The organism is Ruegeria atlantica, from assembly GCF_013032505.1.
In the GTDB taxonomy this organism is placed as follows: Bacteria; Pseudomonadota; Alphaproteobacteria; order Rhodobacterales; family Rhodobacteraceae; genus Ruegeria; species Ruegeria atlantica_F.
This window is the reverse complement of record NZ_WQCG01000009.1, coordinates 111082-168752: the sequence shown is the minus strand read 5'-3', so window position 1 is coordinate 168752 and position 57671 is coordinate 111082. Positions and strand designations below refer to the sequence as shown.

The following is a 57671-nucleotide window of genomic DNA, read 5'->3' as shown; positions in this document are numbered from 1 at the left end:
AGATGACGCTGATCATGCGGCTGGTGCGGTCGGAAATGCTTGAGGTTCTGCGTGCCGATTACGTCCGGTTCGCCCGCGCCCGCGGGTTGTCGGATCGTGTAATCAACTTCCGCCACGCGTTGAAAAACACCATGGTTCCGGTGATCACGATTACAGGTCTGCAGTTGGGCTCGATTATCGCGTTCGCCATCATCACCGAGACGGTGTTCCAATGGCCCGGTGTTGGCCTGCTGTTCATCAACGCGATCCAGTTTGTCGATATCCCCGTCATGGCCGCTTATCTGATGCTGATTTCGGTCATGTTCGTCTCGATTAACCTGATCGTTGATCTTCTTTACTATGCCATTGACCCGCGCCTGCGTGTCGACGCGAGGGCCACATGACCGATACCATCGAAACCCCTTCCGCCCCCACCAAGTCGCGTTTCTCTAAGTTCTGGGACGGCGATTTTGCCTGGTCGTTCCGGCATTCGCCGGTTGCGATCATCGCCTCTTTAGTGGTGCTGGTCCTTGTTCTGTCGGCTGTTTTTGCGCCACTGATTGCACCGTACAACCCGTTCGACCCAGCATCTCTGAACCTGATGAACGGGTTTACACCTCCGGGCACACCAAACGCCTTTACTCAGGACACGTTCCTGTTGGGCACCGACGATCAGGGGCGGGACGTTTTCTCAACCATCCTATACGGTATGCGTATATCGCTGTTTGTCGGTGTGTCGGCGGTTCTGCTTGCGATGATCATCGGTATCGTTCTTGGCCTTGTTGCTGCGTATTTTGGGGGCTGGATCGAAACGCTGATCATGCGGGTTGCGGATGTGCAGCTGACTTTCCCTGCGATCCTGGTGGCGATGTTGATCTTTGGGATCGCCAAGGGCGTAACACCCCCGGAATACCGCAATGAGATGGCGATCTATGTTCTGATCATCGCGATCGCGCTGTCCGACTGGGTGCAGTTCGCCCGTGTGGTGCGCGGTGCCGCGCTGGTGGAAAAGAACAAGGAATACGTTCAGGCGGCGCGTCTGATTGGCCGCGGTTCGTTCCCGATCATGTTCCGCCACATCTTGCCCAACGTTCTCAGCCCGGTTCTGGTGATCGCCACGATCTCGCTGGCGCTGGCGATTATTGCCGAGGCAACGCTCAGCTTCCTGGGTGTGGGTGCGCCTCCGACGCAACCATCGCTGGGTACACTGATCCGCATTGGGCAGGGCTTCCTGTTCTCGGGTGAGTGGTGGATCCTGTTCTTCCCGGCCTGCACCCTTCTGGCGCTGGCCCTGTCTGTAAACCTGCTGGGCGACTGGCTGCGCGATGCGCTGAACCCAAAGCTGCGGTGATTACATGAGCCTTCTGACAATCAATGACCTGACGGTCGAATTTCCGACGCGTCGCCAACTGTTCACCGCCGTTGACCATGTGGACTTGTCCGTTGAGCCGGGCGAAATCCACGGTCTGGTGGGCGAGTCCGGCGCGGGTAAATCCACTATCGGTGCGGCCATCATGGGTCTGCTGGACCGGCCCGGCCGGATTGCCAGCGGCACCATCAAGCTGAGCGGCGACGAGATCAGCGGTCTGGATGCCGACGCGATGCGCGGACTGCGTGGCAAAAAGATTTCGATGATCTTTCAGGATCCGCTCACATCGTTGAACCCGCTGTTCACCGTGCGCGAACAGCTGACCGAGACGATTCAGGCCCATCTGGGCGGCACGGATGCCGAGGCGAACCAGCGCGCCCGTGACCTGATCGACCGGGTTGGTATTCCTGATCCGGACACGCGGCTGGACCAGTATCCGCACCAGTTCTCGGGCGGGATGCGGCAGCGTGTTGTGATCGCTCTGGCGCTTTGCACCGAGCCGGACGTGATTATCGCGGACGAACCGACGACTGCGTTGGACGTGTCCGTTCAGGCGCAGATCCTGGACCTGATCAAGGAACTGGCGCAGGAACGTCAGGTCGGCGTAATTCTGATCACCCACGACATGGGCGTGATTGCGGATACCACGGATAAGGTGACGGTCATGTATGCGGGCAAGGTGGTAGAGACCGGCCCGACCTCGCAGGTCATGGGCCAGCCAACGCACGAATACACCAAATCGCTGATCGCCGCGGTTCCGCGTCCGACCCTGAAACTGCACCGCTTCCCGCAGATCAGCTATGGAGGGCGCGAGACCCGGTTCGCTGTCGAAGATATGGCCCGTCACTGGCCCAAGGTGGACAACGACACCAGCAAACCGGTGTTCGAAATTCGCAACCTGACCAAGAAGTTCCTACAGCGCAAAGGCCTGCTGCCTTGGGACCGCACCTATTTCACCGCCGTTGACGACGTAAGCTTCGACATTCGTGCAGGTGAGGTATTCGGCGTCGTGGGTGAATCCGGCTCGGGTAAATCCACGGTCGCTCGGATGATTGCGGGGCTCTACCCGGTTGACGGAGGCACGATCACTTTTGACGGACAGGTGGTCAGTGATCTGACGAACAGAGCCGCTCTGGATGCGTATCGCAAGAATATCCAGATGATCTTCCAGGATCCTTATTCATCTTTGAACCCTCGGATGCGGGTAGATGATATCGTGGCCGAACCAATCCGCCACCACAAACTGATGGAAGGGGCCGATGTAAAACGCCGCGTGGACGAATTGCTGGATCAGGTTGGGCTGGGGCATGAGGCCGGGCTGAAATTCCCGCACGAATTCTCAGGCGGTCAGCGGCAGCGTATTTCGATTGCTCGTGCTTTGGCGACACAGCCGCGGTTCTTGATCTGTGACGAACCGACCAGCGCGTTGGACGTGTCCATCCAGGCGCAGATCCTGAACATCCTGAAAGACCTGCAGGAACATCTGGGCCTGACCCTGCTGTTCATCAGCCACGACCTACCGGTGGTGCGCCAGATGTGCGACCGGGTGGCTGTGATGAAACAGGGCAAGGTGGTTGAGCTTCAGGAAACCAACGCGCTTTTTGCCAACCCACAGACCGAATATGCAAGCGAGTTGCTGCGGCTGATGCCAAAACTGGACGATCTGTCGACTGACGGATTGGAGGCCGAGGTCTAGTTCCAAAAACCCAATTGCCCGCCGCTCGGGCAATTGGATGTACATAAACATTAAAATATTCAAACTTTGCAGACTCATCCGGGTTTGTTGTGCTACGTCTGTCTTTGGAGTTGGGGGCTTCAGAGGGGCGACATGTCTCAGGACCTTAGGGACTGGCTAAGCGCACTTGGACTATCTGACTACGCGCAAGCCTTTTTGGATAACAAAATTGATTTTGGAATTTTACCCGATCTGACGGGTGAAGACCTGATCGAAATCGGAGTCACTGCTGTCGGCGATCGCCGACGGCTTTTGCGCGCGATTGCCGAACTTGAGACGGTCGAAGTAGTTCAGCCCTATGAACCGGACGATCCGCTGGAGCCTGCAAAGCGGCAGGTGACCGTCATGTTTGCTGACCTGACCGGATTTACCCGGTTGACCAGCGAACTGGATGCCGAAGACATGCATGCGCTGCTGAACGCGTTTTTCACCAAGGTGGACAAGGTCGTCGAAAAGTACGGCGGCCGGATCGACAAGCATATTGGCGATGCGGTTATGGCTGTGTTTGGCGCGCCGATCTCGCACACTAACGATACCGAACGGGCCGCCCGGGCCGCGCTGGAAATTCACGCGGTCCTGCCCAGCCTGACCCCTCCGCTGACCTGCCATATCGGGATTGCGTCAGGGCAGGTGATTGCCAGTACGACAGGCAGTCAGGCCCATACGGAATACACGGTGACCGGTGATGGTGTGAACCTTGCGTCGCGTATCACCGATCTGGCAGCGCCTGGTGAGACTTTGGTCTCTCACGATATTCAGCGTGCGTTAGGGCCGCTTTTTGTCGGCCAATCGATGGGCGAAAAGGCGATCAAAGGTCTCAATGATCCGGTCGAATTGTGGCGACTGGACAGGATGGCGCGAAACATACGGTCACGCCGGCATCGTTTTGTGGGCCGTGAACGAGAGCTATCTCTGTTTTCGGCAACGTTCGATCGATGTCAGCGGCACGGCAAGGGCGAGGTTCACATTATTCTGGGTGAGCCGGGCATCGGCAAAACCCACCTGTCTGAACAGGTGGCTGAGCTGGCGCACAGCCTCTCTTATTCCATCCATAACGGTGTGGTCATGGATTTCGGTGCGCGCGAGGGGCATTCGGCCATCCAATCGGTGACACGCAGTATTCTGGGGTTGGAGCCGACGGACGATATGGAAACCTGTGCATCCGTCGCGAAGGATGCAATCGGCAAGGGATGGGTGACAGCGGCGAACGCCGCGCATCTGAATGCATTGTTGGAGCTTGAGCAGGACCCAGGCCTGGCAGAGGTTTATGCGGTGATGGACAATGCAACCCGGCTACGCGGCCGGCGTCAGGTCATCGACGATTTGATTTCAGCCCGCAGTCAGGAAACGCCCCTGTTGATCCATATCGAGGACATCCATTGGGCCGCACCCGAGATCCTGACCGCGTGCGCCCATATCGCAGCGATGACGCGGGACCTGCCCTGCGTGTTACTGATGACCAGTCGCGTGGAAGGCGATCCCATCGACCGCGAATGGCAACTTGCAACGGACGGTGCCTTAATTTCCAAGCTGGAACTGGCGCCGATGGGGGACGAACACGCCCGAAAGCTGGTCGAAGAATTTACCGGGATCGACCCGGAGCTATTGGACGCTTGCGTGAAACGTGCCGGAGGAAACCCGCTGTTTCTTGAGCAGCTGTTGCGCAATATCGATGTCCTGAAACAGGAATCTGTTCCCGGCAGCATTCAGGGCATCGTTCAGTCCCGTTTGGATTCACTGGATCGGACCAGCCGAACATCGATTCAAGCTGCCTCGGTACTGGGGCAGAGATTTTCGCCCGAGGTGCTGAACTTCCTTTTGGGTGAAGGGCATCTGGATACCTCGACCCTGATCAGGTCGGCCCTGATACGCGAGGCAGAGGCCGATCTGATGTTTGCCCATGCGCTAATCCGCGACGGGTCTTATGCGACATTGGTGAAATCGGAACGCGCGCGACTGCATCGTCAGGCCGCGAAATGGTTCGAGGACCGTGATGCCACTCTGAGGGCGAAGCATCTAGATCGTGCGGGCGCGACCAATGCCGCCCAGGCTTATCTGGAAGCCGCGGAAAACTTGATCCAGGCATTTCAGTTCGACGACGCCAGCACGTTGATCGAACGGGCTTTGGAACTGCCCGCGCCCGCTGGCGTACGCTTTGATTTGTTCTGCGCCCGCGGTGAGACGCACCGGTTACAGGGTCTGTCGGATGATGCGCTGCGTGAATTCAAGGAAGCTGCGGACCTGGCCGAGACGGATGAACAAGTCTGTCGGGCCCAAATTGGTCTGGCTCAAGCTGCGCGGCAGGCCAGCCTGTATCAGGAAGCGCTTGAAAGTCTGGATATTGCAGAGGCGGCTGCGGAACGCTGCGGATCCGACCGCGACATTGCCCAGATAAACTATGTGCGTGGCAATGTGTACTTCCCTTTAGGTCAGGTGCAAAAGGCGCTCGAGAGCAACGAAACGGCTCTAACACTGGCCAGAAAGCTTGAATCCGCGCGGCTTGAGGTCGGCGCGCTCAGTGGATTTGGTGATGCCAACTTCATGAATGCCACGATGCAGACCGCGACGGGATTCTATACTCAGGCAGTCGAGCGGGCGCGGGAAAAGGGGTTGGTTCGTGATTTGGCCGCGAACCTGCATAATCTGAGCGTCGCGCGCAGCTATACAGGCGATGTGGCGCAGGGAAAGCTGGATGCGCAGGAAGCCATTGAGGTGTCTCAGAAGTATTTCGCCTTTGTCCCGGAATGCGTGGCGCAGACCTGTTTGGGCGTTGCGCACACCTTTTTGGGGGAGCTGGACCAAGCATTAGACTCTTTTACTCTCTCAGCGGAAATCGCAAACCGCGTTGGCGCAAAACGCCTCGAGGCGCAGGCGCTGGAACATCTTGCGCGCTCGCAAGTGTATGCCGGGCAACTGGAACTGGCACGTGAAACGGGGCGTCGCGCAGTCGAAATTGCCCTTGAACACGGCCGGAATTTTGTCGGGCCAAAGGCGCTGTCCGCCCTGGCTATGGCCGAAGAGGACCCCGCAGCCCAGGATGAGAATCTGAAACTTGGCGAGAAGATCATCGCAGAAGGTTGTGTTGGCCACAGTCACCTGCATTTCTATACGGATGCCGTCGTCGTCATGTTGGCGCGCAAGCAGTGGGACGAAGCCACCCGATACGCAGATGCCCTGGCCGCATTCACAGCGGATGAGCCATTGCCGATGGTAGATTTGTCGGTCCTGCAGGCCCGAACACTGGCAGAATGCGGGGGTTGGGGCATTCCTTTAGCATCGCATGAGGGGGTCGGCGAATTGAAGGCGCGGTTTCACGACCTGGGCATCAAACAGTCGTTGGTCGGGCGACTGAACTAATCAGGCGAGGGGCTGAATGAGTATAGAAAAGAAAGTCTGGCTGATTTCGGGTTTGATCACGCTGGGCCTTGCCCTTCTTCTTATTAAATTCTGGATTGATCTTAACCATTTTGACGAGGACCCGACGCAGCTGCCGGATCAGGCGTCCGTCGACGCGTATCTGCAAAACCTTCCCAATTTGCCAGAGTATCAAGTCAGGACTGGCATCTTTATCAAGTCCTTCAGCTTCACAGGTGCAAGTGACGTCCATATCAGCGGCTATATCTGGCAGCACTATGAGGACGGTGTGCATGACGCCATCAAACCCGCCCCTGGCGAAGTGGGTTTCATCCTGCCGGAAGCTGCCGAGGCGGCGAATGGCCTGATTGAAGAGGCGTACAGGATTGATCAGGATGGTACCGAGCTGATCGGCTGGTACTTTGAACAGACCTTGCGCCAGACCTTTGACTACACCAGCTACCCATTCGACCACAAAACCGTCTGGGTTCGTTTCTGGCCGGGCGGGTTTGACGTGAATGTGGCTCTAATACCCGACTTTTCGGCCTATCCGGCTACGGGGCCGGATGACATTTTTGGTATCGATAGCCAGATCGTCCTAGGAACTTGGGAGCGTGAAAACACCTATTTCGACTATCGTCTTTCCAATCTGGATACGACGCTGGGCATCGGTCAGAACGAGTTTCAGACGAACCTGCCCGAGCTGCATTACAACTTTGTCATCAAACGAAACTTTGCGAATGCCTTTATCGTCCACATGATTCCGCTGATCGTGGTGACGATGTTACTGTTCGGGGCTGCCATGATCGTCACACGCCGCCCTGATCTGGTCGAACGGCACGATTTCAGCACGTCCAGCGTCATTGGCACATGCTCGGTCCTTTTTTTCGTGATCCTGCTGGCGCATGTGCAATTGCGCGAAGGCTTCGCCGGATCTCCTGTGATCTACATGGAATCGTTCTTTTTCCTGATGTACTTCCTGCTGCTGGCTGTGTCGGTAAACACCTACTTATTTGCGGCCGAGGCTGTGCCGTCCCTGTGGTTCATACACTATAAGGACAACCTGATTCCCAAGGCCGCATTCTGGCCTTTTGTCCTTTTGTGCATGGTGATCATCACGGCCTACAACCTCAGCCTCAAGGAAAGCCCTGAGGAAGAGGTCGTGATACAAGCTCAAAACTAGGCGGGCGGCTGCCATCCGGGTTTTGGCGTGCCTGTGGCCATGTCCAGCGTGTATTCCCTGACAATCCCGGCGGTGCCTTGCTCTAGCTGATCCAAATATTTGGTGGGCTGAGCGATCACATAGGCATATGCGGGTTTCATCACACCGTCGATCAGCACGTTGATCCGCTTGCGAACGTAAACATTATCGGGTGATCCGGGTCCGTGAAACCCTTCGAGCTTGTCGAGCTCTTTCATACCGGAGGAGGTCACCCGGTACACCTCTCCGTGGATCGGCTTGCCGCGCCCCTTCTGGTCGACCAGCGTGGCCATCCGATGCAGGTATCCACAGTTTGGATTGTCGCAATGGGGCTCATGCGGCACGATCAGCGGCATTCGCTGCCGGGTTACCGCCTCACCGACGAAATCGTCCAGCACGTTTGTGTGGGCTTCGTGGTTCGGGAAGCCTTTTTTCAACGAGCCATAGGTGAAGTAGAGATAGGTGCGTTCACGATCATCAACGACATCGTCTTCGCTCTCTTCCTCGATCTCCGTCAGGGTGTGGCTGTTGGCCCAGTCATCTAGCATGGCCAGAACTTCTTTCGAGATTTTGGCTTGCTTGACGTCCCCGGAGTTTTTGGGACTTTGCAGGAAGTGGATGCAGGAACTTGCGTCGATGCCATCTGCAGCCAGCAGGGTTTTGACCATTTCAACCGAGTTGTTCATCACCGCCACATGCAGGCTGGTAAACCCGTGGTCGTTGGTTGCGTTCACATTGATGCCGCGCCTTATCAGTTCTTGTGCGGCCTCAATGTCAGGTTTGCCCAAGTCCTTTCCGTTTTCATGCAACTCACCTTCGCCGCCAGCAGCGAAATGCAGCAACGTATCGCCATTGTGCTCATCCACAATGTCGATCCCGGCCATACCGCTTTCGATCGCGTCGAAAACACGGCGCCACTGCGCGAACTCATCCGATGCGGCGGCTTCTTGCGCCCATTTGCAGATATTGTGTTCCTGATCGGCCAGTTCCTCAAAAGCTTCGTCCAGAACTTCCATGATCTGGTCCGGGGTCGCCATCATGCCTATCCCCATCATGCCATTTGATAGCCGTCCTTTGCGGGGACCGACCAGATCAACACCCAGATCGCGCAGTTTCTCGACATTCCTTTGGGTCGTGACATTGTTCCACATATTGGTGTTACACGCCGGGCAAAGGATCGCCGGTTTGTTCCGGTACTGCCAGGCCACAAAGACCGAGGTCAGCAGGTTGTCGGCAATCCCGTTGGCGATCTTACCCATCGTGTTGCAGGTCACGGGTGCCACGATCACGCAATCGGCCCAGTCACATAACGCAAGGTGCGACGCGCGCAGAGGCATGCCGAACTTGGTATAGCGGAAGTTCCATTCGTCATCGTCGCGGTAGTAATCGTTGTGCGAGATGTAGTCCTCGACCTTTTCGGGCTCATATCCCCTTTCAATCTCGACATCCGCTTCGATCTCAATATCGCGAAAGAACTTTTCTGCAGACACAGAAGGGATCAGTTTCACATTGTGACCGGCATCGGTGATTTTCTTTATCAATTGCGGCACCTTGTCTGCTGCCGATGACCCGCAGGCACACAGCAATACGTTGCGCTTTTCGCTGGGCGCATCGGTCAGGCCGCCTTTGGGATAGCCAAAGATGTTCTTGTCCAGACTGGGGGATTCATGACGCAACAGAACCGGCAGCCCCGCTTTTTGCACTTCCCTTTGAAACTCACCTTTCAGGATACTGTCCACAATGTCGTTTCGCCGGCCCAGACAAACGCCATTGAAAAACAGATACGGAACAGTTTCCTTGCCGGTCCGAGCGATCAGTTGCCGGCGCATTTTCATGACATTTGCGCCATGCCCCTCAACATCAATCAGTTTTATGTCGGTGATGCCTATGTTGGCCAGAATGCTGCTCAGCATGTAGGACCAGGGGTCTTCGTCAGCATAAAACAGAACAAGTGGATTGTTTTTGACGATCTGGTCTACATCGCTGGGATCTTCGGGCGGATCATGTTTTTCGATCACCAACAAGGCGGGGTCGTTAAGGTCCCGAAGACCGCGGAACAAATGCCCGCGCGGCGCTTGCCAAACCTGTGAGGTCGCGGGGCTCATGTCCACAACCGTCACCATATCGGTTGCTTCTTTGTACGCGATACACAGGCACCAGAATTCTTCTAACAGAGCCGTTTCACGGTACGCATTCTTAGGGGGGCGAATGACCTCAGATCCCAGGACCTTATTGAAATCAATATTGATCATCAGATGACGAAGATCTTTGTGTTCGTTCAGACTTTGCAATTGGTGGTGGAACCAGTCTTCGGGTGAACTGACGCTTTTGTCCGAACGATTGGCGTAGCTGCGGAAAGTGCTGCCCAGATGCACGTCCGGTTCCTGACTGAGGTAGCGCTGCGCCATCGCGTGCATTTCGTGGGCTGTCGACACACGGCTAAGCGCTTCGGCCAAATCGGTTTGCGTCGCCCTCAGCAGTTTGTCTTCGTCGACCTGTTCATCCCCAAGGATGGCTAGGCTTTCAGCAAGTACGCCCATCGAATTCATGTTCGGGCTGGCCCGCCTGAACAGGTTGCGCCGCCTTTTGGGGTCCTTGGCCAGGTATTCCGTACTGTCGACGTAATTGCAGTCTTGCTTCAAAGTTTGCAGGTACGTTTTGACAGCGTCCCGTGCTGAGAACCGCAACATCCCCCGTGATCGCATCGAGGTCCCGTCCCGGTCCGTCATCCCGGCCCACAACCGATCGATGGTTGTCACCCATAGCTTGCCGTACTTTTCCGGGTGAACGTCCATCATATGCACAAGGCCGGTGCTTGGGTTGCACTTTGCGATGATGGCAAAATGGCCACCCGGCATGTTTTCCTTGCCATGTGCGACACCGACTTGAAAGTTCGCCACAAGGATATCGTTCTTTCCACCCAGCCGATTGGATTCGTCTATTGCCTCAAGCAACAGATCCACGGATGTCGTGGCCTCATCCATGAAATAGGCCTGAACCTGAATGACATCGCGCAGGTCCTGCGTGTGGATGAATGTGCAGGCGACATCAAAAAGTTCGCCCAGCGATATTCCGTCGTTTACGACAAACGACGTTGGCAAGCCGCATTCGCGAAAGATGTCGTTGACTTCGTAGCTGAATCCAAGCGCTGACATGCTAAGGGCTGCAGCAGTCACGCTGCAGCAATTGATCGGTTGTTGATAGTTCTTCAGATGCACACTGACCAAATCGCCGAACAGCGTATCTTTGCAGGCATCCTTGATCTTTTCCGGGATTGCTTTCCACTGATGTACGGACAGATAGGCCAACCTGGTGCCCGGAGTGGCCAGAGCCTGCAGGCTGACGGGAATGTCTTCTATTTCAAGATGTTCTTCATAAAAATAATCCCCAGTGTCTGCTGTCGCCAGAACCGCTTTGTCCTGCCTTAGCTGGACCAGACCGCTAAGAACCACGAACATCCCCCGAGAAGGCAAAATTGTTTCTTCGGATACTTCGTAAAACTCGAATTTCGAATGAATAACCGATGGATCCTGCGCTGGCAGGACTTCGTCTATCAATTTCAGATCTTCATGGGTTGGGTTGAATGATTTAGAGCTTTCAATTGGATCTTTAGGCACGCCTTGTCCCCCCCTGAACTTCGCCGTGAAAACTGTCAAAAACCCAACGCATTGTCTTGGTCGTGGCGCAGGCACCCATCAGTCAAATGGAATGATAAGACCGGTCTGACGTAATTTCCTGCGCTGGGCGGGCCGCTTGAACACATTGATATGCGCGAACAAAATGGCCCAATTGAGCGTACTGTATAATATTTGAATATAAAAATCACTGACGTTGTTAGCTTGGTCAATGGTGTTGCCGCCAAAGGGTGGTCGCATAGTTCATCGACCTGCAAAAATAGGACGGTCTAAGGATCAGTTGACAAAATGACAGAAAAGCCATCATTACGACGAGTCTAACATCGATTTCGTCAAGATTGCCCCTGCTTTTCGGACAGACGCGACCTCATACTTTCTAAAACGAAAGAGGAGGCGCGTTTTGAGCTGGAACATTTGTGTCATCGGAGCAGGCAAGATCGGTCAGATGATCGCGACCCTGCTGAAGTCATCGGCCAACTACTCGGTCACGGTGGCGGATCGGGATTTGGCCGCGTTGTCGGCGCTGAATAAGCAGGGCGTTTCGACTCGTCAGATCGATGTGGATGATGATGCCCAACTTGCCCAAGGGCTGACCGGGTTCGATGCCGTGATCTCGGCCGCCCCGTTCTTTCTGACGCCCAAGATTGCCAAGGCGGCCAAGACCGCTGGAGCGCATTACTTTGACCTGACCGAAGATGTCGCGGCCACCAATGCCGTGCGCGAACTGGCGCAGGACAGTGAAACGGCATTCATGCCGCAATGTGGCCTGGCGCCGGGTTTTGTTGGCATCGCAGGGGCATCACTGGCAGCAGAGTTCGATGAAATCGACAGCCTGCATATGCGGGTGGGGGCGCTGCCGCTCTATCCGACCAATGCGTTGAAATACAATCTGACCTGGTCGACGGATGGTTTGATCAACGAATACTGCAATCCCTGCGATGCCATCGTAAACGGTGAAAGGGTCAAGACCGCTCCGCTGGAAGACTACGAACTGCTTGGTCATGACGGGGTGGAATACGAATGCTTCAACACGTCCGGTGGCTTGGGCACCTTACCCGAAACGCTGGACGGCAAGGCGCGGGCGGTGTCTTACCGTTCGATCCGGTATCCGGGTCATTGCGACATACTCAAACTGCTTCTCAAGGACCTTGGTCTGGAGCACCGCCGCGATCTGTTGAAGGACATTTTTGAAACTGCGCTCCCGCGCACGGATCAGGATGTGGTGCTGGTCTATTGCACTGCAAAAGGCATGATCGACGGCGCGCTGCGCGAGAAGTCCCTGATCAACAAAAGCTTTGCCCGCACGATCAACGGACAGGTCTGGAGCGCAATTCAGGTCACCACAGCCGCAGGCGTTCTGGGTGTGGTTGATCTGATGCGGACGGGTGCTTTGCCCGCGAAAGGCTTTGTCCGGCAAGAGCAGGTGAAGCTTGCCGATTTCCTCAATACCGAATTTGGCCGGCTTTACCGCGCCGGCGACGTAACCGAACAGAACAAGGCGGCCTGAGATATGAAAGACATCGTGATGACATCCCAAACCACCCTCGCAAATCTGGATCTGACCGAGGCCGAACTGTCGGGCGGCACACTTAAGGTCACTTCACCGATTGATGGCAGTCTGCTGGCAGAGGTGCATGAAACCCCGGTAGCGGACATGGGTGCCATCTTTGCCCGGTCAAAGGCGGCCTTCAAAGCGTGGCGAACAGTCCCGGCCCCGCGCCGCGGTGAACTGATCCGATTGCTGGGTGAGGAATTGCGCGCAGCAAAAGACGATCTGGGCGCTCTGGTAAGCTGGGAAGCCGGTAAGATCACATCCGAAGGCCTGGGTGAAGTGCAAGAGATGATCGATATCTGCGACTTTGCCGTGGGTCTTTCACGCCAATTGTATGGTCTGACCATTGCGTCCGAACGCCCTGGTCACCGGATGATGGAAACATGGCACCCGGCAGGCCCGGTAGGGGTGATTTCGGCCTTCAACTTCCCTGTTGCTGTGTGGTCGTGGAACGCCGCTATTGCGTTGGTGTGCGGTGACTCGGTGATTTGGAAACCGTCCGAGAAGTCCCCGCTGACCGCGATGGCGTGCCAGAAGATTTTTGAACGTGCGCTGGCACGGTTTGGTGATGCGCCGGACAACTTGTTGCAGACCCTGATCGGCGGTGCGGCGCTGGGCGAAGCTCTGGTGGCCAGCGAAGATGTTCCGGTCATCTCTGCCACGGGTTCCACGCGCATGGGCCGCGCAGTTGCGCCTATCGTGGCGCAGCGCTTTGGCAAGTGCATTCTGGAACTGGGCGGCAACAACGCAATGATCGTTGGCCCTTCGGCCGATCTGGAAATGGCTGTCCGCGCGATTGTGTTCTCTGCTGTCGGCACGGCTGGTCAGCGCTGCACCACGCTGCGCCGCCTGATCGTACATAACTCGATCCGCGAAGAATTGGTGGGCCGTCTGAAAAAAGCCTATGCAGGCTTGCCCATCGGCAACCCGCTGACCGAGGGAACGTTGGTCGGCCCGTTGGTCGACGAAGCCTCGGGCGCGGCAATGACCGCAGCGCTGGAGGCCGCCAAAGCGGAAGGCGGAACCGTGCACGGTGGTCGTCGTGTGACCGAAGGGGTACCTGACGGCGTCTATATGGAGCCTGCCATTGTCGAAATGCCCGGCCAGACTGCGGTGGTGAAAACCGAAACGTTTGCACCGATCCTGTATGTCATGGGCTATGACGATTTCAACGATGCGCTGGATATCCAGAATGACGTGCCGCAAGGGCTGTCGTCTTGCGTGTTCACCCTGAACATGCGCGAGGCCGAGCAGTTCCTGACTGCAGCCGGGTCGGATTGCGGTATCGCCAACGTAAATATCGGCCCCTCGGGTGCCGAGATCGGCGGTGCCTTCGGTGGTGAAAAGGAAACCGGCGGTGGGCGGGAAAGCGGCTCGGACGCGTGGAAAGCCTATATGCGACGTCAGACCAATACGGTGAACTACTCAGCCGAGCTGCCTTTGGCACAGGGCGTCAAGTTTGACATCTGAACTATTTACCGGCGGCGTGTTGGTGCGTCGCCGGTTAATCTGCAAAAAGATAATCAAGGCTCATGATGGCTTGCGCCTTGTCCAGCGTCACCCCTAGAAACTCGGCAATGGCGGTCTCATTCTCAATGCGCGCGCTGGTTTCACGAATGCGCAGGTAACCGTCGAACTCTGCCTCCCGGATCAGTTCGGATTCGTGCGCCAGCGAACTGCGCAGCGTAGGGATCAGACGGGCCACGGTTTCCCGAGGGCTGTTTTCCCCTGCCAGACCCACACGGCGCGCGTGCCCGATTAAATAATCGTCGGAATACTCGCACTCGATCTCCAGGATATGGCTGCGGGCCTGAACCGAACAGAAATCCCGAATGATATCTAGATTTGCGGGATCCACGCACAGGACCAACTTACCGGAGTCAAAGCTTTCAAACAGCATGCGCGCCACCGCGCGCCTGTGCCGCGTGCGCTTAGCCAGAGATGTTTCAATGCCGCCCAGATCGGGCAGGACAGTGTCTTCTTCGTTGAACAGGTACTCCACGCACGGAATGTCGGTTTCCGAGACGATCTGGTCCACCAGCCGCTTGGCGACGTGCCATTTCTTGGACACGATCAGAAACACTTCGCGTTCGGGGCCCAGCGAGTTGCCCGCTTCCCAGAAGCGCTGCGCGTAACGTCGCCCGACCCGACCGCGCCCGGTCAGAAAGCTGTACAGATTACGCCCTTCATCCGAGATATGAAACGTCATCCCTTCGGTTGCATACATCTGCCCCAGCCTGTCTTTCAGTTCGTAGGCTTCGGGGCTGATCTTGCGAGCGAACAGATAGTCTTGCGCCAGCAGCAAGTCATAGTGATCGTTGTAGAACGTCACCGGCATTCCGTAGTCCGAGAACATCAGGAAAGTAGGTGTGCGATTGTCAATCTCGGTCTTGGGGATCAGATGGCGGACCAGTGTCTGAAAAAAGGTCTCGTCCGGAATCCATGTGGTCGAAAAAAACCTTTTCACATCCGGACGCTTTTTCAGGAACTCCAGGATCATTTCGATAGTCCTGCGGCGCAGGCACCACCATTGGCTGCCGATCATGATCTGAACGTCTGACGGAACCTCACGTGTCAAACCGAACCATTTTTGCAGATTGTAAGAGCCATAAAACAGCTTGGCCTGCGTGCGTTCGTTGAAATAATGCCGATAGATCAGACGATCCTCGACCATACCGGTCTTGATCCAGTTGCTTTCCAGGAAATCGTGACTTTCGATGAAGTCCACATCGTGTTGGTTCAGAAAGTCGTGGATGAATTCCGCCGATTTGATCGGCATGCAGTCACCCGACACCATGTAAAAATGGGTGGCACGAGGAAACGCATCCACAGCGGCCTGCAAAGCATTCAGCGTGGCCTGAACCAGTGACCATGCCCCCCATCCGCATTTGATGCGCTTTTTTGCAAAGGTCACATTGGGGTTGCTTTTCAGGGCCTCGCGGATCCGCGCGTAGGCTGTCGCACTGGCTCGCGCATCAAAATGGATCGCCATACAATCCCCGGCGGCGGTCAGTTGCTCAGCCTGTGCGATGATCGCATCAGGGTCTTTGTGACATAGCAATATGTAGGCAATTCTTGCCATTTCAGCCTATTGTTTTCCGTTTCTGCCCATTTGCAACCGTGATACTTAGGATGAGCGATTGAATAAACAGAATATTTTTGGTTTTTTGGTTTCAAATGCTGGCGCGTCATATTTGAGACCAGATCGGCAAAGGAGGCACAGCAGATGGGTTTTCCCGGTACATGGATGACCGAAAGCGAAAGCATGGTTTACCGTGTGGTGCCGAAATGCGCCTGCTCGACAATTGGCCAGATCATGTTTTATTCCGATCACGGGCAGTTTTTTGATGGTGATATCCACGACGCAAAAGACGGGATGCACAAATGGGCGTTTGGACCCAGTCAGGAGCAGATCTCGGGAAATGTCCGAAATCACAAGTCCTTGGCCTTTACTTGCGTACGCAATCCCTACACCCGAATTCTAAGCTCGTTCTTCGACAAGATCTGCGGCATTCAGCGCAACGGCAAGCGGTACCGGGGCAATCTGGTGCCCACGCTTATCTATAATTACGGGATCGAAGTTGGCGGCGACGATGGCAAGGGTGAGTTCGATCAGATCGCCAGCTTTCGCAGGTTTTTGTTGTTTGCGCGCGATACGATCCGTTGGCGCCGTCCGATGGACCCTGATATCCACTGGTCGGCCATGTCCGGGCATGTTTCGACCTTCATCGTGAATGGCGGACAGTACGATCAGATTTTCTGGACTGAGCAGTTCAATGAAGGCATGCAAAGTGTCCTTGATCGGCTAGAAACACCTCACGCCGTTAACCTGTCCGAGATCCCGCGTTTCAACGAATCCGAGGGACACGGACCTAAACGCGCGCACCCGGTCGAGGATTACTTTGACGACCTGTCGATGCATCTTGTCTACGAAATCTACAAGCATGATTTCGAGCTGTTCAAATACGATTTTGAGAACCCAGCGAACAAAATGCCGATTGGTGAGATTGATCTGGACGAGGTTCACGCCAAACTGGGCGATTGACAAAGGCGTCAGCGATTAATCAGGCGTCCTTTCAAGCCAGTTGGGAAAAGTTCCGGACCGCCGATATCCAGAGCGTCCAGGCTGAACCAACGCGCCGTCCAACTCAGACCATCGTCTTCTGAAAATGAAATCGGCGCGTCCGGCCGGTTCAAAAGTTCGGGACACTGAATATCAGCCACAAAGATAACCTCATGCCCCTGATGGCCTTCGTGCTGGTAGAGATTCTCGATCACCAGCGGTTGTCCACTGATTTCAATCGCCACATCAAGCTCTTCCCTGAACTCACGTTTCAGCGCATCGTGCCATGTTTCGCCGAATTCGACCGATCCACCTAAAGGACGCACGCCTTTGATACGGCCGGTGTCATCCGGAACTTCGGCAGCGAGGAGCCTGTCCTCCCGCCAATGCAAGCCTATGGCTTTGACGCGGATACCGTTATGCGGGCGCCAGAATGTCATGGTTTTCACCGAGCTTTCTGTGGATATCATTGAATGCAAAAGAGAAAGGCCTCGCTATTCTTGTTAGCGAGGCCTTTCAAGCTATTGCAGTTTTTTTGGTTTGGAAACCGCTTCGTTACACTTGACGCACAGCACCTTTTGCAGCGCTTGTTGTCAGCTTGGCGTAAGCTTTGAGCGCGGTGGATACTTTGCGCTTGCGCGGTTCAGCGGGCACCCAGCCCTTTTCATCCTGCTCTTCGCGTCGCGCGGCCAGTTCTTCGTCTGACACGGCCAGATGGATTGTGCGGTTTGGAATGTCGATCTCGATCTTGTCGCCGTTCTTGACCAGCCCGATCTCACCACCTTCTGCCGCTTCGGGCGAAACGTGACCAATCGAAAGGCCCGATGTACCGCCTGAGAAGCGACCGTCTGTCAGCAGCGCACAGGCTTTGCCCAGACCTTTGGATTTCAGGTAGGACGTCGGATATAGCATTTCCTGCATACCCGGTCCGCCACGCGGGCCTTCATAGCGGATCACCACCACGTCACCTTCTTTGACCTTGCCCGTCAAGATGTCGTTAACCGCCTGATCCTGGCTTTCGCAGACATAGGCCGAGCCGGTGAACTGCAGGATATTTGCATCCACACCCGCAGTTTTCACGATGCAGCCGTCGCGCGCGATGTTGCCGAACAGAACCGCCAGACCGCCGTCTTGGCTGAACGCGTGCTCCTTGGACCGGATCACGCCGCCTTCACGGTCGGTGTCCAGTTCTTTGTACCGGTTCGACTGGCTGAAGGCCTGTGTCGTGCGCACGCCACCCGGCGCGGCCTTGAACAAGTCCTGCGCCGCCGGGTTGTTGGCAATCTTGATGTCCCAATTGGCAATTGCCTCACCCATCGTGGCCGAATGCACGGTGCTGCAATGTTCATGCAGCAGTCCGGCCCGGCTAAGCTCGCCGAGGATCGAGAAGATACCACCGGCGCGGTGCACGTCCTCCATGTGAACGTTCTCGGTATTGGGTGCGACCTTACACAGGCATGGCACCTTGCGGCTGAGGCGATCCATGTCGGACATGGTGAAGTGCACCTCACCCTCATGCGCGATGGCCAGCAGGTGCAGAACCGTATTGGTCGATCCGCCCATGGCGATATCAAGGCTCATTGCGTTTTCAAACGCGTCGAACGTGGCGATTTCGCGGGGAAGGAAGCCTTTTTCATCCAGATCGTAGTGCCGTTTGGTGATTTCGACGATCCGGCGCCCGGCTTCAAGGAACAGGTTCTTGCGGTCAGCATGCGTGGCCAGGGTCGAGCCGTTGCCCGGCAACGCCAGACCCAGAGCTTCGGCTAGACAGTTCATCGAGTTGGCGGTGAACATGCCCGAGCACGAACCACAGGTCGGGCAGGCGTTTTCTTCAATGTGCTGGACCTGCTCATCGGTGTAGTTTTCGTTGGCCGCCGCAACCATCGCATCTACGAGGTCGATTTTTTTGACGTCCAAATCGGCGATGTCGATCTTGCCGGCTTCCATCGGGCCGCCTGAAACGAAGATCGCCGGGATGTTCAGGCGCATGGCGGCCATCAGCATGCCGGGGGTGATCTTGTCGCAGTTCGAGATGCACACCATCGCATCGGCGCAGTGTGCGTTGACCATGTATTCAACCGAATCCGCGATGACCTCTCGCGAAGGCAGCGAATACAGCATCCCGTCATGGCCCATGGCGATACCGTCATCCACCGCGATGGTGTTGAACTCTTTCGCAACACCGCCTGCGGCCTCAACCTCGCGCGCGACCATCTGGCCCAGATCCTTCAGATGCACATGACCCGGCACAAACTGGGTGAACGAGTTGACGATGGCGATGATCGGTTTGCCGAAATCGTCATCTTGCATACCGGTGGCGCGCCACAGGCCACGAGCGCCGGCCATGTTGCGGCCATGGGTTGAGGTTCTGGATCGGTACATTGGCATGATGCTGTTTCCCTTTTGCCCCGGTTGCGATATTCGGGGTGCGTACGTTATAGCGCACGTACCACATGTGCGCTATAACGCACAAGAGGATTCGAGAGACGACAATATGGCACCGGACGAAATTACGCTGAAACTAAGGGACGTGCGGGCGGCCTCGGGGCTGAGCCTGTCCAAGGTTGCCGACATGACCGGGGTCAGCAAGGCCATGCTGGGCCAGATCGAACGCGGCGAATCAAGCCCGACGATTGCGACACTTTGGAAGATCGCAAAAGGGTTCCAGATGCCGCTGAGCGCTCTGATCGGGCCTGCTGCGATGCGCGATCCGGCTGACGCTGACGTTTTTCGCACGGTGACCTTCCCGGGCAGCATCGAAGTCAAGATTGTCTTTCCCTACGATCCAGCACTTGGGGCTGAGACCTTTCATGTCGAGCTTTCGCCAAACCAGAGCCATGAATCGGCTGCTCATGCGACTGGGGTAACCGAAGAAGTGTTCGTTCTGAACGGTACGCTGGACGTTCTGCGTGACGGTGACTGGGTACCGCTACAGGCTGGGCAGGGGCTGCGGTTTGCCGCCGACCTACCGCATGGCTACCGGGCCGGGGCAACCGGCGCAGCCTTTCTGAATATGCATCACTACGGACAACCGGCGAACGCGGCGCCGGGCGCCTGATCTCAATTCCCATTCGGAGGCAGGCAATGGCCGCTTTTCTTGATAGTCTGACGTTGGCTGATGCTGTCGGATCCTTCGGTGCTATGGTCGTCGTGGCTGCTTATTTCGCGACACAAATGCGGATGATGAACTCCGACGATCTGGCCTTTCCGATCCTTAATCTGGCCGGGTCCGCTCTGATCGTCTATTCGCTGCTGCAGAACTTCAATCTGGCTTCAATGCTCATCGAGTGCTTTTGGATCGTGATCAGCATCATTGGGATAATCCAGTTCATCAAATTGCGGCGCGCCGGTTGAATGCGACCTGATCTGGAATGGTAGCGCCATCCAGTCTTGAACCCGCATGCGCGCGCGTATAGGGACAAACCAAGCGCGTTTAGGGGAGACTTTGATGCAGGACGATCCGAAAACCCTCGTTTCTACCGAATGGCTTGCCGCCCATCTCAAGGACCCGGATCTGCGGGTGCTGGACGGGTCGTGGTATTTGCCTCAGCAAGGGCGGGACGCAAAGGCCGAATATGACGCGGCCCACATCCCCGGTGCGAGGTTCTTTGATATTGATGACATCTCGGACCACCGCTCGGACTTGCCGCATATGGCGCCCCCGGTCGAAAAGTTCATGTCCCGCCTGAGGGCGATGGGCGTGGGCGACGGCCACCAGGTTGTCGTTTATGATGGGGCCGGTTTGATGTCTGCCGCCCGTGTATGGTGGTTGTTCCGGTTGATGGGGCAGGAAAACATCGCCGTTCTGGATGGTGGTCTGCCGAAATGGCAGGCCGAGGGACATGAGATCGAAGATCTGCCGCCGGTGATCCGCGACCGCCACATGACCGTCCGGGTCCAGAACCATCTGGTCCGTGACGTCACGCAGGTATCTGCCGCCGCCAAGCTGGGAGATCATGAGATCATCGACGCACGCTCTGCCGATCGTTTTGCCGGAACCGGAACGGAACCGCGTGAAGGTCTGCGAACGGGCCGCATTCCCGGATCGCGCAACGTGCCTTTTGGCACTTTGCTGAACAAGAATGGCACGATGAAATCCCCCGAGGAATGCCGCGCCATCTTCGAGTCCGCAGGTGTGGATCTGTCGAAACCAGCCATCACATCCTGCGGGTCGGGTGTGACCGCCGCAATCCTCAGCCTTGCGCTTGAACGCATGGGCAAGAAAGACCACTCGCTTTATGACGGCTCCTGGGCTGAATGGGGTGCCTTCCCGACCCTGCCCGTCGCAACCGGAGAGAACTGATGTTCGAAAACCTCAAACCGCAGCCTGCCGACAAGATTCTGGCGCTGATGCAGGCGTATCGCGAAGACCCCCGCGATCAAAAGATCGACCTGGGAGTTGGTGTTTACAAAAATGCCGAGGGCGTGACCCCGGTGATGCGTGCGGTGAAAGCGGCCGAAAAGCGCATCCTGGAAGAGCAAGAGAGCAAGGCCTACACCGGATTGGCGGGCGACCCGGCTTATGCCGATGCGATGATTGGCCTGATCCTGGGCACCTCGGTTCCACGCGGCAACATCGCTGCCGTGGCGACGCCGGGCGGAACCGGTGCCTGCCGTCAGGCATTTGAGATGATCCGCATGGCCAACCCCTCGGCCCGCGTGTTCGTGTCGAACCCGACATGGCCCAACCACCTGTCGATCCTGAACTATCTGGGGATGGAGACGGTCCAGTACCGGTATTTCGACGGTGAAACCCGTGGCGTCGATTTCGACGGCATGATCGAGGATCTGAAAACTGCGAACGCGGGCGACGTGGTCCTGCTGCACGGTTGCTGCCACAACCCAACCGGTGCCAACCTGAACATGGTGCAGTGGCAGGAGGTCGTGAACCTGATCAACGAGCGCGGCCTCGTGGCAATGATCGATATCGCCTATCAGGGCTTTGGCGACGGACTGGAAGAGGATGCGCAGGCGACCCGCCTGGTGGCTTCGTCGGTCAAACGTTGCCTGATCGCAGCGTCCTGCTCGAAGAATTTCGGTGTCTATCGCGAGCGGACCGGCCTGTTGATGGCAATCAGTGATGACCCGGCTCAGACGGCTCTGAACCAGTCCACGCTGGCATTCCTGAACCGTCAGAACTACTCGTTCCCGCCGGATCACGGCGCACGGGTGGTGACGACGATCCTGAATGATGAAGCCCTGCGCGCTGACTGGGCGGTTGAGCTGGAGGAGGTGCGCCTGTCCATGCTGGGCTTGCGCCAACAACTGGCAGACGAGCTGCAGGCTCAAAGTGGATCCGATCGCTTTGGGTTTGTCGCCCAGCACCGCGGCATGTTCTCGCGTCTGGGGGCGGCACCGGAACTGGTCGAAAAGCTGCGCGCGGATCACGGCATCTACATGGTTGGTGACAGCCGGTTGAACATTGCTGGCTTGAACGCGACGACGGTTCCGATTCTGGCTAAGGCGATCGTTGACGTCGGTGTCTGATTCAATCCAATAAATCAGAAAACCCGGGCGCGAACGCCCGGGTTTTTTTGTTTTCGAGGGGCAGGCTATTAGCCTTTCGAAAACTCTGGATAAGCTTCCATACCCAGTTCTGCCATGTCGAGGCCGTTGATCTCGTCTTCTTCGCTGACGCGGATGCCGACCGTCGCCTTCAGAATTGTCCACAGGATCAACGCGCCAACAAATGTGAACACACCATAAGCTACGATACCGGTCAGCTGTGTGATCAGGTTTGCTTCGCCGTAGAAGATCACGGCGATGGTGCCCCAGATGCCTGCGAACAGGTGAACCGGGATGGCACCGACAACGTCGTCGATCTTGAACTTGTCCAGCATCGGAACCGCGAAGACCACGATGATGCCGCCAACTGCGCCGATCCACAGCGCTCCGAACAGGGTCGGGGCAAGCGGTTCTGCAGTGATAGAGACCAGACCGGCCAGCGCGCCGTTCAGCACCATGGTCAGGTCAGGTTTCTTGTACAACACCTGCGTCATGATCAGGGCTGCGATAGCACCAGATGCGGCGGCCATGTTGGTGTTGGCAAAGATGCGGGACACGTCGGATACGTCACCCACGGTGCCCATCGCCAGTTGCGAGCCGCCGTTGAAGCCAAACCAACCCAGCCACAGGATGAACGTACCCAGGGTTGCCAGCGCCAGATTCGAGCCGGGCATCGGGTGAACTTTGCCGTCTTTGTACTTGCCAATGCGGGGGCCAAGGATCAGGCAGCCCGCCAGAGCGGCCCAGCCACCGACCGAATGCACAACTGTCGAACCAGCGAAGTCGGAAAAGCCCATGGCATCCAGCCAGCCGCCGCCCCACTTCCAGGAACCGGAGATCGGGTACATGATACCAGTCAGAACGATCACGAATATTAGGAAGGGCCACAGCTTTATGCGCTCGGCCACGGCGCCGGACACGATGGACGCGGTTGCCGCCACAAAGACCAGCTGGAAGAAGAAGTCCGAACCGATAGACGCGTAGTCTAACGCCGCGTCTGCGGGCGCAACACCCACGGCATCAAGCACGGTCGGACCGCCAAGGGCAAAGAAACCATTAAAGTCGCCCGGATACATCGTGTTGAAGCCGACCAGCCAGTACATGATCGCGGCAATCGAAAACAGCGCGATGTTCTTGATCATCTGCATGGCGACGTTCTTGGAACGCACCAGACCGCCCTCGAGCATGGCAAATCCTGCAGCCATGAAGAAGACAAGGAAGCCTGCCATCAGGAACAGCAGGGTGGTAAAAATATACTGGGTGTGCAGCGCAGCTTCGCCCTCGGCGGCCTCTTGCGCCAGACCCATCTGCGGCAGCACGACAAGCGCGGCGGCAGGGATGAGAGATTTCATCAGGTTCATGTGACTTCCTCGAATGTATGTGAGTGGCGACGCTTACAGCGCCTCTTCGTTCGTTTCCCCGGTCCGCACGCGCAGGGCCTGCTCGACATCGAGGACGAAAATCTTGCCGTCACCGATCTTGCCGGTTTTGGCGGTTTTGGTGATGGTTTCGACGATCTGGTCGGCCATCGTGGCAGGTACCACGATTTCGAGTTTGATCTTGGGCACGAAGTTCACCGCATATTCGGCCCCACGATAGATTTCGGTGTGACCCGATTGCGAGCCGAAGCCCTTGATCTCGGTCACCATCATGCCGCGCACGCCGGCCTCGGTCAGTGCCTCACGCACCTCCTCAAGCTTGAACGGCTTTATTGTTGCAATGATCAGTTTCACGTCTTTCCCCTCTTCCTGTCCGGCGGGACCGGCTTGTTTGCACCTGCAGAAAAAGAGCGTGACTGACCGCCGTAAGAAACGGTATGGGCGGCCGAACGCAGGGGAAATTTGGGTCAGGTGCACAATTTTTGCACAAAAAAGCGCTTCTGCCCGATTTCTAGGCAGGTTATGGAGGCGGCATAGGGGAATTTCATACCTCTACTTCATGTCTATGGCAGGGTATGGTGCCTCAAAACGATAACCGGGCAGAGTTTGAGCATGACTGAGTCCAAGCGCCGCAAGACATCGCTTGTTGCGGACAAAAGATACCCTTCCAAAGGGCGCAAACCCGCGACCACACAGCGGACGACAAAGCCCGCTGGCAAGAAGGCGACGGCGCGCAAGACGTCGACTCGCAAAACCGCCCGGAAAAAAAACCGTAAATCGTCCGGTGGCGGCGGAGGATTCTTTCGGCGTCTTTTCCGTTGGTTGTGGCGACTGATTTGGGGCGTGACCTGGCGGGTGGGCGCGGTGGCCGCCATGCTGTTGGCTTTGGCGGTCGGTGTTGTCTACTCCTCTTTGCCAGATGTCGATGCCTTGCTGGACGGCCGTGCGCGCGGGTCGGTGACCCTGTTGGATCGGGATGGCAAGGTCTTCGCCTGGCGCGGTGATCAGTTCGGTGGTGTCATCACGGCCGATACCGTATCGCCCCATCTGAAGAACGCGGTCGTCGCGACCGAGGACAAACGATTCTATCGCCATTTCGGCGTCAGTCCGCGCGGCGTCGCGAGCGCCGTACGCATCAACCTGAGCGAAGGACGCGGGCCGCTGTCCGGGCATGGCGGTTCGACCATCACGCAGCAAACCGCAAAGCTTTTGTGCCTTGGCGTTCCTTATGAACCCAGTGAATGGGAGTCCGAGGCGGCGTATGAGGCGGATTGCCGCCAGGGCTCGTTGTGGCGCAAGGCTAAGGAAGCGGTCTATGCGATGGCGATGGAGGTCAAATACTCCAAGGATGAGATCCTGACCATCTACCTGAACCGGGCCTTCCTCGGTGCGGGTGCGCGTGGTTTCGAGGCCGCAAGCCAGCGCTATTTCGGGATATCGGCGGCTGAGGTCAGCCCGTCACAGGCCGCGATGTTGGCTGGTTTGTTGGTTGCGCCGACGCGCTATGCCCCGACGAACAACTTGAAACGCTCACAGGACCGGGCGCAGTTGGTGGTTGGCCTGATGGAGGCGCAGGGATACCTGACCGCGGCGCAAGCCAGCAGCGCACGCAACAATCCCGCGCAATTGTCCGAAGCGGCAGCCGCACGCGCTGGCGGTTACTTCGCTGACTGGGTAATGGCCAGCGGACCCGAGTTCTTTACACGAAACACAACCGAAGACGTGGTGATCCGCACCACGCTGGATCAGCGTATCCAGAAATCAGCCGAAGAGGCGTTGCAGTTCATCTTTCAGGAGAAAGTCCGCGAAGGTTCCAAGGCTCAGGCCGCGATCGTGGTGATGTCAGCGGATGGGGCCGTGCGTGGAATGGTCGGTGGGCGAAAAACACGCGTGTCCGGTGCCTTCAACCGGGCCACGCAGGCGCTGCGGCAAACGGGATCATCATTCAAACCCTTTGTTTATGCCACTGCGCTGGAGCTTGGCTATTCGCCACTGGATACGGTCGTAGATGAACCCTACTGCGTGAATATTCCGGGGTCCGGTCAGTGGTGCCCCAAGAACTACACTAACAAGTTCTATGGGCGCGTCACGCTGGCGGACGCCTTAAAGAACTCGCTGAACATCCCAGCGGTGAAAGTGGCTGAGATTGCTGGGTTGGACAATGTTCGCACCGTGGCCAGCGAGTTTGGCATCGATAGCGATCTGGCGCAGGGCCCCGCATTGGCGCTGGGCGCGTCGGAAAGCACGCTGATCGAGATGACGGGGGCCTATGCGGGTATCCTGAATGGCGGCTCGGCGGTGGAACCCTATGGGCTGACCGAATTGAAGCTGTTGGGCGATCAAACCCCGGTCATGGTTACGACAACAGGCATTGGTGAGCGGGTCATCAACGACAAAGCCGCCAAGCAACTGACGTGGATGATGGAGCGTGTCGTGTCCGAAGGCACTGGTGCGCGCGCTCAGTTGCCCGGATGGCAGGTCGCGGGAAAGACGGGGACGACCCAGGCCGCCCGCGATGCCTGGTTCATCGGTTTTACGGCAGACTACGTGACGGGCATCTGGATGGGGTATGACGACAACACCCCATTATCCGGTGTGACTGGAGGCGGGTTGCCGGCTGAAATCTGGAAAGAAACCATGCTGCGCGTCACCGAAGGCATGACACCGACGCCGTTGCCGATGCTGGCCCCGGACCCACCGGTCAGAACAGCGCAACCTCAGCAACAGCGCCGTAAGAACCAAACCGGGTTGGACCGGGCCATCAACAACCTGCTGAACAACATTTTCGGTGGAAACTAAAAAAGGCGGTGCGCTGGCACCGCCTTTTGAATTGAATGAGCGTCTGATCAGAGGCTGTCGTCAAGGGCGGCCAAAATCGCATCACCCATCTCCGTGGTCGAAACCGGCGTGACGCCTTCATCTGCCAACAGGTCGCCTGTGCGAACACCGTCGGCCAGCACTTTCTCGATCGCAGCTTCAAGACGATCTGCTTCCTCAAGCTGATCAAAGCTGTAGCGCAGCGCCATGGCGAAGCTGAGGATACAGGCGATTGGGTTAGCTTTTCCCTGACCGGTGATATCCGGAGCAGAGCCATGGACGGGTTCATACATCGCCTTGGGACGGCCGTTCGCCATCGGAGCACCCAAGCTGGCCGAAGGCAGCATACCCAACGAGCCGGTTAGCATCGCGGCGCAATCCGACAGGATGTCGCCGAACAGGTTGTCTGTCAGGATGACGTCGAACTGTTTGGGCGCACGCACCAACTGCATCGCACCATTGTCGGCATACATATGGCTCAGCTCTACCTCTGGGTATTCCTTGGCCACACGTTCCACGACCTCGCGCCACAGGATGCCGGATTCCATGACATTGGCCTTCTCCATCGAGCAGACCTTCTTGCCCCGGCGCATCGCCAGTTCAAAGGCCGAGCGCGCGGCGCGTTCGATCTCGGATTCAGTATAGCGCTGGGTGTTGATGCCAACACGCTCATTGCCTTCCTCAAAAATGCCCCGCGGCTCTCCGAAATAGACGCCCGAGGTCAGCTCGCGCACGATCATGATGTCGAGGCCGGCAACGATGTCTTTCTTCAGCGACGAGAAATCAGCCAGTGCGTCAAAGCACTGCGCCGGACGCAGGTTGGAATACAGGTCCATTTCTTTACGCAGGCGCAGCAGGCCACGCTCGGGCTTGAGGCTGAAATCCAGATCGTCGTATTTCGGGCCGCCAACGGCACCCAGAAGAACCGCGTCAACCTCTTGCGCCTTGGCCATGGTTTCGTCCGATAGTGGCTTTCCATGGGCGTCGTAGGCTGCACCGCCGACCAGATCCTCGCTCACGTCGAATTCTAGGCCACGATTGGCACCGAACCAGTCGATGACTCTGCGCACTTCGGCCATGACTTCGGGGCCAATTCCGTCTCCGGGCAGGATGAGGAGCGAGGGGTTGGACATGAAGGATCTCCTTGCGTTTTACAGCACAGGCCCTAGCGTCTGCGCGGCATCGGGTCAATGAGACGATCTCGCCTGAGGGCAAGGAAAATACAGGTTTGTTTCCGTTAGCGTCTGAAAATTGCGCCGGGCCTGTTTGTCAGGCCAGAACAAGGCGCAAGCGGCCGTATCAGCGCGGTAATTTCAGGTCGACCCAGATCAGCCGGTGACGACTGGCAGTTTCCGCAGTTTTGCGTTCATTGGTGCCTGCGGCAGGCCAGTGCACACCTGAATCTGCCACCTGCCAATGCTTGGACGGCAGGACATAATCAACCCGCATCGCGCCAACCGCCTTCCAGACCACGGTCGTCAACTCACCTGAGGGACTTTCAGGCGAAGGGTCCTGAACGCGCGGGTCATTCAAAAGGTTTCGGATCGCTTCTTTTCGCCCATCGCCCCGTTCTGGGTCCAGATTGACATCCCCGGCGATGACAAACGGGCCACTGGGTGCGCGCCCGACATCCCCGTCCAACACTGCAGACCAGAGGCGAATCTCATCCCGGTTTCGCAGACCGTTGCGATCCTCGGGCCCGTCAAACACGGGGGGTGAGGCATGAAAGGTCATCAAATCCAGCGGCCCCCCGGGAGTTTCGATAGGCACAACCCAATGAGCTACCGAAGACAGTCGCTGAACGTTTTGGGCCTGTTCTGATGGGAAGGGCGCCGTGCCGCGGTGGGGCAGTTCAGCGCCGGGAAGGTCCCGCCATAACAAATCAGAAAGGTCCTGAACCTGATCCAAAGCGATAGGATAACGGGACATTACAGCCAGGCCACCCTGACCGGTGAACCGCCCCCAGCCCTGTGCGTCGCCGGGGCCACTGGTGCGGCCGTCTCCGTCCATATCCAGATTCGTTTCCAGACCGGAATTCGGCCGATCTGCGAACGTGTAGGGATAGTCTAAACCGGCTTCGCGTAACCGACTTGCTAGGGCTGCAAGCGCCTGCCCCTCAAAATCCCAGTCGATACCCTGCAGCGCAATGATATCGGGACGAGTTTGCGCCAAAACCCCGATGACTGCCGTAACCTGATCATCTCCGCGGCGAATATCCCGCAGCAGCAACCCCGGTCCATCGCGGCTGAGTTCTGTGTTGTAGGTGGCAATACGGATCGTCTCTGCCTGCGCCATAACGGGCAACAGAAGCAGGATTATGATGCGGATCATGCGGTCTGCGTAGACTCGGCTGTAGAATAAGCGCGCCGCTTCTCGACGATCAGGTTGGCAATACGCAGGGTTGCCATGCCACGCATGATCATGCTGGCTGGCAGGAAAGCCCAAGCGCTGAGCGTCCAGATCAGTGTCTGAGGATTGCTCAGTGAGATCGGCTCGGCATAGTCGGTCAACAGTTTGATCAGCGCCGGGATCAGGAACGGCAGCAGGATACCGATACAAATGTTCAAACGCCCGTCGCGCTGCAGTCGCGTGACCACGTCACCGCCTTTGGTCGGGTCGAACAGAGGTAGATTGGTCCAGACATTGAATGCGCCGTTCCCGGTTGGCCAACCGCGCACTTTCACCGCATAGGCAAAGCTGGCAATCGTCACCAATGCAGCGACATATGCGACGCTGGCGGAAATGCGAACCAGTTCGATCAATGGTGTACTTGCATCCGCCGGCAGCATCAGGATGATCAGTCGAACCGGCGAATAGGGAAAGTCGACCACATTCGCGACACCCACACCAAAGGAATAGAATGTCGTCGTCAAAGTAGTCGGCGTATAGGCGTTCTTGCAGATGAGTGTCAGGAAAGTGATCATCGACATCAGCCCGACAAAGCGCAAACGGTTCACAGGCGGTGCATCACGGAATTCGATAAAGCTGGGAAAGGCAGAGTTATATTCGGCGAACGTCAGGAAAAACGCGAGAATGGCGAGAAAGACGACAATCTCGGTCCCATTCGTAGACGATACAGGCAGGTACAACGCGGGCGTCAGCACCATAAGTGCGACCAATATTCCCCGAATCGCCGCCCCTGTTGTGCGCGCAATCACTATCCAAACCCTTTCAAACCGGATTGACCGCTTCTTTGACGGTTTCGTCCCAACTTGTGCCCGACAATTAATTTTCTACGGGTGCCTCTTTAATCGCCAACACTGACGATAAGCGGCATTCCGCTCAAGCCAAGCTGCAGAAAACACGTGATTTCGGGCAAAAAGATGGCGAAACTGGTGCGCCTTTGCATCATTTTCGTCGCAAATTCGGCGTGCATCACAAGGCCGACACTACATGTTGTGGTTGTTGGATTGATAACCCCAAGAATGCGAACGGGGCCGCCAAAGCGACCCCGATAGGTTGAGTATCCACAGATTCGTTCTTGGAATCAGACCCAGGGGCGAGCCTGGCTTGCGTGATCCTCAAATTTGTCGATGTGGTGATCTTTCTCCATCGTCAGGCCGATATCGTCCAGACCATTCAACAAGCAGTGCTTACGGTGGGGGTCGATGTCGAACTCGATCACAACACCATCCGAGGTGGTGATTTGCTGATCTTCTAAATGCACGGTCATGCGGGCGTTTTCGCCCTTATGTGCGTCATCCATCAGAATAGCGTGATGTTCCTCTTCCACCACGATGGGCAGGATTCCGTTCTTGAAGCAGTTGTTGAAGAAGATGTCGGCGAAGCTGGTCGAGATCACGACCTTGATGCCGAAATCCTTGATTGCCCATGGCGCGTGTTCTCGCGACGACCCACAGCCGAAATTGTCGCCTGCAACCAGAATCTCAGTCTGGCGATAGGCGGGCTTGTTTAGAACGAAATCCTCGTTCTCGCCGCCATGATCGTGATAGCGCATCTCGTCAAACAGCACGACGCCAAGGCCGGACCGTTTGATGGTTTTCAGGTGCACTTTCGGGATGATCATATCGGTGTCGATATTGATCAGCGGCATTGGGGCGGCCACCCCGTGGACTTTGTCGAACTTTTCCATGTCTACACTCCTGCGGGAGAGGGCCGCGCCCATGCCCCGCGTTTAAGCTTCTTTCGCTTCAGTTGTTGCGTCGTTTGGTGCGTTTTTGATGAAGAACGCCATGAAGACCAATCCGAACCCGTTGAACAGCATCTCAATGCCCAGGAAAATGCCCAGAATGCTGAGCAGCACCTGAGGATCGCTTCCTACATATGTCCAGATGATACCGGCAAGGACGATCGACAAGATGCCCGAGACCATCGTGGGCCAGAAAAACTGTGTTCCTTTCATCTGGAACGACAGAATAACCCGCGCGATGCCGCCTGCCATGAACAGGATCAGCATCACGGTCGCCAAGGTCAGGGTTCCCTGCAAAGGGTGGTCCAGGAAGGACCAGCCCAGAAACAGCATCACCGCACCCATGATGAGTGACAGAATTTTGTTGCCGGTGCCTTCAACCGTAAAGCCGCCAACAACCTGCAGCGCGCCTGATATCAGCAGCAACACACCGGTTACCACCGTCACCGCGACGGACGCCACAACTGGCGCGCCCAGTACAAAGATACCGAACGCTATGGATAGTAGCCCCAGCAGGAGCCATTTGACCCAGTCACTCATGTTTTCAATCCCTCAAATATCTAGATATGAGGGGACCTTACATCAATTCACGGACGTCTGTCAGCCGTCCTGTGATTGCCGCTGCGGCAGCCATCGCCGGGCTCAGCAAATGGGTGCGTCCGCCCCGGCCCTGACGGCCTTCGAAGTTGCGGTTCGAGGTCGCGGCACAGCGTTCGCCCGGCTGCAACTGATCCGGATTCATTGCCAGACACATCGAGCATCCCGCCAGACGCCATTCGAACCCGGCTTCTTTGAAAATTTCGGCCAGACCTTCTTCCTCGGCCTGAGCGCGGACCAAACCTGAACCTGGCACGACCATGGCACGCATGCCGTCCTTGATCTTTTTGCCCTTCAGGATTTCAGCCGCAGCGCGCAGGTCTTCGATACGGCCGTTGGTGCACGAGCCGATGAAAACAGTGTCGATCTCGACATCGCTCAGCTTTTGACCGGCTTCCAGCCCCATGTACTCGATCGAACGACGCGCTGCTTCGACCTTGCCGCCTTCGAAATCTTCGGGCTGCGGCACGGTTGCAGTGATTGGCAGAACATCCTCGGGGCTGGTGCCCCATGTGACGACCGGCGCGATGTCTTCGCCGCGCAGCGTGATGACCTTGTCGAAATGGGCGTCTTCGTCGGTGAAAAGCGTTTTCCACCACGTCAGAGCAGCTTCCCACTGGGCACCCTTCGGGGCATGTGGGCGACCTTTGACGTATTCGAAAGTGGTTTCATCAGGCGCAATCAGGCCTGCGCGGGCGCCGCCTTCGATCGCCATATTGCAGACGGTCATGCGGCCTTCCATCGACAGATCGCGGATCGCTTCACCGCAATATTCGATGACATAGCCGGTGCCGCCAGCAGTGCCGGTCTCGCCGATAACGGCAAGAGTGATGTCCTTGGCGGTCACACCCGGCTGCAATTTGCCGGTGATTTCCACCTTCATGTTCTTGGACTTCTTCTGGATCAGGGTTTGCGTGGCCAGAACGTGCTCAACCTCGGACGTGCCGATGCCGTGGGCCAGCGCACCAAACGCGCCATGGGTGGCGGTGTGGCTGTCGCCGCAAACAACGGTCATGCCGGGCAGGGTCCAGCCTTGTTCGGGGCCGACGATGTGCACGATGCCCTGACGCACATCATTCACCGGGTAATAGTGAATGCCGAAATCCTTGGCGTTCTTGTCCAGTGCTTCGACCTGAATGCGCGATTCGGGGTTTTCGATGCCGTTCACGCGATCGGCTGTTGTCGGCACGTTGTGGTCTGGTACCGCAATGGTCTTTTCCGGTGCGCGCACCGGACGACCGGCCATGCGCAGCCCTTCAAAGGCTTGCGGGCTGGTCACTTCGTGAACCAGATGTCGGTCGATATAAAGCAGGCAGGTACCATCATCGGCTTCGTGCGCGACATGGGCATCCCAGATCTTGTCATAGAGTGTTTTGGGGGACATCGGTCCTCTCCCGTATGTAATGAGAAATAGCTGGCGAGGTGGCTTAGGCCGCGGATAGGCGGGCCAGAACCGTGCGGGCAGCCCCAAAGAACCGTTCGCGCAGACGCGCGCGGTCTTCCAGATTCTGTTCTTGGGCCACATTGAGTCTCATGCGCTCCAGATATAACGGGGTTTGCCGTCAATCAAGGTTCAATCCCGCACCGGGCTTGCATCGCGCCGCATCGCTGTCCAAGCTGAGGTCAGGAGACGTGCATGAACCAAGACCTGATCCCCAGTTCGCTGTCGGACCTTTATGAAAACATGATCGCGGGGTTTTCCGTTCAGTTCGCCAAACTTGCCGATCTGATTGTCACTCCGGGTTGGCGGCGGCACCAGTTGGTAATCATCCTCGTTCTCTGGGCTTTGGCATATGTGTTGAAACTGGTCACGCAACACCGGTGGGAGACCTGGGCACGGGCCCGGACCGGCTGGCCAAAGTGGCGGCTGCGCATTCTTGTACAGCTGATGCAGCGCCTGACGTTGGTCTATTTCGTTTTGTTGTCCTGGACGCTGTACCTGATCATGCAGAATGTGACCTGGCCGTCGCACAGTTACATAATCGGCGTGATCGCGACCTTGGCCGCCGCGTGGCTGGCGATTGCGCTGGTGGCCCGACTGGTGCGTAACCGCACGCTGCGGCGGATCTTCAAATGGGCAATGTGGGTCTATGCAACGCTGGTTGCGCTGAATTTGACGGATGACGTGGCTGAGTTTTTGGACGGCGTCGCAATTTCCATCGGTGATCTGCACATCTCGGCTCTGGGGATACTAAAGGCCATACTGCTAATCGGCGTGCTGCTGACGCTGGCCCGTATCGGGACCCGCACGGCAGAGCGGGGATTGCAGAGGAATGACGACATCACGCCCTCGATGCAGGTTCTGTTGGCCAAAGGCATTCAGGTTCTGCTCTATGGTGCTGTCTTTATGGTGGCTATTCGCACCCTGGGGTTCGACCTGACCGGCATCGCACTGTTGTCAGGTGCGATCGGTGTGGGCATCGGTTTTGGCTTGCAAAAGGTTGTGTCGAACCTGATTTCCGGAATCATCATCCTGATGGATCGCTCGATCAAACCGGGCGACGTGATCTCGTTGGGCGATACCTTTGGTTGGATCAATGCGCTTGGCGCGCGCTATGTATCAGTGGTCACCCGAGATGGGCGTGAATACCTGATCCCGAACGAAGACCTGATTACCAATCAGGTGGTGAACTGGTCGCATTCGGACCGGTATGTGCGTCTGGATCTCGATTTTGGCACCAGCTACGACGACGATCCGCATGAGGTGCGCGCCACGGCGATCCGGTCGGTCAAAACAGTGAAACGTGTTCTCAGCGGGGGGTCGCATGAGCCGGTCTGCCATATCACCGGGTTCGGCGACAGCAGCGTGGACTATGTGTTGCGGTTTTGGATCAGTGATCCGACCAAGGGGCTAACCAACATTCGGGGCAATGTTTACCTCGCCCTCTGGGACGCCTTCAAGGCCGAGGGGATATCGATTCCCTTCCCTCAGCGCGAGGTTCGGTTGCTGTCGGACGGCGCAGACTCGCAACAGATCGCCAAAGAGTGAGCGCCTGTGCGGTCCCTAAAGCGCCCGTTCATTGAAATGTTGCATTCCCCTTGTTACCTTATTAGTACCCCTGCGCCGGGGTTTGGCGGCGCGCAGCAAAGGAGGACTATGTCCTGTCTCTACATACCCAGGCGGGTTTGCCCGCCGATGACGGGGCCGGTGTAATGGCCCACTCTCAGTCAATCAGCGACAAGCTGCTTGAACGTATCCTTTCCTCACTTTCCGATGACAAGGCCGAAGACGTCGTGCAGATCAACCTGCAAGGCAAATCGTCGGTTGCGGATCACATGGTGATTGCCTCGGGTCGGTCGACCCGTCAGGTCTCGGCCATGGCGGAAAAATTGACGGATCGCATCAAGCAGGAATTCGGTTTCACCTCGAAGGTCGAAGGCAAGGATGCCGGCGACTGGGTGTTGATCGATACGGGCGACGTGATCGTTCATATCTTCCGCCCCGAAGTGCGTGAATTCTATCAGCTGGAAAAGATGTGGCTGCCTCAGGGCGGCAGCGCCTCGGCGAACTGAGGCGCCATCCCGGCCTGCATTAACAGGCCGGCGGCGAGAGAAATATGCGTATAAGCATTTGTGCGGTCGGGCGATTGCGTGCCGGACCGGAGAAGACCCTGCTTGACGATTACCTGACCCGATTTGACCGGACCGGCCGCGCGCTGGGCCTTGGTCCTGCGCGCGTGGTCGAGGTTGAAGACAAGAAAAACGCAGGCATGGGCGCCGAGGCCGCGTTGCTGCGCAAGGCCCTGCCCAAAGGCGCAGTGATCTGCACGTTGGACGAACGAGGGCGGGTGATGTCCTCGCCTGATTTTGCTAAGAAACTGGGTGCCTGGCGTGACGCCGGACGGCAGGATCTGGCGCTGATCATTGGCGGAGCCGACGGAATAGACCCTAATTTGCGGGCTGAGGCTGATTTTTCCATCTCATTCGGATCGATGGTCTGGCCCCATATGCTTGTCCGTGTGATGTTGGCTGAACAACTTTACCGGGCCGCCACCATTCTGTCGGGCGGCCCTTATCACCGGGTCTGACATGGCGCAGCTTTTGATCGTCTACCATTCGCGAACCGGCGGCAGCCGCCAGATGGCCGAAGCCGCTGCGGAAGGCGCGCGCGAAGAAGCGGGGACCATCTTGAAACCCGCGGACGAGGCTGGCCCCGAAGACCTGCTGAGCGCCGACGGCTACATCTTTTGCGCACCCGAAAATCTGGCGGCCATTTCGGGTGTCATGAAGGATTTCTTCGATCGCAGCTATTACCCGGTGCTGGGCCGAATTGAAGGGCGCCCCTATGCGCAGATGATCTGCGCTGGGTCCGACGGTGAGAATGCAGCCCGTCAAACCGCGCGCATTGCAACCGGTTGGCGTTTGAAGGAAGTTCAGCCTCCGCTGATTTTTTGTACCCATGCGCAGACGCCCGAAGCTATTCTGGCTGAAAAAACCATTCCGCAGGATCAACTGGTTCAATGCCGCGATATCGGTGCCGCGTTGGGCGCCGGTCTGGCGCTGGGCGTTTTCTGATTAGTTCAGTGTGACCAGCGTGGTTTCGTCATCCCAACCGTCGACGCTACACCGCGCCTGAATCTGGACCTGTGTCACGCCATCTGGAACCGTCACTCCGGATAACGAGCGCGTAAACGGCTGCTCATTCTCATGCGGATGATGCAATACGCGCATGCCCAGTTCATTGCCGTCCATATCTAAAACGCGCCAGCCATCGGCATAGTGATCCCACCCGGTGTCTGGGTGCCGGATCGTCACGTCGAAACGCCATGTGTCACCACTTTGACTGGCCGCCACTTTTTCAATCACGGAAGGATCGGCAAGGGCCGGGCTGGTCAGAAGAAGGCTGAGAATCAAATACCGCATGGGGCGATCCTAGGCTGTGTCCGGCGACATCGCGATCACGAATTCGTGTCGCCCGGTTGGGACATCAAAACCAGCCGGGAATGCGACGCAAACTCGCGCCGGTAAAGAACACCGAAGGTGATTGCCGTGACCAGTATCAGGGGCGCCGGGCCCAGAATCCAGGCGACGGATGCCAGGGCAAAATAGGTCACGCGCAAGCCACGGTTAAAGCTGCGTGCTGCGGTGACGCAGATTTCGGCCGCCTGTGCCGCGCGTGGATAGGCTTGGGGGTCCGAGGGATCATTGGGTACTGCTGCCATCAGAACCGCGCAATACCCAAACAACCGATGCGCCCAGACGTATTTCAGGAATGCATTGGCCAAAAACAGGATGATGATCAGGATCTTGATCTCCCAAACCATGGCCGGTGCGCTGCCGATGGCCAGATCATTGGCGACACCGGCAAGGCGTTCGGTGTTGCCCAGTAAAGCCAACCCGCCCCCGATGGCAATCATCGTGGTCGAGGCAAAGAACGTGCTGCCCTGACGCATCGCCGCGACCACCTGTGCATCGAACATTCGGGGCTGCCGCGTGACCATTTCCCGCATCCATTCGCGACGATAATCATCCATCATCATCGCCACGGAACGCTTGGTGGGTGAGGGGTTTTCGATCCGCCACCCGATCCACAGCCAGGCGATCAAAAGCAAGGCAATGGCCGCATAGTCCAGCGGTGAAAATAGTTGTGCGCGATCAATCCACGTCATGCCGGCGACATTAGAGCCAGACATGGAAACTTGCCAGATGGAGAAATTGGTAATATTATTTTACCAAATGGAGGATCAGCCATGGAAATGCCAACGCCAAATCCTGACGTCCTGCGCCGCAAGGCCGTTGTTCTTCAGCGTTTGTTGCAGGTCTTGCCCGAAGACGCGGTAATTCACGAACCGTCAGAAACACGCGCGTATGAATGCGACGCGTTGACGGCGTATAAGTGCCCTCCGATGTTGGCGGTTCTGCCGGCGACCACGCAAGAGGTCTCGGACATTTTGCGCATCTGCAACGAAGAAGGCGTTCCGGTGGTCCCGCGTGGCTCGGGTACTTCGCTGGCAGGCGGCGCATTGCCAACCGCGGACTCCGTTATCCTCGGGGTCGCCCGGATGAATGAAGTGCTTGAGGTCGATTATGACAACCGTTTTATCCGTGTGCAGACAGGCCGCACAAATCTAAGCGTGACCGGAGCAGTCGAGGAAGACGAATTCTTTTACGCTCCCGACCCGTCCTCGCAACTCGCTTGTGCCATTGCTGGGAACATCGCCATGAATTCAGGCGGGGCGCATTGCCTCAAATACGGCGTAACCACCAACAACCTGCTGGGCGTAAAAATGGTGATGATGGATGGCAGCGTGGTCGAAATCGGCGGTGCGCATCTGGACTCTGGCGGTCTGGACCTGCTGGGCGTTATTTGCGGGTCCGAGGGTCAGCTGGGCGTCGTGACTGAAGCCACCTTGCGCATTCTACGCAAACCCGAAGGTGCTCGGCCGGTACTCATGGGTTTTGACGATAACGAAGTTGCCGGGCACTGCGTGTCGGACATTATCAAGTCCGGCATCCTGCCGGTCGCGATCGAATTCATGGACACACTGTGCATTAAGGCCTGCGAAAACTTTGCCCATGCAGGTTACCCCGACTGCACCGCTTTACTGATTGTCGAGGTCGAAGGGTCCGAGGCCGAGATGGACTATCAATTGTCCAAGATCATCGAAATCGCCAAGCGTCACAATCCTGTCGAACTGCGGGAAAGCCAATCTGCTGAGGAGAGCGCGAAAATATGGTTGGGGCGCAAGTCGGCTTTCGGCGCGATGGGTCAGCTGAATGATTACATGTGTCTGGACGGGACGATCCCGGTTTCTTCTCTACCGGAAGTGTTGCGCCGGATCGGCGAGATGAGCCAGGACTACGGTCTGCCGGTCGGCAACGTGTTCCATGCGGGCGACGGCAATATGCACCCGCTGATCCTGTTCGATGCCAACAAACCCGGTGATCTTGAGAAATGTGAGGCGTTTGGAGCGGACATACTGAAGCTCTGCGTTGATGTGGGCGGTTGCCTGACGGGCGAGCACGGGGTCGGGATCGAAAAGCGCGATCTGATGCATCACCAATACACACCTGCGGATCTTGAGGCGCAGATGGCGATAAAGGACGTGTTTGATCCGAACTGGTTGCTGAATCCTGCCAAAGTTTTTCCTCTGGATGCGTCGGAATCTCGGCGAGCCGCACGGATTGCTGCGGAATAGTCGGCTCTAACAAAGAAGAAATGTTATGAACCCAAAGACAGAAGCCGAACTGGCCGAGATGGTGGCCGGACTGAAAGAACCGGTCCGCATTAAGGGAGGTGGTACACGAGGTATTGCCGGGCCGGACGTTGCGATTGAAACCAGCGAGCTTACAGGCATCACCCTATATGAACCCGGCGCACTAACGCTGGTGGCGAAGGCTGGCACGCCTGTGGCCGAAATCGAGGCTGCATTGGACGCAGAAGGTCAGCAATTGGCCTTTGAGCCCATGGATCATCGCGGATTGGTGGGGACCAGCGGTACTCCGACCATAGGTGGTGTCGTGGCAGGCAATGTTTCGGGACCTCGGCGCGTACAGGCAGGCGCCTGCCGCGACTTTCTGCTGGGCGTGCGCTATGTCGATGGCATGGGTCAAGTCGTCAAGAACGGTGGCCGGGTCATGAAGAACGTGACCGGCTATGATCTGGTCAAACTGATGGCGGGGTCATGGGGCACTCTGGGGGTTTTGACTGAAGTGTCGTTAAAGGTTCTTCCAAAGCCCGAAGTGTCAGCAACTCTGGCCGTTCAGGCACCCGATGTGACCACCGGAATCGCGGCACTGTCTGCTGCTTTGAAATCGCCGTTTGAAGTTAGCGGGGCGGTTTATGACCCGAACAACGCTTGCGCCCTACTTCGCCTTGAAGGTTTCGCGGGTTCGGTAGCTTACCGGTCTGACAAACTGAAATCCGCGCTGGCCGGTTTCGGTGACGTTAACAGGATTGAACAGTCCGATACATTGTGGGCCGGGTTGCGTGACGCAGCTAACTTCCACGAAGAGAGCGGTGATGTCTGGCGCATTTCGGTGAAACCCTCGGGCGCGCCAGAGATCGCCGGGCGGATCCAAGCGGACCGGACATTGTTTGATTGGGGTGGCGGGTTGATCTGGGCCTTAGTTCCGGATGGAACTGATCTGAGGGCGCGATTGGGCGCGTTTGACGGTCACGCAACGATCGTGCGGGCCGAACCTGAAACACTGTCCAACCTGGGGCGATTCCAACCTGAAACACCTGGTCTTTCGGCTCTAACTAGGGGCATTCGCCATAAGTTTGATCCACGCGGTTTGTTCAATCCGGGACTGATGGGGTAGGCCGATGCAGACGACATTCACCAAGAAGCAGCTGCAGGATCCGGCGATCCAGCGATCGAATGAAATCTTGCGCAATTGCGTGCATTGCGGGTTTTGCACAGCCACTTGCCCGACCTATCAGGTACTGGGCGATGAGTTGGATAGCCCACGCGGGCGCATCTACCTGATCAAGGACATGCTGGAAAATGAGCGTGTGCCGGATGAAAAGACGGTCAAGCATATCGACCGCTGCCTGTCCTGCCTGGCCTGCATGACCACGTGTCCGTCAGGCGTGCACTACATGCATCTGGTCGATCACGCGCGGGAATACATCGAAGAAAACTACAAACGCTCTTTTTCGGATCGTGCGTTGCGCTGGGTGTTGGCGCAGATCCTTCCCTATCCGACGCGGTTTCGCTGGGCCCTTATCGGCGCCAAACTGGGGCGGCCATTCCGCTTTCTGATGCCGGATGCCCGGTTACGTGCCATGCTGGACATGGCACCTAAACACATTCCGCCCGTCAGTCTGAATGACGACCCGCAGAGTTTCTTGGCAAAAGGAACGCAGCGCAAACGGGTCGCACTGATGACTGGCTGCGCGCAAAAAGCACTGAACACTGATATCAACGACGCAACCATCCGTTTGCTGACCCGGTTGGGATGCGAGGTCGTTGTAGCAGAGGGGGCGGGGTGTTGCGGCGCGCTGACCCATCACATGGGGAAGACACATGACAGTCATCTGGCCGCAAAGGCCAATATCAGAGCCTGGAGCGCAGAAATGAACGGCGACGGGCTGGATGCGATTGTCATCAATACCTCGGGCTGTGGGACCACGATCAAGGACTATGGCCACATGTTCCGAAACGATCCCTTAGCTGAAGACGCAGCGCGGGTGTCTTCGATTGCGATGGATATTAGTGAGTTGCTGGTGCAACTCGATTTGCCCGAAGGCGAAAACAAGGACCTGTCCGTCGCTTATCATGCGGCCTGTTCTCTCCAGCATGGTCAAAAGATAAAAACGCATCCAAAAACTCTGTTGAAACAGGCCGGTTTCACCGTGTTAGAGCCTGCAGACAGTCATCTATGCTGCGGCAGCGCGGGGACCTACAACCTGATGCAGCCCGAGATTTCGGGGCGGTTGAAGGAACGCAAGATCAAAACGCTGGAAGCTAAAAAGCCGGACATGATCGCGGCGGGTAATATCGGATGCATGATGCAAATCGGCTCTGGCACGGGCCTTCCCGTGTTGCACACCGTTGAGCTTTTGGATTGGGCGACCGGCGGGCCTGTGCCGCGGGCATTGGGCGACCGGAGTGGATCCGGGGTTCCGATCCTCAAATAGATAAGGCTGATGCAACTGCGCACCACTCTTCACGTTAAACGGACGCGGGCGTCATCGCCCTATTTTTGCCGCACCGGAGGCGTAGGAGAATACGCCAACAGCAAAGCCGGAGTGCCATTTGCGAAATTGGATCACAGCATTGGCGCTGGCTTTGATGCCGTTGTCCGCCGCAGCCCAGGATACCGGGTTGAAAAGTCTGGACACCACCGATGCCGGGCGCGCGTGGATGGCGGTCGGGCGCCTGGATTTCAAAGATGGTGCCGGGTTTTGTACTGGGACACTGATCTCTCCGACGCTTGTTTTAACGGCCGCTCATTGTTTGTTCGACAGAATGACTGGTCAGCGGGTTGATCTGGCCGAGGTTGAGTTTTTGGCTGCCTGGCGTCTCGGACGCGCATCTGCTTATCGGGCTGCGCGTCGGGCCGTTGTGCATCCCGAGTATGAATTCAGCACCGAAGCGACGGCTTCTCGGCTGTACAATGACATCGCGCTGATCGAACTGTGGCAGCCGATCCGCAACACCAGCGTAATTCCGTTCGAAACCGGAGAGCGCCCGGATCGAGGGGCTGAAGTTGGGGTGGTGTCATACGCGCAGGACCGGGCCGAGGCCCCCTCGCTGCAAGAAGTGTGCTCGGTCATGACGCGCACATCAGACGTTTTGGTGTTGTCGTGTGATGTCGAATTCGGGTCGTCAGGGGCTCCGGTCTTTTCCTTTGACGGGGACCGGCCACGCATCGTGTCGGTCGTCGCGGCCAAGGCCGAATTCAACGGCCAGCGCGTGGCGATCGGTACATCGGTCGAAAATTCCCTCGAACTGTTGCAGGCAGAGTTGTCGGCCGGGCGCGGATTTGGCGTGTCTTCATCCAATGGTGGGGCCCGCCGCAATATTGGAGCAAGGTTCATAAAGCCATGAGTCGCCTGCTTCTGAATTTTCTTTTGTTTCTTTCGATCTTTGCAACCTCAACTTACGCCCAAACCGGCAAGCGCAAGCTGACGGATCGCGATGACCTTTACGGGTGGGAGGCGGTCGGACGTCTGGATATCGGCAATCAGGGGTTTTGCACGGGCACCTTGATTGCGCAGGACCTCGTGCTGACTGCCGCGCATTGCGCGGTGGACAAGGCCTCCGGCGATCCTCACGAGCCCGGACAGGTGACCTTCCGCGCCGGATTAAGCCACGGTGAGGCGCTGGCGGACCGTAAGGTCGTACAGATTGCCGTGGATCCGGCCTATGTCAGCAACGCCCCGCTTTCAGCGGATACAGTCCGGGCCGACGTTGCGCTGATGCGTCTTGAGCAGCCGATCCCCTATTCCATCGCCAACCCGTTTGCATTGCACAAAGGTCGGGTTTCCGGGACCGAGGTCAGCCTTGCCTCGTATGGGCGGGGCCGGTCCGAGGCGATCACGCGGGAAAGATCCTGCCGTATTCTGGGCCGACAGCAAGGGTTGATCACCTTCAACTGCGATATCACTTTTGGCTCGTCCGGCTCGGCATTGCTGGCCAAAAACGGCCCGCGCTGGCAGATCCTGTCAGTCGTTTCAGCAATCGGAACCTATGGGGATCGTGTGGCCGGATATGGAATGGAACTTTCCGGTGTGGTGGCAGATCTCAAGGCGGATTTGCGACGGGATGCCCCACGTCCACAGGCAACGATCCGTCGTTTGCAGGTCGGATCAGGAAAGTCGAGTTCCGGCGCGAAATTCATCAGTCCGGGCGGGGGTTGAACTCGGTCAAATTGCTACCCATGTGAACTGTACCGGGTCGCCACGAACGGGGCCCGGCTTAACCAGATGCCCGTCCGAACGGAGGGCAGAACACAGATCGCTCTGATATGAGGATATGACAAATGCGTAGTTTTGATTTTGCACCCCTGCACCGTGCCACCGTTGGTTTTGACCAGATCGCCGACATGATGGATCGCGTGCTGACCAATGATGTGGCTCAGCCGAGCTACCCGCCTTACAACATCGAAAAGACCGATGCCGACACTTATCGCATCTCGGTTGCAGTCGCCGGTTTTTCGGAAAATGACCTTTCGGTCGAAGTAAAGGAAAACGCCCTGATCGTCGCCGGCAAGAAAGCCGCTGAAGACAAAGAGCGCAGCTATCTGCACCGTGGCATTGCCACCCGCGCGTTCGAGCGCCGCTTTGCGCTGGCCGATCACGTGCGTGTCACTGGCGCCAACCACGAAAACGGTATGCTGAACATCGACCTGAAGCGCGAAGTGCCCGAGGCCTTGAAACCGCGCCGGATCGAGATCTCTTCGGCCAATGCCATCGAAAAGGATGTGGTCGACGCCAAAGCTGTGAACTAAGGCAACCTTAAACGCCGCGATAATCGTTCCTCTCTGGATTATCGCACCATACGCCCCGCGTTCCTCCAGACGCGGGGCGTTGTTTTTGTAGTAAGGGGATGTTCGCTAAGCGGACAAAGCCGTTGTTCAGAGTTTTGCGGCAACGGATTATCTTTACAAAACTTGACACAGATTGATGCCCTAGGTGACCTTATATTGTGTTTTTTGAATAACTTTGGGAGGTCGCAATGAAATTGACAGTTACAATGGCATCAACGATCACAATGTTTTTCACTGTAATGCCTGCATTGGCAATCGAACCTGATGCCCCACAATTGGACTTTGCAGAACGCAACGCTGAAGTTTGGGCAGTTGAAGATGGTGAGATAAACGCGAAACTAGAAGCGTTGGAGGAGCGCTTTGGGAAGAAACCCAACATTATTTACATTCTGACGGATGACATCGGTTGGGGTGAGTTGGGCTGGCAAGGTGGCGGTAAGCATCGTGGTATGCCTTCTGACGAACTTGACCAAATGGCCTTTGAAGGGATGCGATTTTGGTCAGCATACGCCGAACCATCCTGCACACCAACGCGGATAGCGATCAATACTGGCAGGCATCCTGTTCGCACCGGGCTATTGTCCGTGCTTTGGCCCGGAATGACGGATGGTCTTTCGCCAGAAGAGGTCACAACTGCAGAAATACTGTCTGAACAGGGCTATAACACCGCAATGTGGGGTAAGTGGCATATGGGCGACTTGCCCGAACATTCGCCAGAAAATCAGGGCTATGACTACGCCTACTATGGCCTGTTCAACGGTGCGCCGGATTGGTGGCAAGCAGCCTTTGAAGACGAAAATGGTACACTGCCATTTGCCGATTTTCCCGGCTACGAGACCTATTTCAAACGCACTGGGATCGACATGTCAGTCGGCGGATATGTCGGACGCAAAGGTGAAAGCCGTACACCAATTGAAGGAGTTGCCGGTATTCTGTCGCCGGAACGACAAGAGGCCTTTGAAAACGAGTCCATTGATCAAATAACGCAATACGTTGTCGACAAGGCCGATGACGAAAACCCTTTCTACATCTATTGGGCGTCCTACGCACTGCAAATTTCAGCCTCGAAAGAGTTTCTGAAAGCGCCAGGCGTTGACAAGAACAACCGTCAGGCTTCTTTCATGGTGATGCACAGCACTCACGTCGGTCGGCTTCTGGATACGTTGAAAGCTGAGGGGATTGCTGAAAACACTTTGGTGGTTTGGATTAGTGACAATGGTCCGATGTATGCCTTTTGGCCGACAGCTGGTTACACTCTATTGAGAGGTGCGAAGGGTGACATATTGGAGGGCGGCGTTCGAGTGCCCGCGATGGCGTGGTGGCCGGGAATGATCGAACCGGGGCAAGACCCGAAGGATGTCCTTCATGTCACCGACCTTTTCACCACAGCGGCGCGATTGGGTGGAGCTTTGGATGGAATTCCGAATGACCGGATCACCGATGGAGTTGATCAGACATCACTGTTGTTGAACGGTGAGGGCCATGGCCGGCGGAACTTTGTGTCCTACTACAGCGGACAAACGCTGGGGGCGATTCGCTACGAAGATTTCAAAATCCACATCACTGAAGGTCATGGCGGATTGCCGGGCATGGACTTTTACAACATTCGACGTGATCCCGGTGAAAAATACGGCGAACTTTATCCTGCTCTTTTTGCCGTCGCGCCAATGCAATTTCTGTTGCAAAGCCACAATGAACGCATCGCTGAGTTTCCACACCGCCCACCAATGACCGTACAGGAGTCGACACTGACTGCGCACGACTGAAATTCGCGACGAAGTACCAAATCAACGTCCAATTTGGGTTCAAAGCTGACGCAAGAACTAGAAGGAACCCGCACAAATTCGTGCGGAGTCCCTCAACATTTTGCCAATGAATCAATTCCCGGCGGTAACCGACCCAATCGACCAGAACATCGTCTCGCCCGAGGCATCGTCGACGCCGTCATTGTCGGTCATCACAAACGCCTCGCCCGAGGGCAGGATGGCCAGACCTTCGATCTTGTCCAGAACGTAACCGCCGGTCGAGGTCAGATCGGGCAGCAGGTCGCGGACCTCTTGCTTGCTGACCACGGGCAGAGGACCGCCCAGCGGTGCCGGAGTCATTTCAGACAGCGGGATACGGTAGATCTTTTTGGTCACGGCGCGGTGGTCGTGCTGATTGTCGCGTTCAATGACATAGACATAGTCACCGAAGGCCACGATCTCCGACAGACCGACCCAGCCTTTTTCCGGGTCAGCCTTGGGATAGTGCACTGCACCCCATTCCTTGGTGTCCAAATTGTACGCGACCAGTTTCACGTGGTTTTCCGGGTCGTCCTTCCATTCGCGTTGAACGGCCATCCATAGGGTGTCGCCGACCTTGGTGATGCCCTCGAAACCGAAACGCTTCTCGACCGCCATCAGTTCCGGCGGCAGGCCGATTTCACCCTTGCGATCCTTGATCTTGCCTTCGGCTGAGACGTGGTAGATCGCGTGCGGGATAACGCGGTCGGTCCGCCCTTCGGAGGCAACGTAGAAGCCACCTTTGCCGTCCAGTGTGATGCCTTCCAGATCCAGCTTCTGCGCCGGGTTTCCATCCTGACGGTGAATGCGGATCACGTCCACGATGCGGGCGGGCTGCTGGCTGGGGTCGATCTTGAAGATAGAAGGCTGGAAGCCATAAAAGCTGTCGTTGACCGCATAGATCATGCCGTCCTCATCAGCGACCAGACCGGAGAGGGCGCCCCAACCGATCAGCTCATCCGCGCCTTCTGAGGTCAGATGCGGATAGTTGGCGGGGGCGTCCTGATACTCAAAAATCGAAACATGCGCGCGTGGGCCGCCATCTTCGATTAGGTCCTTTTCGTTTGCCGAGACCAGCAGATTGCGCTCGGGGATGGCAACATAACCTTCCGGCCCAACGCCTGAGGGCAGCAGCTGTTTCAGAACCGGGTTGGCCGGATCCGTGGCGTCATAAACACCCACGACCGAGGCGCGTTCGGCGCCTACAAAGATCATCGGTGTGCCACCGAAGGTGGCAGCGGTCACGCTTTCCGGCTCTACCCCTTTGGCGTCCGAACGTTTGTCGGGGTAGTGGCCGATCTGAATGATGGCTTTCTCGAAATCGGTGCCGTTCTCGTAAACAACGGTGCCGTCCTTGTGGAAGATGGTCCAGCCGCGCGAACCGCCCTGATAGTCACCTTCATTGGCGGTGGCAAAGTGGTTGTCGTCGATCCATTTCACCGCATCAGGCTCGCGTAGGCGGCCCGGCTGGCTTTCGGTAAAGATCAACGCGCCGCGTTCGTCAGTGGCGTCGATGCCCTCCAGGTCAACCGCGCCGGCCGAGAAATGGCTGATCACGTTGCCGTCTTTGTCGACGACCGCGATGTGGTTGTTTTCCTGCAGGGTGATGACCGTTTCACCCAGGGTGTTGATGTCTACGAATTCAGGCTCGGGATCGGTCGGGGCAACTTCGGCCAGACCGGTCAACGAGGCCATCTTCATGCCGCCACAATCCAACCCGCCGTCATTCAAAGGCACCAGCGCAAGAGACCCGGCGGGCAGCTGCGGGATAACGCCGTCGTTCAGGTCTTCGTCGCGCTCGTTCTCAATCGCAACAGCAACAAAGCTGCCGTCAGGGGCGATGGCGACGCTGTCAGGCTGACCGCCTAGATCGCAGGTTCCGGTTTCGGCCTTGCCTGCGATATCGACCGAGATCAGCTTGCCCGACGGGGCTGTATAGCTTTCCGATGTGTTCACGCCGACAAACGCCGTCGCACCAACGATCCCAACCGAGGTTGGTTCGCCGCCCACCTCCATCGCGCCCAGAGGCGCCGGTTTCGCAGGGTCGGTGATGTCGACCATGCCAATTACACCCAACGGGCTGTCGGTGTAGACCAGCGTCATACCGTCCGCGGTTGCCGCGATGATCTCGGGCGAGGTCTCACGTTCGGTATCAGCTCCCTCAGCCATGTTTTTGACGACAGGGAAAGACGCAATTCGGTTGAAATTCATTTCTGCCGCAGCCTGACCAGCAGTCAGGGCAAGGGCAGATGTCAGGCAGACAAAGCGCAACGACATCGGATGGTATCCTCTCTCACTTGGATGAGAGGGGGATGAACGCGGGTCATTGCAGGGATGTGACGGTTTGTTTGCAGTTTTGTGACAAACCAAAAGGCCCCGGTGCTGTGCACCGGGGCCATTTCAGATCAGACCGACAGGCAGACGTATTTCATCTCAAGATAGTCTTCCATGCCGTGATGGCTGCCTTCGCGGCCCAGGCCGGACTGTTTGACGCCGCCGAACGGGCCAAGCTCGGTCGAGATGATACCGGTGTTCACACCGACGATGCCGTATTCCAGTGCCTCGGCCACTTTGTACACACGGCTGAGGTCCTTGGCGTAGAAATAAGAGGCAAGACCAAAGATCGTATCGTTGGCCATGGCAATCACGTCATCTTCGTCTTCGAACTTAAACAGCGGAGCCAGCGGGCCAAAGGTTTCGTCCTGCGCAACCATCATGTCTTGGGTTACGCCAGTCACGATGGTCGGCTGGAAGAAAGTACCACCCAGATCATGTGGCAGGCCGCCGGCAAGAACCGCGCCGCCCTTGTCGGTGACGTCTTTGATGTGTTCCTCGACCTTGGCGACCGCTTCTTCATTGATCAGCGGGCCGGTGGTTGTGCCCTCGGCCAGACCGTCGCCGACTTTCAGCGCTTCAACAGCGGCTTTCAGCTTGGCTGCAAATTCATCGTAAACGCCGGCCTGCACGTAGATGCGGTTAGCGCAGACGCAGGTCTGGCCGTTATTGCGGAACTTGCACATCATCGCGCCTTCAACGGCTGCATCCAGATCAGCGTCGTCAAACACGATGAACGGCGCGTTGCCGCCCAGTTCCATCGAGCATTTCATCACCTGATCGGCCGCCTGTTTCAGCAGGATCCGACCGACTTCGGTCGAGCCTGTGAAGGTCAGTTTACGAACGCCAGGGTTCTCGCAGAATTCCTTGCCAATTTCGCTGGCGCTGGAGGATGGCAGCACGTTGAACACGCCTGCCGGGATTCCAGCTTGTTCTGCCAGAACACCCATTACAAGTGCGGACAACGGAGTTTCCTTGGCCGGGCGCGCAACAAAGGCGCAGCCAGCCGCCAGCGCCGGGGCGGCCTTGCGGGTGATCATCGCATTCGGGAAGTTCCAAGGCGTGATCGAGGCCGCAACGCCGATCGGCTGCTTCAGCACCATGATCCGCTTGTCGCGCTGATGGCCGGGGATCGTCTCGCCGTAGACCCGCTTGGCCTCTTCGCCGAAAAACTCGATGAACGAGGCACCATAGCCGATCTCTCCAACGGCTTCGGCCAACGGTTTGCCCTGCTCGGCGGTCAGGATTTTGCCCAGATCTTCGGCGTTCTCCATCATCAGGTCGTACCAGCGGCGCAGAATCATGGCGCGTTCCTTGCCGGTCAGCTTGGCCCATTCCTTTTGCGCGGCCTCGGCCTGAGCAATCGCTCCGGCGACTTGTGCGCGGCTCAGGTCGGCGACTTCGGCCACGACGTCTCCGCGTGCCGGGTTGGTGACGGCAAAAGTGCCATTATCCCCGTCGACCCACTGACCGCCGATATAGGCTTTGGTTACAAGCAGATCGGGGTTTTTCAGGATTGATTTCAGGTCGGTTGTCGCGTCCAGCATGAGTCAGCCTCCGGCAGTAAAAATTTGTTAGCACTCAAACATGTGCCTCCCGGACTGTCTATGGCCACCCGCAGGGTCATATCAATCCAGTTTTCGTATGGTAAACGTGACGTTTTTTGCCTACCGGGGCGCATTCATGCGATCTGAGGCCAAAGTGTCAACCCGCCTATCTTTTTTCTACGGAGTTTGCCAAAGTTCCCCGTGATTGGATGCCCAAGGGGATGTAAATGCTCGTAACATTCCCTATCTTGTTGGGTGCATAATTAAAAAAAGGAATAGGACAGATGTCGAACCAGCAGTTTGACGCGTTGATCGAAGAAACTCAGGCCAAAGTGCGCGAAAGCCAGTCGCAGATCGAAGGGCTGACATCGCGGATCGAAGCCGCGCGCTCCAAGATTGGCACCGCTGAGGCGGACATCGACATCGAAAACGCTACGCTTGAAGATGTGCACGCACATACCGAGGTGATGACCGCCAATATTGCAGAGCTGATCATGGGTCTGGACGACGTCACCAGTGCCTTTTCGAAAGATTTCGACGAGATGCGCTCGAAAACTGGGTGGGAGTCGTTTGTCGGCATCTTCTCGAAAGGCAAATCCGAGTCGATGCGGCAGGAACGCATGCGAACCGCCAATATCGACGACAAACTTCAGGATCTGATCGCCAAATCAGACGTGATTGTGAAACTGCTGGAAGGGCAGCTATCCGTGCTGGAGGAACAGCGCGTGAAGGTTGAAGAAAACCTGACTGGCACGCTGGATGACCGCGAGGCGACTGTGGCTGAACTAGAGGCGCTGCGTGCCGAAATCCAAGGCATGGATCCGACGATCATCACGCTGGAGAACAAGATCAGCGTCGAACAGGACGCCGCCGCGCGTACTCAACTGGAGACCGAACTGGCTGAGTTGAACAAGCAATACAACGCCAAGGTTCAGGAAGAGCAGGTCAAGTTGGCCAAATCTCAAACTCTCGAGCGCTATATCGAAAAGGGCAAAACCTGGGTAGATTCACTTCAGAACCAGGCGGCGACGCAGATGGTGCTGATCAACAAGCTGCAGACAGACACCCAACAGCGCGTGGTGTTGTATGACGCCCTGACCAAATCGCTGAAAACCGCGCAGCAGCAGGACGTGGCCCACCGCATCAACGAGATCGGCGTACAGACCGACCAGGAGGCGCAAACCGCCATGGCTGCCATCGGCACCGCGACCAACCAGAAGATGGCCGACATGCTAGAGGCGCATGAGGACCACATGGTCTTTGCCCGCGACGTGCTGGAGAAAAAGGCCAAGGCGGACGAACGCTTTGCCCGCCGGTTCGCCTCGATCGTCGAGAAGCACGATAAGAATTTGTACGGTGGGTGATGAATAGTCCAAGACTAAGAGCTTGTTTGGCGTTCGGACTGCTTTTCTTTACGTTGACCTCACTTACTTTCTCGGTGCCCGCCTATTTCTCGGAGTCGGTGAAAGTAGAGTACAGCAACAGCATCACCGGTGAAGCAGGAGAATACACCGCGCCAGGTTCGGAACTTGCGGCAATACTTATCGCTATTCCTTTTATTTTCGGTTTGTTTGGTACGTTTTTTGGTTGGCAAATGCGAAAGCAGCGTCAGGTAACGCTTCTTGCTGCTTCTAACCCGCTCGCCCCAGAATCCGTGAAGAGAAAAAGCAAATCCGGGTTTTTGGATCGACCTTTATATCGGTTAAGCCGGGATGGAACAGATTTGCTGATCGGTGAGTTCAACGATGGCTGACCCCACCCAAGACCATGTCGGCCTGACTGACACCTTCGCCTCGCGCCGCTATTTCCGCAAATTTGAGGTGATCACCGTCCACCTACTGCGCGTGGCTGCGACGATGGAGGCCGAAGGGGCGATCTCGAAACAAGAAGTGCGGATCGTGTCGCGTTACCTTTCTGGGCTGCTCTACACCTTCCGCGCGCTGAGTATGAAATACCTACTGGTCGGCCGCGATACGGGGCGGTTCTTTGGCAGCCTCGCCATGGACAAGCGTGACAGCGGATTTCCGGTGGCAGCCGAGTTGCTGACAATGGCCAATGACGCGCAGCAGGCGCAGGTGCATCTGGAGAACATGCCGTCCGAGGATGACCTGAAGACCGACATGGTGCGCACCATTATCAGCGAACAGGAAATCCCCACCAAACTGCAATTCGCGCTGTCGCAAAGGCTCTATTACGAGGAATTGCTAAAAGGCCAGCTGTTCTGGGCCCGCAACGATCCAGAATGTAACTGGATCGAAAATGAGGGGGATCGGCGCAAGTTCATGATCCACTGGGCGGTTTACGACAGCCAGATCAACCTGCCGGTCATCTACTTGATGCAGCTAGAAGACAGCGGCAAAACCGCCCTGCCTAAAGACCAACGCCGCTGGCCCGAGGTGCAAGCCCATCTGATGGCGCAATCCTTGGGCGGGCTGAAACTGGTGACCATTGCCAAGGGCTTCGATCAGGATTTCGACGACCTGCACCCCAAACACCTACGCCGCATCCATGTGGGGCCAATGTATTCCTCAGCCTTTACCGAGCAATCCGGTCCAATGCGGCAAGTTCTAGAGGACGCGCAGTCTCCGCAAGGTCAGGACTGGGCGCTGGCCTGGACCACAGAGGAACTGGAAAGCGAAGACGTCATCGAAGAACGCGCTGGATGGTTTTCCACCGTCGAGCGCGAGGTCTTCGCACTAGACCCGTTCGGCGGGCAGGGGGCCGAAACCGGGGCCACCCGCACCCAGCGCTCGATCATACTGCCCCAGCGTCCGTTTCAGGTGCTGGCCGAGCGCAACCCGCCGGGTTTTGCCGACGTACTTAAGTTCGTCGTCAGCAAGACCGGGCAGGTGTTGAGATATTGAATACAGCAAAGGCGATTGTGAAATGAGTTTGACGTCAGACCAGATGGAATTGCGCGAAGACGATATTCGCAAGCATTATCCGGCAGCGACCGCCTTGCTAAACGGGTTCGAACACGCGCCTCGGATTGCCAAGGCGGTGGAAACGTCGACGGAACGGTCGCCAGGGGTGTCGACCGGACGTAGGTTCCGGTCCACCACGCCGGGTTTGGTGACACGGCGCACAGTGCGGACAGATGGGGTGCATCTGGTCGAGCGGATTGAGGCGTCGGATGATGGTGACATGCTGGTCTCGCCGCCTCAGGCGACTACACAGCAGGTGATCCGGCGCGCCATCGCCATCGCTCTGGCCGTGGGTGAGGCTTATGCGGAACAGACCCCGCTCGCCGACTTGAAACGTGCGAACCTTGCGGGTGATCTGCCTGCTGCGCGCAAGACCGAATTCTCGGAATTGCTAACTGCTGAGGCTCTGACTACCTCGCACGTGTTCGGCAATGCGCTGGCATACCTGATGTCCTCGCATCTGGGCGAAACCACGGTGGATATCGGTGAAGTCGAAGAGGTTCTGACCGACAATGGCCAACTTGCCCTGCACGGCGCGCTTTGGGAACTGGACCAGACACTGGCCAAACACGCGCCTGACGACGCGCACCTGATCGCGGCCGTTAGTGCCTATGCCGAGCAACTAATGGAAAAAGCGGCCCTGCGCGCGCAATCGTCTGGCCATCTGGCCCCGTTCCAGAACGCAGCTTGGCATATAGAAGCGGATGACCTGACAATCCGGGGGTTCGAACCTGCGTCCAAAGCCAAATCCACCACGCTGACCATGACGTTCAAGAAGCCGAACGAGGTGGTCGGCAACCATATCGCCAAGTATCAGGCGATGAAGCTGGCCAAGATGGTGATGGCCTATGATTTCGACCGCCGCCTGAACCCCTTCGCGGAACTTGGCGGGTTCATCTTCACCTTTATGGGCGACGGCAAACCGGGTACCGGAAAGACCACCTTGATCCAGATGATGGCCGGTCTGATCAACGACTATTGCCAGAACGCGGGCTATCCGTTCCGCTATCAGAATCTGAGCACCGACAATATCGACAGCTATCAGGGCAAGTCCGGCCAGAACGCCAAGGCGTTTATCAATACGATCATCGACCCCTCGGTCATCGGCTTCGGCACCATCGACGATATCGACCAGCTTGCGGGCAAACGCGGCGACCGGCAGTCCTCAGCCGGGCAGTTGGAAATCACCGCCGTGCTGATGGAGAGCTTTGCCGGCGCCAACACCGTCGTGCGCGGCAACTGCACCTTTGGCATGTTCTCGAACTACCCCGAGAATGTGGACGACGCCCTGCGCCAGCGGGCGGGGGCGCGGTTCCTGGTGGACGGGCCGCAGACGCGTGAGGATTACATCGACATCCTGCACCTGCTGATGGGCCGCAACCACGACATCCCGCTGGGCGAGCACGAAGCCTATGCCGCGCAAGAGATCAAGAAGGCCGTCGCCGCCAGTTTCGAAAGCCACTCCCGCCCGCATGAGGATGCCTTGCTGCAGGTCTATGACCGGGTCTCCGGCGATATCGGCCAGATGGACACAATCGCCAAACTGGGCACCTACCTCAAGGCGATCCAGCAGGCGGATGAGCGGTTTACAGGCCGCGCGATCAAGAACATCACCGACGCGGTCAAGGTCCGCGCGATGGATTTCGAACTGCCCGACGAGTGGATGGAAAACCCCGACCTGTTCCTGTTCTGCGACTACGACACCAAAAAGGCTATGATCGAGGACCTGCGCCAGCCGATCACGGTCGAGATGGTGATACAGGAAATCAACCGCTACGCCGACAGCGAGTTCCGCTATGCCGACAAGAGCGACGAGGTCGCCATCGAGAGCGCCGTCCGCGAGATGGGCCGGATGGAAGAGGCCAAACGGCGGTATCTGGAGGGCAAAACATGATCGGTGGCCTGATCGCTTTCCTAGCGTCGCTGATCGCCATCTGTCTGTTTTTGGGCATCGCTGTTGCCCGTCGCAGACCGGCCTCTCGACGGGCCTTTGCCATGCTGGTGCTGATCATCTTCGCCGTCACATACATATGGAGTGCGCTGTTCGAGATTTGGATAAACAACGCATCCTTGTTCCGTCCCGGCTCACTGCTCCACGCCTTTGCCCCAAATGAAATGCCTTCACATTTTCTTGGTGCTGCGTTGTTCTGGTTCGTGCCCGCACTGATCTTGGCCGCAGGCGCGTATCTAACAACGCGTCGTCGGTCAAAGGAGGCACAGACGTGACATTGACACTCGCAATCACCGGTTTTGCCCTTGTTTTGGGTCTGATTCAGCCCCTGCGCTGGGGTTTGCTCGGCTTTCTGGGTGCGGTGGTGGTTCTGTTCCTGACCCAGTTCGGTGTGAACGCCGGCAGCGGGTTCGAGGGCACCACATGGGAAGAATCGCTGATCCTATTTGAGGGCAGCTTGGCGTCTTACATAGGTTTCAACCTGCAGATCACGGCACGAGCGTTTGCATTGCCTTTGTTCGCGTTGGCCGTCGTATTTGTTGGTAGGCTCAGCCGGAGAGTAAACTGAGTGCAACACACGCTCGATCCGTTTGTAAGGAGTACCTGAGTGCTTGATGTCGTCTTTCTGATAACATGTGCTCTTCTAGCCTATGCTGGAATCAAGTTTGTCCTCTGGGCTTTTCGTTTTAGCTTGCCAGTCCCTCTGGGTAGATTCATGTGGCTGCGATTTTTCTTCTGGTGGACCCTCACTCTTTTTGCGTCAGTGGCCGCGTATATCAGTGTGATCGCCTCAGTGGCTTATTACCTTTTCGAGGTTTTGAATTTGGACGAAAGGTTGGATTCATCAGTACTGTTGCTGGGAGGGTTGGTTTTGACTGCGCCTTATTGGGCAGGTCTGATAAATGGCATCAATTTGCAGGCATCGCATAGGTGGGCCGAATGATCCGCCTCATTAAAAAAGGCCTGATGTTTGGCAATCTCGTCCACATCTCCAGCCCGGCCTTAGTCGAGCGATATAACCGCGCGCTACAGCATTTGGCGGGCAAGACCACGGCGCTGACGGATTTCCATGTCGATATCTCGGGCTATTCGCCGGAGGTGGGGATTGAGCTGGAGGATGAGCTTTACCTCAATCCCAACGGGGTCAACCGGCAGTTCATCCTGCTGACGACCGAGCAGAAACGCGCGCCTTTGCTGAACGTCAAATTCTCGACCTCGCGCGATATCCTGCGCGACTTCATCGAGATGAACGAGGCACAGCTATTCGCCCTGACCGCCACCGATGCGGTGGCTGGAGAACTGGTGAATTCGGTCATTAAACTCACCACCCCACGCGACCTACTGAACCTGCGCAAGATCGAGATTGAGGCAGACACTGCCGGAGGCACTCTGCGCAAGGCACAGCAACTGGCGGGCATGGTCGAACAGTTCAAAACCGAAGAGGACGCCTGGTTCGACGATGTGCTGATCGCCAAGATGATCGAGACCGCCAGGGAAACGGGCGACGTGACCCGCAATCCGGTTCGTTTGCGCCATACCGCGTTTGAACAGCGCAACTTCTGGACGGCGCATTTTGGCGGCCTGTACCTGTTCCCGGATCTGGATCACCCGGCGGCGATCTGCATGAGCGAAAAAACCGATGAGCTGCCAATAAAATACGTTTTTGATCCGTCTCAGCGGAACCAGATCGCCAAATTTCTTGGGCTCAATAATCTGGTCGAGACGATCATCGAGGCGCGCGGTGTCAATTCGGCCTCGATCTTGCAACAGAAGATGGATTTTCTGACCGTCGACGCCGCAGCCGATGCTGGCGTTGACCTGTCCGGGCTGGATCGGGGCGACATGCGACGGCTGGCCCGCAACCACGCGGATCGTCTGCCCGAAGCCTATCACGGCCTAGCGCAACTGTTGCGCTGGGCAAAGGATGGCGGTCCTTGGCCACGTATTACCTCGGACCATCCTGCTTATTTTTACACGCTGCGTGCCACCGACACGCCGAACCGTGATCTGGTGAACATGCTGCTGGCCGAATTGGCCCCGCTGGACCCGCGCCAGATGTTTATTTGCCATAAAGAACTCTTCTACCGAACCTACGCCAAGTGGCCTGAGGCCAAGAAAGCCTATGTTGCCGACTTCCTTGCACGAGAGTATCAGGTGGACAAGGCAGGCGCTCGGGCTGCCCTGTTCGGCCATGAACCGGACATGAGCGGAAATGACCGTGTCAGTGATGACATCATCGCACGCGTTGGTCCCTGGGGCGCAGTAGGGAGAAGTTAAATGTTCGTCGCACTCCGCTTTCTGATCCCATTGTTCATCCTACTGACTATTCTCTATGTAGGCGTGTCGATCTATTCCCGCCGGGTGCGGCGCGGTAAGCTGATTGCGCATTGGGAAAAAAAGGGGATGACCGGTGACCGGGATGCTTTTATTCAGCGCGGGCTGAAAAAGTACGACGGATCGTTTCGCCGAAAACTGATCCTTGGGATTTACGTGGTGCCGCTGGGCCTGATCGCGATCCTGATTTATGTTTCGAATTTCATGTGAGGGTTGCGCAGATGCGTTACATCAAATGGGCCATCATTATCCTGTTCTGGGGCACGATTGCGGCGGTGTTGAACTACACCTTACCGCAACATGACGTGGTTCGGATATCCGATACCTATGAGAAGCGGATCGACCCCGGTGAAAACAGCATCTTCTGGTCGGTTCATGACGTTGGTAGCGATGCGACAACGCCAAACCGCGATGTGTTTTTCATTCAGACGCGCAAGACCAACGGCAAGGTCATGGTTTATCGGAACGAAGACACCGGCTGGGGTTGGCCACCGTATTTCAAACTAAACTCGTCGAATCTTCAGGCCGAAGCCGCAGACTTGAAATCAACAACCGAAGCGCCTCGCTGGGTGGTTGTTCGCCACTACGGTTGGCGAAGTGAATTCCTGTCGATTTTCCCGAATGCCGTAAAGATTTGGTCGGTAGACAACCAAGACGTTCGGATCATTCCCTGGTTCAACATCATTTTTCTGACCGTTTTCTTCGCGATTGTGTGGGCCCTTTGGGTCCGCTGGCGCCGGTTTCGTGAGGCACGGGTCGATCCAGTGATCGAAAATATGGAAGACGGCTTTTACGCTGCCGGCGACGCCATTGAAGAGCAGGGCAGCAAGTTTCGGAAATGGCTAAACAGTTGGAAATCAAAATAAGATTGGGCGGGGCTAATGGCCCCACCACCAGCTTGGATAGTAACATGCTCGGCTGAATCCTTCAGCGTACAATGAACTCCGCGTGCAGCGCTCCGGCGGCTTTGATCGTCTTCAGAATGTCGATCATATCGCGGGGCGACACCCCAAGCGCGTTCAGACCCGCCACGACTTCGGACAGGGTTGTCGCTTCGGGTATCTCGGCCAGCCCGGTGCCTTCCTCTTCTTCTATGCCGGCGATTGTTCGCGGCACCACCACGATCTCCCCGCGCGCGAAGGGGTTGGGTTGGACTGCGATCGGCGCTTCTTCGACCGTGAGCGTGAGATTTCCCTGCGAGACCGCCACACGGGATATCCGCACTTCCTGACCCATCACAATCGTGCCCGAACGCTGATCAACCACGACGCGGGCCTTGGTTTCGGGTTCGACCAGAATGTTCTCGATCCGCCCTAGTGCGTGGGCGGTTGAAATGGCCTGCGTTGCCGCGATGTTCAACTCGACTGTGCCCGAGTCGCGCATGATTGCCACCGCGCGATTGAACTCGTTATTGATGGCAGTCTCGATCCGACCCGCCGTTGTAAAATCAGGTTCCCGTAAGGCCAGACGCATCTGGGTGAGCGCCGAAAGCTCAAAGTCAATTTCACGCTCGACCCTTGC

Annotated in this window: 51 protein-coding genes (2 of these 51 only partly in view); 33 read left to right on the top strand and 18 right to left on the bottom strand. The window is 57.0% G+C overall.

Going from position 1 to position 57671, the window contains the following annotated elements; translation table 11 throughout:
* From GOW92_RS22475 to GOW92_RS22455, 5 genes are all read left to right on the top strand, one after another.
* Window positions 1–383: the final stretch of an ABC transporter permease gene (locus GOW92_RS22475; protein WP_170565271.1), read on the top strand. The gene continues 595 nt to the left of window position 1, outside the view; only the last 383 of its 978 coding nucleotides appear in the window; its start codon lies beyond the left edge, outside the window; it ends in the stop codon at window positions 381–383.
* Window positions 380–1330 carry an ABC transporter permease gene (locus GOW92_RS22470; protein WP_170565268.1) on the top strand — a complete coding sequence of 317 codons (951 nt, stop codon included), beginning with the start codon at window positions 380–382 and terminating at the stop codon, window positions 1328–1330. Before GOW92_RS22475 ends, GOW92_RS22470 begins: the two co-directional genes overlap by 4 nt.
* A gap of 4 nt (window positions 1331–1334) precedes the next feature.
* The gene (locus tag GOW92_RS22465; protein ID WP_170565265.1) at window positions 1335–3044 is read left to right on the top strand and encodes an ABC transporter ATP-binding protein; all 1710 of its coding nucleotides are present in this window, start codon (window positions 1335–1337) and stop codon (window positions 3042–3044) included.
* Window positions 3045–3176: 132 nt separating this feature from the next.
* Window positions 3177–6440, top strand: a complete 3264-nt coding sequence (locus tag GOW92_RS22460) for an adenylate/guanylate cyclase domain-containing protein (RefSeq protein WP_170565262.1) — start codon at window positions 3177–3179, stop codon at window positions 6438–6440.
* 16 nt (window positions 6441–6456) lie between these two features.
* Window positions 6457–7620, top strand: a complete 1164-nt coding sequence (locus tag GOW92_RS22455; RefSeq protein WP_170565259.1) for a hypothetical protein — start codon at window positions 6457–6459, stop codon at window positions 7618–7620.
* Here the strand turns inward: GOW92_RS22455 and GOW92_RS22450 are convergent.
* Window positions 7617–11255, bottom strand: a complete 3639-nt coding sequence (locus tag GOW92_RS22450; protein WP_170565256.1) for a flavoprotein — start codon at window positions 11253–11255, stop codon at window positions 7617–7619. The genes GOW92_RS22455 and GOW92_RS22450 overlap by 4 nt on opposite strands.
* Before the next feature lie 418 nt (window positions 11256–11673).
* Between GOW92_RS22450 and GOW92_RS22445 the strand changes: the two genes are divergently transcribed.
* Window positions 11674–12780 (top strand): saccharopine dehydrogenase family protein, encoded by a 1107-nt coding sequence (locus GOW92_RS22445; protein ID WP_170565252.1) that lies wholly within the window; start codon window positions 11674–11676, stop codon window positions 12778–12780.
* 18 nt (window positions 12781–12798) lie between these two features.
* Window positions 12799–14295 (top strand): L-piperidine-6-carboxylate dehydrogenase, encoded by a 1497-nt coding sequence (amaB, locus tag GOW92_RS22440; RefSeq protein WP_438826368.1) that lies wholly within the window; start codon window positions 12799–12801, stop codon window positions 14293–14295.
* Window positions 14296–14329: 34 nt separating this feature from the next.
* Here the strand turns inward: amaB and GOW92_RS22435 are convergent, their stop codons facing one another.
* Complete coding sequence (locus tag GOW92_RS22435; RefSeq protein ID WP_170565246.1) at window positions 14330–15907, bottom strand: DUF5928 domain-containing protein; 1578 nt, start codon at window positions 15905–15907, stop codon at window positions 14330–14332.
* A gap of 144 nt (window positions 15908–16051) precedes the next feature.
* Here GOW92_RS22435 and GOW92_RS22430 point away from each other — a divergent pair, with 144 nt between their 5' ends.
* The gene (locus GOW92_RS22430) at window positions 16052–16870 is read left to right on the top strand and encodes a sulfotransferase family protein (protein ID WP_170565243.1); all 819 of its coding nucleotides are present in this window, start codon (window positions 16052–16054) and stop codon (window positions 16868–16870) included.
* 8 nt (window positions 16871–16878) lie between these two features.
* Here the strand turns inward: GOW92_RS22430 and GOW92_RS22425 are convergent, their stop codons facing one another.
* A complete protein-coding gene (locus GOW92_RS22425) occupies window positions 16879–17328 on the bottom strand; it encodes an NUDIX hydrolase (RefSeq protein ID WP_170565240.1) in 450 nt (149 codons plus the stop codon).
* A 115-nt stretch (window positions 17329–17443) separates the two neighbouring features.
* Window positions 17444–19276 carry a dihydroxy-acid dehydratase gene (ilvD, locus tag GOW92_RS22420; RefSeq protein WP_170565237.1) on the bottom strand — a complete coding sequence of 611 codons (1833 nt, stop codon included), beginning with the start codon at window positions 19274–19276 and terminating at the stop codon, window positions 17444–17446.
* 106 nt (window positions 19277–19382) lie between these two features.
* On the opposite strand from ilvD, the gene GOW92_RS22415 reads away from it, so the two are divergent.
* From GOW92_RS22415 to GOW92_RS22400, 4 genes are all read left to right on the top strand, one after another.
* The gene (locus GOW92_RS22415; protein WP_170565234.1) at window positions 19383–19946 is read left to right on the top strand and encodes a helix-turn-helix domain-containing protein; all 564 of its coding nucleotides are present in this window, start codon (window positions 19383–19385) and stop codon (window positions 19944–19946) included.
* Window positions 19947–19972: 26 nt separating this feature from the next.
* The gene (locus GOW92_RS22410) at window positions 19973–20242 is read left to right on the top strand and encodes a CBU_0592 family membrane protein (RefSeq protein WP_170565231.1); all 270 of its coding nucleotides are present in this window, start codon (window positions 19973–19975) and stop codon (window positions 20240–20242) included.
* Window positions 20243–20336: 94 nt separating this feature from the next.
* Window positions 20337–21191: a 3-mercaptopyruvate sulfurtransferase gene (sseA, locus tag GOW92_RS22405; RefSeq protein WP_058273039.1), complete on the top strand. Its 855-nt coding sequence runs from the start codon at window positions 20337–20339 to the stop codon at window positions 21189–21191.
* Complete coding sequence (locus GOW92_RS22400) at window positions 21191–22375, top strand: aromatic amino acid transaminase (RefSeq protein ID WP_170565228.1); 1185 nt, start codon at window positions 21191–21193, stop codon at window positions 22373–22375. Before sseA ends, GOW92_RS22400 begins: the two co-directional genes overlap by 1 nt.
* A 68-nt stretch (window positions 22376–22443) precedes the next feature.
* Here the strand turns inward: GOW92_RS22400 and GOW92_RS22395 are convergent, their stop codons facing one another.
* Together GOW92_RS22395 and GOW92_RS22390 are read right to left on the bottom strand one after the other, a co-directional pair.
* Entirely contained in the window at window positions 22444–23754 is a 1311-nt protein-coding gene (locus tag GOW92_RS22395) for an ammonium transporter (RefSeq protein WP_170565225.1), read from the bottom strand.
* A gap of 33 nt (window positions 23755–23787) precedes the next feature.
* Window positions 23788–24126, bottom strand: a complete 339-nt coding sequence (locus GOW92_RS22390; RefSeq protein ID WP_058273036.1) for a P-II family nitrogen regulator — start codon at window positions 24124–24126, stop codon at window positions 23788–23790.
* A gap of 258 nt (window positions 24127–24384) precedes the next feature.
* On the opposite strand from GOW92_RS22390, the gene GOW92_RS22385 reads away from it, so the two are divergent.
* Window positions 24385–26571, top strand: a complete 2187-nt coding sequence (locus GOW92_RS22385; RefSeq protein ID WP_170565223.1) for a transglycosylase domain-containing protein — start codon at window positions 24385–24387, stop codon at window positions 26569–26571.
* 47 nt (window positions 26572–26618) lie between these two features.
* Here the strand turns inward: GOW92_RS22385 and leuB are convergent, their stop codons facing one another.
* The 7 genes from leuB to GOW92_RS22350 all read right to left on the bottom strand — a co-directional run bounded on the left by leuB (window position 26619) and on the right by GOW92_RS22350 (window position 32871).
* On the bottom strand, window positions 26619–27722 hold the full coding sequence (gene leuB, locus GOW92_RS22380; RefSeq protein WP_170565220.1) for a 3-isopropylmalate dehydrogenase: 1104 nt from the start codon (window positions 27720–27722) through the stop codon (window positions 26619–26621).
* Window positions 27723–27888: 166 nt separating this feature from the next.
* Window positions 27889–28920, bottom strand: coding sequence for an endonuclease/exonuclease/phosphatase family protein (locus GOW92_RS22375; RefSeq protein WP_170565218.1), 1032 nt, complete (start codon window positions 28918–28920; stop codon window positions 27889–27891).
* Window positions 28917–29747, bottom strand: a complete 831-nt coding sequence (locus GOW92_RS22370; protein ID WP_170565215.1) for a hypothetical protein — start codon at window positions 29745–29747, stop codon at window positions 28917–28919. Before GOW92_RS22370 ends, GOW92_RS22375 begins: the two co-directional genes overlap by 4 nt.
* Before the next feature lie 329 nt (window positions 29748–30076).
* Window positions 30077–30682, bottom strand: a complete 606-nt coding sequence (leuD, locus tag GOW92_RS22365) for a 3-isopropylmalate dehydratase small subunit (RefSeq protein WP_170565212.1) — start codon at window positions 30680–30682, stop codon at window positions 30077–30079.
* 42 nt (window positions 30683–30724) lie between these two features.
* Complete coding sequence (locus tag GOW92_RS22360) at window positions 30725–31279, bottom strand: HdeD family acid-resistance protein (protein WP_170565209.1); 555 nt, start codon at window positions 31277–31279, stop codon at window positions 30725–30727.
* A 37-nt stretch (window positions 31280–31316) separates the two neighbouring features.
* On the bottom strand, window positions 31317–32720 hold the full coding sequence (gene leuC, locus GOW92_RS22355; RefSeq protein ID WP_170565206.1) for a 3-isopropylmalate dehydratase large subunit: 1404 nt from the start codon (window positions 32718–32720) through the stop codon (window positions 31317–31319).
* Window positions 32721–32763: 43 nt separating this feature from the next.
* On the bottom strand, window positions 32764–32871 hold the full coding sequence (locus GOW92_RS22350) for an isopropylmalate isomerase (RefSeq protein ID WP_082025160.1): 108 nt from the start codon (window positions 32869–32871) through the stop codon (window positions 32764–32766).
* Window positions 32872–32972: 101 nt separating this feature from the next.
* On the opposite strand from GOW92_RS22350, the gene GOW92_RS22345 reads away from it, so the two are divergent.
* The 4 genes from GOW92_RS22345 (at window position 32973) to GOW92_RS22330 (ending at window position 35851) form a co-directional block, all read left to right on the top strand.
* The gene (locus GOW92_RS22345) at window positions 32973–34325 is read left to right on the top strand and encodes a mechanosensitive ion channel family protein (protein WP_170565202.1); all 1353 of its coding nucleotides are present in this window, start codon (window positions 32973–32975) and stop codon (window positions 34323–34325) included.
* A gap of 164 nt (window positions 34326–34489) precedes the next feature.
* Window positions 34490–34849, top strand: a complete 360-nt coding sequence (rsfS, locus tag GOW92_RS22340; protein ID WP_058276550.1) for a ribosome silencing factor — start codon at window positions 34490–34492, stop codon at window positions 34847–34849.
* Between the two features lie 44 nt (window positions 34850–34893).
* Window positions 34894–35364, top strand: a complete 471-nt coding sequence (gene rlmH, locus GOW92_RS22335) for a 23S rRNA (pseudouridine(1915)-N(3))-methyltransferase RlmH (RefSeq protein ID WP_170565199.1) — start codon at window positions 34894–34896, stop codon at window positions 35362–35364.
* A gap of 1 nt (window position 35365) precedes the next feature.
* Window positions 35366–35851, top strand: a complete 486-nt coding sequence (locus tag GOW92_RS22330) for a flavodoxin family protein (RefSeq protein ID WP_170565196.1) — start codon at window positions 35366–35368, stop codon at window positions 35849–35851.
* On the opposite strand, the gene GOW92_RS22325 is transcribed toward GOW92_RS22330, so the two are convergent.
* Window positions 35852–36199, bottom strand: coding sequence for a hypothetical protein (locus GOW92_RS22325; protein WP_170565194.1), 348 nt, complete (start codon window positions 36197–36199; stop codon window positions 35852–35854).
* Window positions 36200–36234: 35 nt separating this feature from the next.
* A complete protein-coding gene (locus tag GOW92_RS22320; RefSeq protein WP_170565298.1) occupies window positions 36235–36945 on the bottom strand; it encodes a DUF599 domain-containing protein in 711 nt (236 codons plus the stop codon).
* A gap of 81 nt (window positions 36946–37026) precedes the next feature.
* Between GOW92_RS22320 and GOW92_RS22315 the strand changes: the two genes are divergently transcribed.
* The 7 genes from GOW92_RS22315 (at window position 37027) to GOW92_RS22285 (ending at window position 45042) form a co-directional block, all read left to right on the top strand.
* Entirely contained in the window at window positions 37027–38475 is a 1449-nt protein-coding gene (locus GOW92_RS22315; protein WP_170565191.1) for an FAD-linked oxidase C-terminal domain-containing protein, read from the top strand.
* A gap of 25 nt (window positions 38476–38500) precedes the next feature.
* On the top strand, window positions 38501–39601 hold the full coding sequence (locus GOW92_RS22310; RefSeq protein WP_170565188.1) for an FAD-binding protein: 1101 nt from the start codon (window positions 38501–38503) through the stop codon (window positions 39599–39601).
* Between the two features lie 4 nt (window positions 39602–39605).
* Window positions 39606–40922: a glycolate oxidase subunit GlcF gene (gene glcF / locus GOW92_RS22305; protein ID WP_170565185.1), complete on the top strand. Its 1317-nt coding sequence runs from the start codon at window positions 39606–39608 to the stop codon at window positions 40920–40922.
* A 118-nt stretch (window positions 40923–41040) separates the two neighbouring features.
* Entirely contained in the window at window positions 41041–41835 is a 795-nt protein-coding gene (locus GOW92_RS22300; RefSeq protein ID WP_254453112.1) for a trypsin-like serine peptidase, read from the top strand.
* Window positions 41832–42647 carry a trypsin-like serine peptidase gene (locus GOW92_RS22295; protein WP_170565182.1) on the top strand — a complete coding sequence of 272 codons (816 nt, stop codon included), beginning with the start codon at window positions 41832–41834 and terminating at the stop codon, window positions 42645–42647. Before GOW92_RS22300 ends, GOW92_RS22295 begins: the two co-directional genes overlap by 4 nt.
* A 122-nt stretch (window positions 42648–42769) precedes the next feature.
* Entirely contained in the window at window positions 42770–43237 is a 468-nt protein-coding gene (locus GOW92_RS22290) for an Hsp20 family protein (protein ID WP_170565179.1), read from the top strand.
* Window positions 43238–43464: 227 nt separating this feature from the next.
* On the top strand, window positions 43465–45042 hold the full coding sequence (locus GOW92_RS22285) for a sulfatase-like hydrolase/transferase (RefSeq protein ID WP_170565176.1): 1578 nt from the start codon (window positions 43465–43467) through the stop codon (window positions 45040–45042).
* Between the two features lie 111 nt (window positions 45043–45153).
* Here GOW92_RS22285 and GOW92_RS22280 read toward each other — a convergent pair whose 3' ends face one another.
* Together GOW92_RS22280 and GOW92_RS22275 are read right to left on the bottom strand one after the other, a co-directional pair.
* Entirely contained in the window at window positions 45154–47337 is a 2184-nt protein-coding gene (locus tag GOW92_RS22280; protein WP_170565174.1) for an esterase-like activity of phytase family protein, read from the bottom strand.
* 128 nt (window positions 47338–47465) lie between these two features.
* Entirely contained in the window at window positions 47466–48941 is a 1476-nt protein-coding gene (locus tag GOW92_RS22275) for an NAD-dependent succinate-semialdehyde dehydrogenase (RefSeq protein ID WP_170565172.1), read from the bottom strand.
* 284 nt (window positions 48942–49225) lie between these two features.
* On the opposite strand from GOW92_RS22275, the gene GOW92_RS22270 reads away from it, so the two are divergent.
* From GOW92_RS22270 to GOW92_RS22230, 9 genes are all read left to right on the top strand, one after another.
* A complete protein-coding gene (locus GOW92_RS22270) occupies window positions 49226–50305 on the top strand; it encodes a hypothetical protein (protein ID WP_170565170.1) in 1080 nt (359 codons plus the stop codon).
* 26 nt (window positions 50306–50331) lie between these two features.
* Window positions 50332–50694, top strand: a complete 363-nt coding sequence (locus GOW92_RS22265; RefSeq protein WP_170565168.1) for a hypothetical protein — start codon at window positions 50332–50334, stop codon at window positions 50692–50694.
* Window positions 50687–51805 carry a hypothetical protein gene (locus GOW92_RS22260; protein WP_170565165.1) on the top strand — a complete coding sequence of 373 codons (1119 nt, stop codon included), beginning with the start codon at window positions 50687–50689 and terminating at the stop codon, window positions 51803–51805. The genes GOW92_RS22265 and GOW92_RS22260 overlap by 8 nt, the downstream gene beginning before the upstream one ends.
* A gap of 22 nt (window positions 51806–51827) precedes the next feature.
* The gene (locus GOW92_RS22255; RefSeq protein WP_170565163.1) at window positions 51828–53759 is read left to right on the top strand and encodes an AAA family ATPase; all 1932 of its coding nucleotides are present in this window, start codon (window positions 51828–51830) and stop codon (window positions 53757–53759) included.
* Complete coding sequence (locus tag GOW92_RS22250; protein ID WP_170565161.1) at window positions 53756–54091, top strand: hypothetical protein; 336 nt, start codon at window positions 53756–53758, stop codon at window positions 54089–54091. Before GOW92_RS22255 ends, GOW92_RS22250 begins: the two co-directional genes overlap by 4 nt.
* Window positions 54088–54384 (top strand): hypothetical protein, encoded by a 297-nt coding sequence (locus tag GOW92_RS22245; protein ID WP_170565158.1) that lies wholly within the window; start codon window positions 54088–54090, stop codon window positions 54382–54384. The genes GOW92_RS22250 and GOW92_RS22245 overlap by 4 nt, the downstream gene beginning before the upstream one ends.
* A 371-nt stretch (window positions 54385–54755) precedes the next feature.
* A complete protein-coding gene (locus tag GOW92_RS22240) occupies window positions 54756–56093 on the top strand; it encodes a DUF6638 family protein (RefSeq protein WP_170565155.1) in 1338 nt (445 codons plus the stop codon).
* A complete protein-coding gene (locus tag GOW92_RS22235; protein ID WP_170565153.1) occupies window positions 56094–56360 on the top strand; it encodes a hypothetical protein in 267 nt (88 codons plus the stop codon).
* An 11-nt stretch (window positions 56361–56371) separates the two neighbouring features.
* On the top strand, window positions 56372–57016 hold the full coding sequence (locus tag GOW92_RS22230) for a DUF1523 family protein (protein WP_170565150.1): 645 nt from the start codon (window positions 56372–56374) through the stop codon (window positions 57014–57016).
* Between the two features lie 61 nt (window positions 57017–57077).
* On the opposite strand, the gene GOW92_RS22225 is transcribed toward GOW92_RS22230, so the two are convergent.
* A protein-coding gene (locus GOW92_RS22225) for a flagellar basal body P-ring protein FlgI (RefSeq protein ID WP_170565146.1) crosses the window boundary here: on the bottom strand, window positions 57078–57671 show its 3' portion. The gene runs 501 nt beyond the window's last position; only the last 594 of its 1095 coding nucleotides appear in the window; the start codon falls outside the window, past its right edge; its stop codon occupies window positions 57078–57080.

Excerpts from the sequence above, each read along its gene's own strand:
- GOW92_RS22470 (WP_170565268.1), top strand. The coding sequence starts at position 380 with ATGACCGATACCATCGAAACCCCTTCCGCCCCCACCAAGTCGCGTTTC.
- GOW92_RS22465 (WP_170565265.1), top strand. The coding sequence starts at position 1,335 with ATGAGCCTTCTGACAATCAATGACCTGACGGTCGAATTTCCGACGCGT.
- GOW92_RS22460 (WP_170565262.1), top strand. The coding sequence starts at position 3,177 with ATGTCTCAGGACCTTAGGGACTGGCTAAGCGCACTTGGACTATCTGAC.
- GOW92_RS22455 (WP_170565259.1), top strand. The coding sequence starts at position 6,457 with ATGAGTATAGAAAAGAAAGTCTGGCTGATTTCGGGTTTGATCACGCTG.
- amaB (WP_438826368.1), top strand. The coding sequence starts at position 12,799 with ATGACATCCCAAACCACCCTCGCAAATCTGGATCTGACCGAGGCCGAA.
- GOW92_RS22435 (WP_170565246.1), bottom strand. The coding sequence starts at position 15,907 with ATGGCAAGAATTGCCTACATATTGCTATGTCACAAAGACCCTGATGCG.
- GOW92_RS22430 (WP_170565243.1), top strand. The coding sequence starts at position 16,052 with ATGGGTTTTCCCGGTACATGGATGACCGAAAGCGAAAGCATGGTTTAC.
- GOW92_RS22425 (WP_170565240.1), bottom strand. The coding sequence starts at position 17,328 with ATGACATTCTGGCGCCCGCATAACGGTATCCGCGTCAAAGCCATAGGC.
- ilvD (WP_170565237.1), bottom strand. The coding sequence starts at position 19,276 with ATGCCAATGTACCGATCCAGAACCTCAACCCATGGCCGCAACATGGCC.
- GOW92_RS22415 (WP_170565234.1), top strand. The coding sequence starts at position 19,383 with ATGGCACCGGACGAAATTACGCTGAAACTAAGGGACGTGCGGGCGGCC.
- GOW92_RS22410 (WP_170565231.1), top strand. The coding sequence starts at position 19,973 with ATGGCCGCTTTTCTTGATAGTCTGACGTTGGCTGATGCTGTCGGATCC.
- sseA (WP_058273039.1), top strand. The coding sequence starts at position 20,337 with ATGCAGGACGATCCGAAAACCCTCGTTTCTACCGAATGGCTTGCCGCC.
- GOW92_RS22400 (WP_170565228.1), top strand. The coding sequence starts at position 21,191 with ATGTTCGAAAACCTCAAACCGCAGCCTGCCGACAAGATTCTGGCGCTG.
- GOW92_RS22395 (WP_170565225.1), bottom strand. The coding sequence starts at position 23,754 with ATGAACCTGATGAAATCTCTCATCCCTGCCGCCGCGCTTGTCGTGCTG.
- GOW92_RS22385 (WP_170565223.1), top strand. The coding sequence starts at position 24,385 with ATGACTGAGTCCAAGCGCCGCAAGACATCGCTTGTTGCGGACAAAAGA.
- leuB (WP_170565220.1), bottom strand. The coding sequence starts at position 27,722 with ATGTCCAACCCCTCGCTCCTCATCCTGCCCGGAGACGGAATTGGCCCC.
- GOW92_RS22375 (WP_170565218.1), bottom strand. The coding sequence starts at position 28,920 with ATGATCCGCATCATAATCCTGCTTCTGTTGCCCGTTATGGCGCAGGCA.
- leuD (WP_170565212.1), bottom strand. The coding sequence starts at position 30,682 with ATGGAAAAGTTCGACAAAGTCCACGGGGTGGCCGCCCCAATGCCGCTG.
- GOW92_RS22360 (WP_170565209.1), bottom strand. The coding sequence starts at position 31,279 with ATGAGTGACTGGGTCAAATGGCTCCTGCTGGGGCTACTATCCATAGCG.
- leuC (WP_170565206.1), bottom strand. The coding sequence starts at position 32,720 with ATGTCCCCCAAAACACTCTATGACAAGATCTGGGATGCCCATGTCGCG.
- GOW92_RS22350 (WP_082025160.1), bottom strand. The coding sequence starts at position 32,871 with ATGAGACTCAATGTGGCCCAAGAACAGAATCTGGAAGACCGCGCGCGT.
- GOW92_RS22345 (WP_170565202.1), top strand. The coding sequence starts at position 32,973 with ATGAACCAAGACCTGATCCCCAGTTCGCTGTCGGACCTTTATGAAAAC.
- rsfS (WP_058276550.1), top strand. The coding sequence starts at position 34,490 with ATGGCCCACTCTCAGTCAATCAGCGACAAGCTGCTTGAACGTATCCTT.
- rlmH (WP_170565199.1), top strand. The coding sequence starts at position 34,894 with ATGCGTATAAGCATTTGTGCGGTCGGGCGATTGCGTGCCGGACCGGAG.
- GOW92_RS22330 (WP_170565196.1), top strand. The coding sequence starts at position 35,366 with ATGGCGCAGCTTTTGATCGTCTACCATTCGCGAACCGGCGGCAGCCGC.
- GOW92_RS22325 (WP_170565194.1), bottom strand. The coding sequence starts at position 36,199 with ATGCGGTATTTGATTCTCAGCCTTCTTCTGACCAGCCCGGCCCTTGCC.
- GOW92_RS22320 (WP_170565298.1), bottom strand. The coding sequence starts at position 36,945 with ATGACGTGGATTGATCGCGCACAACTATTTTCACCGCTGGACTATGCG.
- GOW92_RS22315 (WP_170565191.1), top strand. The coding sequence starts at position 37,027 with ATGGAAATGCCAACGCCAAATCCTGACGTCCTGCGCCGCAAGGCCGTT.
- GOW92_RS22310 (WP_170565188.1), top strand. The coding sequence starts at position 38,501 with ATGAACCCAAAGACAGAAGCCGAACTGGCCGAGATGGTGGCCGGACTG.
- glcF (WP_170565185.1), top strand. The coding sequence starts at position 39,606 with ATGCAGACGACATTCACCAAGAAGCAGCTGCAGGATCCGGCGATCCAG.
- GOW92_RS22295 (WP_170565182.1), top strand. The coding sequence starts at position 41,832 with ATGAGTCGCCTGCTTCTGAATTTTCTTTTGTTTCTTTCGATCTTTGCA.
- GOW92_RS22290 (WP_170565179.1), top strand. The coding sequence starts at position 42,770 with ATGCGTAGTTTTGATTTTGCACCCCTGCACCGTGCCACCGTTGGTTTT.
- GOW92_RS22285 (WP_170565176.1), top strand. The coding sequence starts at position 43,465 with ATGAAATTGACAGTTACAATGGCATCAACGATCACAATGTTTTTCACT.
- GOW92_RS22280 (WP_170565174.1), bottom strand. The coding sequence starts at position 47,337 with ATGTCGTTGCGCTTTGTCTGCCTGACATCTGCCCTTGCCCTGACTGCT.
- GOW92_RS22275 (WP_170565172.1), bottom strand. The coding sequence starts at position 48,941 with ATGCTGGACGCGACAACCGACCTGAAATCAATCCTGAAAAACCCCGAT.
- GOW92_RS22270 (WP_170565170.1), top strand. The coding sequence starts at position 49,226 with ATGTCGAACCAGCAGTTTGACGCGTTGATCGAAGAAACTCAGGCCAAA.
- GOW92_RS22260 (WP_170565165.1), top strand. The coding sequence starts at position 50,687 with ATGGCTGACCCCACCCAAGACCATGTCGGCCTGACTGACACCTTCGCC.
- GOW92_RS22255 (WP_170565163.1), top strand. The coding sequence starts at position 51,828 with ATGAGTTTGACGTCAGACCAGATGGAATTGCGCGAAGACGATATTCGC.
- GOW92_RS22250 (WP_170565161.1), top strand. The coding sequence starts at position 53,756 with ATGATCGGTGGCCTGATCGCTTTCCTAGCGTCGCTGATCGCCATCTGT.
- GOW92_RS22240 (WP_170565155.1), top strand. The coding sequence starts at position 54,756 with ATGATCCGCCTCATTAAAAAAGGCCTGATGTTTGGCAATCTCGTCCAC.
- GOW92_RS22235 (WP_170565153.1), top strand. The coding sequence starts at position 56,094 with ATGTTCGTCGCACTCCGCTTTCTGATCCCATTGTTCATCCTACTGACT.
- GOW92_RS22230 (WP_170565150.1), top strand. The coding sequence starts at position 56,372 with ATGCGTTACATCAAATGGGCCATCATTATCCTGTTCTGGGGCACGATT.